This is a genomic window from Herbidospora solisilvae (genome assembly GCF_009901565.1).
Taxonomy (GTDB): Bacteria; Actinomycetota; Actinomycetes; order Streptosporangiales; family Streptosporangiaceae; genus Herbidospora; species Herbidospora solisilvae.
On sequence record NZ_WXEW01000005.1, the window covers coordinates 57,672 to 111,229 of the forward strand.

The 53,558-nt window shown below is 69.2% G+C and carries 61 protein-coding genes, 2 tRNA genes and 1 other RNA gene (2 of these 64 cut by a window edge); 27 read left to right on the forward strand and 37 right to left on the reverse strand.

Features of this window, described 5'->3' with window-relative positions:
* Nucleotides 1-550 carry the 3' end of a replicative DNA helicase gene (locus tag GT755_RS17025; RefSeq protein ID WP_161481171.1) on the forward strand. Its footprint begins 3,008 nt before the window's first position, so 550 of the gene's 3,558 nt are visible here — the last part of the coding sequence; the start codon falls outside the window, past its left edge; its stop codon occupies nucleotides 548-550.
* A gap of 159 nt (nucleotides 551-709) precedes the next feature.
* Here GT755_RS17025 and GT755_RS17030 read toward each other — a convergent pair whose 3' ends face one another.
* The 5 genes from GT755_RS17030 to GT755_RS17050 are packed head-to-tail and all read right to left on the reverse strand — an operon-like array spanning nucleotide 710 to nucleotide 4,384.
* Entirely contained in the window at nucleotides 710-1,438 is a 729-nt protein-coding gene (locus GT755_RS17030) for a metallophosphoesterase (RefSeq protein ID WP_161480699.1), read from the reverse strand.
* A gap of 9 nt (nucleotides 1,439-1,447) precedes the next feature.
* Entirely contained in the window at nucleotides 1,448-1,882 is a 435-nt protein-coding gene (locus GT755_RS17035; protein ID WP_161480700.1) for an SRPBCC family protein, read from the reverse strand.
* 27 nt (nucleotides 1,883-1,909) lie between these two features.
* Nucleotides 1,910-2,680, reverse strand: coding sequence for a helix-turn-helix domain-containing protein (locus GT755_RS17040; RefSeq protein ID WP_161481172.1), 771 nt, complete (start codon nucleotides 2,678-2,680; stop codon nucleotides 1,910-1,912).
* A gap of 58 nt (nucleotides 2,681-2,738) precedes the next feature.
* Nucleotides 2,739-3,497, reverse strand: coding sequence for an ABC transporter permease (locus GT755_RS17045; RefSeq protein WP_161480701.1), 759 nt, complete (start codon nucleotides 3,495-3,497; stop codon nucleotides 2,739-2,741).
* A gap of 32 nt (nucleotides 3,498-3,529) precedes the next feature.
* A complete protein-coding gene (locus tag GT755_RS17050) occupies nucleotides 3,530-4,384 on the reverse strand; it encodes an ABC transporter ATP-binding protein (protein ID WP_161480702.1) in 855 nt (284 codons plus the stop codon).
* Between the two features lie 133 nt (nucleotides 4,385-4,517).
* Here GT755_RS17050 and GT755_RS17055 point away from each other — a divergent pair, with 133 nt between their 5' ends.
* The 3 genes from GT755_RS17055 to dnaN all read left to right on the forward strand — a co-directional run bounded on the left by GT755_RS17055 (nucleotide 4,518) and on the right by dnaN (nucleotide 7,879).
* On the forward strand, nucleotides 4,518-6,002 hold the full coding sequence (locus GT755_RS17055) for a sensor histidine kinase (protein ID WP_161480703.1): 1,485 nt from the start codon (nucleotides 4,518-4,520) through the stop codon (nucleotides 6,000-6,002).
* 6 nt (nucleotides 6,003-6,008) lie between these two features.
* The gene (locus tag GT755_RS17060; RefSeq protein ID WP_161480704.1) at nucleotides 6,009-6,656 is read left to right on the forward strand and encodes a response regulator; all 648 of its coding nucleotides are present in this window, start codon (nucleotides 6,009-6,011) and stop codon (nucleotides 6,654-6,656) included.
* Between the two features lie 131 nt (nucleotides 6,657-6,787).
* Complete coding sequence (gene dnaN / locus GT755_RS17065; RefSeq protein ID WP_161480705.1) at nucleotides 6,788-7,879, forward strand: DNA polymerase III subunit beta; 1,092 nt, start codon at nucleotides 6,788-6,790, stop codon at nucleotides 7,877-7,879.
* Here the strand turns inward: dnaN and GT755_RS17070 are convergent.
* From GT755_RS17070 to upp, 6 genes are all read right to left on the reverse strand, one after another.
* Nucleotides 7,876-8,562, reverse strand: a complete 687-nt coding sequence (locus GT755_RS17070; RefSeq protein ID WP_030452648.1) for a FadR/GntR family transcriptional regulator — start codon at nucleotides 8,560-8,562, stop codon at nucleotides 7,876-7,878. The two genes, dnaN and GT755_RS17070, sit on opposite strands and share 4 nt — an antisense overlap.
* A 161-nt stretch (nucleotides 8,563-8,723) precedes the next feature.
* Nucleotides 8,724-10,052, reverse strand: coding sequence for a helix-turn-helix domain-containing protein (locus tag GT755_RS17075; RefSeq protein ID WP_161480706.1), 1,329 nt, complete (start codon nucleotides 10,050-10,052; stop codon nucleotides 8,724-8,726).
* 145 nt (nucleotides 10,053-10,197) lie between these two features.
* Complete coding sequence (locus tag GT755_RS17080) at nucleotides 10,198-10,728, reverse strand: PH domain-containing protein (protein ID WP_030452650.1); 531 nt, start codon at nucleotides 10,726-10,728, stop codon at nucleotides 10,198-10,200.
* Complete coding sequence (locus GT755_RS38605; RefSeq protein ID WP_157519910.1) at nucleotides 10,725-10,892, reverse strand: hypothetical protein; 168 nt, start codon at nucleotides 10,890-10,892, stop codon at nucleotides 10,725-10,727. The genes GT755_RS17080 and GT755_RS38605 overlap by 4 nt, the downstream gene beginning before the upstream one ends.
* Before the next feature lie 73 nt (nucleotides 10,893-10,965).
* Complete coding sequence (locus tag GT755_RS39630) at nucleotides 10,966-11,160, reverse strand: three-helix bundle dimerization domain-containing protein (RefSeq protein ID WP_030452651.1); 195 nt, start codon at nucleotides 11,158-11,160, stop codon at nucleotides 10,966-10,968.
* 95 nt (nucleotides 11,161-11,255) lie between these two features.
* Nucleotides 11,256-11,894 (reverse strand): uracil phosphoribosyltransferase, encoded by a 639-nt coding sequence (gene upp / locus GT755_RS17085; protein ID WP_161480707.1) that lies wholly within the window; start codon nucleotides 11,892-11,894, stop codon nucleotides 11,256-11,258.
* 198 nt (nucleotides 11,895-12,092) lie between these two features.
* On the opposite strand from upp, the gene GT755_RS17090 reads away from it, so the two are divergent.
* The 4 genes from GT755_RS17090 to GT755_RS17105 all read left to right on the forward strand — a co-directional run bounded on the left by GT755_RS17090 (nucleotide 12,093) and on the right by GT755_RS17105 (nucleotide 13,648).
* Complete coding sequence (locus GT755_RS17090) at nucleotides 12,093-12,581, forward strand: tRNA adenosine deaminase-associated protein (protein ID WP_030452653.1); 489 nt, start codon at nucleotides 12,093-12,095, stop codon at nucleotides 12,579-12,581.
* 16 nt (nucleotides 12,582-12,597) lie between these two features.
* Nucleotides 12,598-13,080 (forward strand): tRNA adenosine deaminase-associated protein, encoded by a 483-nt coding sequence (locus tag GT755_RS17095; protein WP_161480708.1) that lies wholly within the window; start codon nucleotides 12,598-12,600, stop codon nucleotides 13,078-13,080.
* Nucleotides 13,081-13,101: 21 nt separating this feature from the next.
* The gene (gene tadA / locus GT755_RS17100; protein ID WP_161480709.1) at nucleotides 13,102-13,536 is read left to right on the forward strand and encodes a tRNA adenosine(34) deaminase TadA; all 435 of its coding nucleotides are present in this window, start codon (nucleotides 13,102-13,104) and stop codon (nucleotides 13,534-13,536) included.
* Between the two features lie 24 nt (nucleotides 13,537-13,560).
* Nucleotides 13,561-13,648: transfer RNA gene (locus tag GT755_RS17105), tRNA-Ser, on the forward strand.
* 52 nt (nucleotides 13,649-13,700) lie between these two features.
* On the opposite strand, the gene GT755_RS17110 is transcribed toward GT755_RS17105, so the two are convergent.
* Both GT755_RS17110 and ypfJ read right to left on the reverse strand, forming a co-directional pair.
* Complete coding sequence (locus tag GT755_RS17110; RefSeq protein ID WP_030452656.1) at nucleotides 13,701-13,991, reverse strand: type II toxin-antitoxin system VapB family antitoxin; 291 nt, start codon at nucleotides 13,989-13,991, stop codon at nucleotides 13,701-13,703.
* 33 nt (nucleotides 13,992-14,024) lie between these two features.
* Nucleotides 14,025-14,882: a KPN_02809 family neutral zinc metallopeptidase gene (gene ypfJ / locus GT755_RS17115; protein ID WP_161480710.1), complete on the reverse strand. Its 858-nt coding sequence runs from the start codon at nucleotides 14,880-14,882 to the stop codon at nucleotides 14,025-14,027.
* Nucleotides 14,883-14,903: 21 nt separating this feature from the next.
* Here ypfJ and GT755_RS17120 point away from each other — a divergent pair, with 21 nt between their 5' ends.
* Nucleotides 14,904-15,350 carry a hypothetical protein gene (locus GT755_RS17120; protein WP_161480711.1) on the forward strand — a complete coding sequence of 149 codons (447 nt, stop codon included), beginning with the start codon at nucleotides 14,904-14,906 and terminating at the stop codon, nucleotides 15,348-15,350.
* A 146-nt stretch (nucleotides 15,351-15,496) separates the two neighbouring features.
* On the opposite strand, the gene GT755_RS17125 is transcribed toward GT755_RS17120, so the two are convergent.
* Nucleotides 15,497-15,585: transfer RNA gene (locus GT755_RS17125), tRNA-Ser, on the reverse strand.
* A gap of 87 nt (nucleotides 15,586-15,672) precedes the next feature.
* On the opposite strand from GT755_RS17125, the gene ffs reads away from it, so the two are divergent.
* Both ffs and GT755_RS17135 read left to right on the forward strand, forming a co-directional pair.
* An RNA gene (gene ffs, locus GT755_RS17130) (signal recognition particle sRNA small type) lies at nucleotides 15,673-15,770 on the forward strand.
* Nucleotides 15,771-15,801: 31 nt separating this feature from the next.
* A complete protein-coding gene (locus tag GT755_RS17135) occupies nucleotides 15,802-18,180 on the forward strand; it encodes a DNA polymerase III subunit gamma and tau (protein ID WP_161480712.1) in 2,379 nt (792 codons plus the stop codon).
* Here the strand turns inward: GT755_RS17135 and GT755_RS17140 are convergent.
* Both GT755_RS17140 and GT755_RS17145 read right to left on the reverse strand, forming a co-directional pair.
* The gene (locus tag GT755_RS17140) at nucleotides 18,177-18,641 is read right to left on the reverse strand and encodes a hypothetical protein (RefSeq protein WP_161480713.1); all 465 of its coding nucleotides are present in this window, start codon (nucleotides 18,639-18,641) and stop codon (nucleotides 18,177-18,179) included. The two genes, GT755_RS17135 and GT755_RS17140, sit on opposite strands and share 4 nt — an antisense overlap.
* A gap of 12 nt (nucleotides 18,642-18,653) precedes the next feature.
* On the reverse strand, nucleotides 18,654-19,988 hold the full coding sequence (locus GT755_RS17145) for a helix-turn-helix domain-containing protein (RefSeq protein WP_161480714.1): 1,335 nt from the start codon (nucleotides 19,986-19,988) through the stop codon (nucleotides 18,654-18,656).
* A gap of 278 nt (nucleotides 19,989-20,266) precedes the next feature.
* Here GT755_RS17145 and GT755_RS17150 point away from each other — a divergent pair, with 278 nt between their 5' ends.
* The 5 genes from GT755_RS17150 (at nucleotide 20,267) to GT755_RS17170 (ending at nucleotide 24,163) form a co-directional block, all read left to right on the forward strand.
* Complete coding sequence (locus GT755_RS17150) at nucleotides 20,267-20,599, forward strand: YbaB/EbfC family nucleoid-associated protein (RefSeq protein ID WP_030452662.1); 333 nt, start codon at nucleotides 20,267-20,269, stop codon at nucleotides 20,597-20,599.
* 2 nt (nucleotides 20,600-20,601) lie between these two features.
* Nucleotides 20,602-21,201 (forward strand): recombination mediator RecR, encoded by a 600-nt coding sequence (recR, locus tag GT755_RS17155; protein WP_161480715.1) that lies wholly within the window; start codon nucleotides 20,602-20,604, stop codon nucleotides 21,199-21,201.
* On the forward strand, nucleotides 21,194-21,727 hold the full coding sequence (locus tag GT755_RS17160) for a DUF5063 domain-containing protein (RefSeq protein ID WP_161480716.1): 534 nt from the start codon (nucleotides 21,194-21,196) through the stop codon (nucleotides 21,725-21,727). The genes recR and GT755_RS17160 overlap by 8 nt, the downstream gene beginning before the upstream one ends.
* A gap of 91 nt (nucleotides 21,728-21,818) precedes the next feature.
* Nucleotides 21,819-23,093 (forward strand): aspartate kinase, encoded by a 1,275-nt coding sequence (locus GT755_RS17165; protein WP_030452665.1) that lies wholly within the window; start codon nucleotides 21,819-21,821, stop codon nucleotides 23,091-23,093.
* Nucleotides 23,090-24,163 carry an aspartate-semialdehyde dehydrogenase gene (locus GT755_RS17170; protein WP_161480717.1) on the forward strand — a complete coding sequence of 358 codons (1,074 nt, stop codon included), beginning with the start codon at nucleotides 23,090-23,092 and terminating at the stop codon, nucleotides 24,161-24,163. Before GT755_RS17165 ends, GT755_RS17170 begins: the two co-directional genes overlap by 4 nt.
* On the opposite strand, the gene GT755_RS38610 is transcribed toward GT755_RS17170, so the two are convergent.
* Entirely contained in the window at nucleotides 24,160-24,759 is a 600-nt protein-coding gene (locus GT755_RS38610) for a hypothetical protein (protein ID WP_202610171.1), read from the reverse strand. The two genes, GT755_RS17170 and GT755_RS38610, sit on opposite strands and share 4 nt — an antisense overlap.
* Before the next feature lie 195 nt (nucleotides 24,760-24,954).
* Here GT755_RS38610 and GT755_RS17180 point away from each other — a divergent pair, with 195 nt between their 5' ends.
* Nucleotides 24,955-25,575, forward strand: a complete 621-nt coding sequence (locus tag GT755_RS17180; protein WP_285584192.1) for a TetR/AcrR family transcriptional regulator — start codon at nucleotides 24,955-24,957, stop codon at nucleotides 25,573-25,575.
* A 19-nt stretch (nucleotides 25,576-25,594) separates the two neighbouring features.
* Nucleotides 25,595-26,359: a bestrophin-like domain gene (locus GT755_RS17185; RefSeq protein ID WP_161480718.1), complete on the forward strand. Its 765-nt coding sequence runs from the start codon at nucleotides 25,595-25,597 to the stop codon at nucleotides 26,357-26,359.
* Here GT755_RS17185 and GT755_RS17190 read toward each other — a convergent pair.
* Nucleotides 26,340-26,513 carry a hypothetical protein gene (locus tag GT755_RS17190; protein WP_161480719.1) on the reverse strand — a complete coding sequence of 58 codons (174 nt, stop codon included), beginning with the start codon at nucleotides 26,511-26,513 and terminating at the stop codon, nucleotides 26,340-26,342. The genes GT755_RS17185 and GT755_RS17190 overlap by 20 nt on opposite strands.
* Nucleotides 26,514-27,626: 1,113 nt before the next feature.
* Here GT755_RS17190 and GT755_RS17195 point away from each other — a divergent pair.
* Together GT755_RS17195 and GT755_RS17200 are read left to right on the forward strand one after the other, a co-directional pair.
* The gene (locus GT755_RS17195; RefSeq protein ID WP_161480720.1) at nucleotides 27,627-28,574 is read left to right on the forward strand and encodes an LLM class F420-dependent oxidoreductase; all 948 of its coding nucleotides are present in this window, start codon (nucleotides 27,627-27,629) and stop codon (nucleotides 28,572-28,574) included.
* Nucleotides 28,575-28,634: 60 nt separating this feature from the next.
* Nucleotides 28,635-29,003 carry a YkvA family protein gene (locus GT755_RS17200; RefSeq protein WP_161480721.1) on the forward strand — a complete coding sequence of 123 codons (369 nt, stop codon included), beginning with the start codon at nucleotides 28,635-28,637 and terminating at the stop codon, nucleotides 29,001-29,003.
* Between the two features lie 217 nt (nucleotides 29,004-29,220).
* Here GT755_RS17200 and GT755_RS17205 read toward each other — a convergent pair whose 3' ends face one another.
* The 3 genes from GT755_RS17205 to GT755_RS17215 all read right to left on the reverse strand — a co-directional run bounded on the left by GT755_RS17205 (nucleotide 29,221) and on the right by GT755_RS17215 (nucleotide 31,782).
* Nucleotides 29,221-30,369: an amidohydrolase family protein gene (locus GT755_RS17205; RefSeq protein ID WP_328794388.1), complete on the reverse strand. Its 1,149-nt coding sequence runs from the start codon at nucleotides 30,367-30,369 to the stop codon at nucleotides 29,221-29,223.
* Nucleotides 30,370-30,485: 116 nt separating this feature from the next.
* Nucleotides 30,486-31,280 carry an SURF1 family cytochrome oxidase biogenesis protein gene (locus GT755_RS17210; protein WP_161480723.1) on the reverse strand — a complete coding sequence of 265 codons (795 nt, stop codon included), beginning with the start codon at nucleotides 31,278-31,280 and terminating at the stop codon, nucleotides 30,486-30,488.
* A 19-nt stretch (nucleotides 31,281-31,299) separates the two neighbouring features.
* The gene (locus tag GT755_RS17215; protein ID WP_161480724.1) at nucleotides 31,300-31,782 is read right to left on the reverse strand and encodes a winged helix-turn-helix transcriptional regulator; all 483 of its coding nucleotides are present in this window, start codon (nucleotides 31,780-31,782) and stop codon (nucleotides 31,300-31,302) included.
* Nucleotides 31,783-31,862: 80 nt separating this feature from the next.
* Here GT755_RS17215 and GT755_RS17220 point away from each other — a divergent pair, with 80 nt between their 5' ends.
* Entirely contained in the window at nucleotides 31,863-32,360 is a 498-nt protein-coding gene (locus GT755_RS17220; RefSeq protein ID WP_161480725.1) for a GNAT family N-acetyltransferase, read from the forward strand.
* Complete coding sequence (locus tag GT755_RS17225; protein ID WP_161480726.1) at nucleotides 32,357-32,944, forward strand: TetR/AcrR family transcriptional regulator; 588 nt, start codon at nucleotides 32,357-32,359, stop codon at nucleotides 32,942-32,944. Before GT755_RS17220 ends, GT755_RS17225 begins: the two co-directional genes overlap by 4 nt.
* Here the strand turns inward: GT755_RS17225 and GT755_RS17230 are convergent.
* Nucleotides 32,934-33,221 carry a hypothetical protein gene (locus tag GT755_RS17230; protein WP_161480727.1) on the reverse strand — a complete coding sequence of 96 codons (288 nt, stop codon included), beginning with the start codon at nucleotides 33,219-33,221 and terminating at the stop codon, nucleotides 32,934-32,936. The two genes, GT755_RS17225 and GT755_RS17230, sit on opposite strands and share 11 nt — an antisense overlap.
* An 88-nt stretch (nucleotides 33,222-33,309) precedes the next feature.
* On the opposite strand from GT755_RS17230, the gene GT755_RS17235 reads away from it, so the two are divergent.
* Nucleotides 33,310-34,749: a DUF7059 domain-containing protein gene (locus tag GT755_RS17235; protein WP_161480728.1), complete on the forward strand. Its 1,440-nt coding sequence runs from the start codon at nucleotides 33,310-33,312 to the stop codon at nucleotides 34,747-34,749.
* A gap of 243 nt (nucleotides 34,750-34,992) precedes the next feature.
* On the opposite strand, the gene GT755_RS39635 is transcribed toward GT755_RS17235, so the two are convergent.
* On the reverse strand, nucleotides 34,993-35,724 hold the full coding sequence (locus tag GT755_RS39635; protein WP_235966882.1) for a tetratricopeptide repeat protein: 732 nt from the start codon (nucleotides 35,722-35,724) through the stop codon (nucleotides 34,993-34,995).
* Nucleotides 35,709-37,943, reverse strand: coding sequence for an AfsR/SARP family transcriptional regulator (locus GT755_RS17240; protein WP_235966834.1), 2,235 nt, complete (start codon nucleotides 37,941-37,943; stop codon nucleotides 35,709-35,711). Before GT755_RS17240 ends, GT755_RS39635 begins: the two co-directional genes overlap by 16 nt.
* 163 nt (nucleotides 37,944-38,106) lie before the next feature.
* Here GT755_RS17240 and GT755_RS17245 point away from each other — a divergent pair, with 163 nt between their 5' ends.
* Nucleotides 38,107-38,622 (forward strand): hypothetical protein, encoded by a 516-nt coding sequence (locus GT755_RS17245; protein WP_161480729.1) that lies wholly within the window; start codon nucleotides 38,107-38,109, stop codon nucleotides 38,620-38,622.
* 192 nt (nucleotides 38,623-38,814) lie between these two features.
* On the opposite strand, the gene GT755_RS17250 is transcribed toward GT755_RS17245, so the two are convergent.
* Both GT755_RS17250 and GT755_RS17255 read right to left on the reverse strand, forming a co-directional pair.
* On the reverse strand, nucleotides 38,815-39,459 hold the full coding sequence (locus tag GT755_RS17250; RefSeq protein WP_051759914.1) for a GNAT family N-acetyltransferase: 645 nt from the start codon (nucleotides 39,457-39,459) through the stop codon (nucleotides 38,815-38,817).
* A gap of 162 nt (nucleotides 39,460-39,621) precedes the next feature.
* Complete coding sequence (locus GT755_RS17255; RefSeq protein WP_161480730.1) at nucleotides 39,622-40,932, reverse strand: pyridoxal phosphate-dependent aminotransferase; 1,311 nt, start codon at nucleotides 40,930-40,932, stop codon at nucleotides 39,622-39,624.
* A 97-nt stretch (nucleotides 40,933-41,029) separates the two neighbouring features.
* Between GT755_RS17255 and GT755_RS17260 the strand changes: the two genes are divergently transcribed.
* Both GT755_RS17260 and GT755_RS17265 read left to right on the forward strand, forming a co-directional pair.
* Nucleotides 41,030-41,974: a LysR family transcriptional regulator gene (locus GT755_RS17260; protein ID WP_161480731.1), complete on the forward strand. Its 945-nt coding sequence runs from the start codon at nucleotides 41,030-41,032 to the stop codon at nucleotides 41,972-41,974.
* 9 nt (nucleotides 41,975-41,983) lie between these two features.
* Entirely contained in the window at nucleotides 41,984-42,646 is a 663-nt protein-coding gene (locus GT755_RS17265) for a ribonuclease HII (protein ID WP_161480732.1), read from the forward strand.
* Here GT755_RS17265 and GT755_RS17270 read toward each other — a convergent pair.
* The 8 genes from GT755_RS17270 to GT755_RS17305 form a co-directional block, all read right to left on the reverse strand.
* Nucleotides 42,630-43,271, reverse strand: a complete 642-nt coding sequence (locus tag GT755_RS17270; RefSeq protein WP_161480733.1) for a potassium channel family protein — start codon at nucleotides 43,269-43,271, stop codon at nucleotides 42,630-42,632. The genes GT755_RS17265 and GT755_RS17270 overlap by 17 nt on opposite strands.
* A gap of 108 nt (nucleotides 43,272-43,379) precedes the next feature.
* A complete protein-coding gene (locus tag GT755_RS17275; RefSeq protein WP_062430486.1) occupies nucleotides 43,380-43,766 on the reverse strand; it encodes an SCO5389 family protein in 387 nt (128 codons plus the stop codon).
* 35 nt (nucleotides 43,767-43,801) lie between these two features.
* Entirely contained in the window at nucleotides 43,802-44,728 is a 927-nt protein-coding gene (locus GT755_RS17280) for an ATP-binding protein (protein WP_161480734.1), read from the reverse strand.
* A gap of 60 nt (nucleotides 44,729-44,788) precedes the next feature.
* Entirely contained in the window at nucleotides 44,789-46,309 is a 1,521-nt protein-coding gene (locus GT755_RS17285) for a serine/threonine-protein kinase (protein WP_161480735.1), read from the reverse strand.
* 78 nt (nucleotides 46,310-46,387) lie between these two features.
* Nucleotides 46,388-46,780: an RrF2 family transcriptional regulator gene (locus GT755_RS17290; protein ID WP_161480736.1), complete on the reverse strand. Its 393-nt coding sequence runs from the start codon at nucleotides 46,778-46,780 to the stop codon at nucleotides 46,388-46,390.
* A 5-nt stretch (nucleotides 46,781-46,785) separates the two neighbouring features.
* Nucleotides 46,786-47,655, reverse strand: coding sequence for an ABC transporter permease (locus GT755_RS17295; protein WP_161480737.1), 870 nt, complete (start codon nucleotides 47,653-47,655; stop codon nucleotides 46,786-46,788).
* Nucleotides 47,645-48,430 (reverse strand): ABC transporter ATP-binding protein, encoded by a 786-nt coding sequence (locus GT755_RS17300; RefSeq protein WP_161480738.1) that lies wholly within the window; start codon nucleotides 48,428-48,430, stop codon nucleotides 47,645-47,647. Before GT755_RS17300 ends, GT755_RS17295 begins: the two co-directional genes overlap by 11 nt.
* The gene (locus tag GT755_RS17305; protein WP_161480739.1) at nucleotides 48,427-49,509 is read right to left on the reverse strand and encodes an ABC transporter substrate-binding protein; all 1,083 of its coding nucleotides are present in this window, start codon (nucleotides 49,507-49,509) and stop codon (nucleotides 48,427-48,429) included. The genes GT755_RS17300 and GT755_RS17305 overlap by 4 nt, the downstream gene beginning before the upstream one ends.
* Nucleotides 49,510-49,706: 197 nt before the next feature.
* Between GT755_RS17305 and GT755_RS17310 the strand changes: the two genes are divergently transcribed.
* The gene (locus GT755_RS17310) at nucleotides 49,707-50,306 is read left to right on the forward strand and encodes a Uma2 family endonuclease (RefSeq protein WP_161480740.1); all 600 of its coding nucleotides are present in this window, start codon (nucleotides 49,707-49,709) and stop codon (nucleotides 50,304-50,306) included.
* A gap of 19 nt (nucleotides 50,307-50,325) precedes the next feature.
* Here GT755_RS17310 and GT755_RS17315 read toward each other — a convergent pair whose 3' ends face one another.
* The 3 genes from GT755_RS17315 to GT755_RS17325 all read right to left on the reverse strand — a co-directional run.
* The gene (locus GT755_RS17315) at nucleotides 50,326-51,600 is read right to left on the reverse strand and encodes an LCP family protein (protein WP_161480741.1); all 1,275 of its coding nucleotides are present in this window, start codon (nucleotides 51,598-51,600) and stop codon (nucleotides 50,326-50,328) included.
* A gap of 30 nt (nucleotides 51,601-51,630) precedes the next feature.
* On the reverse strand, nucleotides 51,631-53,037 hold the full coding sequence (locus tag GT755_RS17320) for an LCP family protein (RefSeq protein WP_235966835.1): 1,407 nt from the start codon (nucleotides 53,035-53,037) through the stop codon (nucleotides 51,631-51,633).
* Between the two features lie 71 nt (nucleotides 53,038-53,108).
* A protein-coding gene (locus tag GT755_RS17325; RefSeq protein ID WP_161480742.1) for a LacI family DNA-binding transcriptional regulator crosses the window boundary here: on the reverse strand, nucleotides 53,109-53,558 show its 3' portion. 570 nt of this gene lie beyond the right edge of the window; 450 of the gene's 1,020 nt are visible here — the last part of the coding sequence; the start codon falls outside the window, past its right edge; the stop codon is at nucleotides 53,109-53,111.

Sequence of the window (53,558 nt, forward strand, 5' to 3'; positions counted from 1 at the left end):
TCAGGTCCGTCGGTGCTTGACCGAGTTGCGGCCCAAGATCGGCAACACCAACCTCGACACTGTTCCCGTGGGGGTGTGGGACCGGGTTCGCGACATCCTCGCCGAGCGGCGGATCACTCACCGTGAGTTCGCGTTCGCCACGGGGAGTTCCTCCAACGGAAGCGCGATGTGGCGGGCGGCGCCGAGCCGTGAACGGCTCGGCCGCATCGCGACCGTCCTCGACGACGCCGATCTGGAGATCCTCGCGACCAACGACGTCTTCTGGGATGAGATCGCGAGCATTGAGCCGCTCGGGGAGCAGCCCGTCTACGACGCGACTGTGCTCGGCACGCACAACTTCGTCGCCAACGGCATCAACCTGCACAACTCGATCGAGCAGGACGCCGACATGGTCATCCTGCTCCACCGCGAAGACGCCTACGAGCGCGAGTCCCCCCGCGCCGGTGAGGCCGACCTGATCGTGGCCAAGCACCGAAACGGCCCCACCGCGACGGTCACCGTCGCCTTCCAGGGCCACTACTCGCGCTTCGTCGACATGGCCAGTCACTGACCCGTCGTCACAGGGTCAGGACCCTTGCCCCGGTCATCCCTCGCCCGGCTCGGAGAACTGACCCCGCGGTGAAGACGGCCTGTTCGGTGGTGGTCTATCGCAGGCGATCCGCGAACGACCGGGTGACCGCCGCTCGAAAGGCCCGTCGTCTGGACCTGCTCACGCCACCACCCGATAGTGGGTGGCCAAGTGTTCCCCGTCGTACACGTGCAGCGCGAACCCCGGCGGCTGCTCCATCGAGACGGGCGGCCCCGATTCGCTCTCGTAAGGCGTCAGCCCCGTACTGACCACCCCCGGCCCCACCAGCAGCGGCAGCCCGGCGAACGTCGTGGCGGCCGCCGTGTGGGCGTGGCCCGACAGCACCGCCACCACGTTGGAGTGGCGGCCCAGCACCTCCGCCAGTTCGTCTGGGTTCCGCAGCCCGATCCCGTCCACGTAAGGGATGTGCAGCGACGACGCCTGGTGGTGCATCCCGACGAACGCCTGGCCGGGTGCGGTCGAGAGGGTCTCGTCGAGCCAGGCCAGGGTCGAGGGCTCCAGCCGGCCTTCGGCGCGGCCGGGGATGCTCGAGTCGACCAGGACGATGCTGACCGATCCCACCCGCAGCACCTGGTTGACCGGGTCGGAGCCGGAGGAGCCGAGCAGCACCTCGCGGAACGGCTCGCGGGAGTCGTGGTTGCCGGGGCAGATGAGCGTCGGGTGCCTGGTCGTCAGGGTCTTGCGGGCGATCTCGTATTCGGCCGGTGCGCCGTTGTCGGCCACGTCGCCGGTCACGATCACGGCGTCGACGGCGAGGCCGTCGATGTGGCGCATGACCCGTTCGGCGCGTTCGGTGGCGCGGGGGCCTCCGTCGATGTGGGTGTCGCTGACGTGGGCCACGACGATCATCTGGACCTCCTATGCGAGCCGTTCGACGAGGATACGCGCCCGGGCCAGTTGTACCTTGCGGGCCTCGGAGGCGGCGTACCTGATGATCAGAGGGGGTGCCGACAGGTTGAGGACGTCGTCCACGCGGGTCCCGGTTCCTTCGGCGCTGAGGTCGAATCGGTACGCCATCCGCACCCCGCCCGGGCTCTTCACGTCTCCCCACACGGCGCTGTCGTCGGTGAAGAGCTCGACCGCGATGGGGTTGTCCCACTTGATGAACCCGAGGAATCTGAACTGCTCGGTGGCGGTGTATCGGACGACTCCGGGAGTCGACCTGTCCACGTCCTTGACGGCGACCACGATCGGGGAGAGCCCGATGTAGTTCTCCGGGGTCGTCAGGTGGTCGAGAACCACCTTCGGTTCGACGCCGATGTGGAACGTGTTCCGCAACACCTGGTCCGGCACGCTGGGCCTCCGGGGTAGAACGTGATCTTATCTCGCGAATTGTGTCATCACCCGGCGAGTGTGATCGTCGGCGGGAAAGAACGATTCGATGGCCAACTCGGCCACGGTCACGTCAAGGGGCGTGCCGAAGGTCGCCAGGATGCTGAAGAAGCGGAGTTCGCCCGCCTCGTGGCGGAGCCGCATCGGGACGAAGATGTCGCCCGGCCCCGGGAACTCGATCTCCGGTTCGGGCTGGTCACAGGGGTAGTCGCGGAGCTCCTCGTACAGGGAGGTGAGCTCGGGGTCGGCGGTGAAGGCGATCTGGCGGCGCAGGCGGGAGAGCAGGTGGGCCCGCCATTCGCCGTGGTTGACGATGCGCGGGGCCAGGCCCTCCGGGTGGAGGGAGGCGCGGAGCACGTTGGCGGTCAGGTCGGGGTCGATGCCGTCGGCGAGGAGGGCGAGGCCGGCGTTGGCGTCGACGAGGTTCCAGCGCTGGTCGACGACGACCGCCGGGTAGGGCTCGTGGCCGGTGAGGACCTGCCGGATGGCCGCCTGTATGGCGGCCATCCGGGGGTTGGAGAGGGAGGTCTCGCCGTAGACCGGGGCGAAACCGGCCGACAGCAGCAGCCGGTTGCGTTCCCGGAGCGGCAGGTCGAGGCAGTCGGCGATGCGCAGGATCATCTCGCGGCTGGGACGGGCCCGGCCGGTCTCCAGGAAGCTGATGTGCCGGGTGGAGATGTCGGCGGCGACGGACAGGTCGAGCTGGCTGAGCCGGCGGTTCTCCCGCCATCCGCGGAGCAGGGGGCCGACTGAGGTCATCGTCACGTCTCCGAACTTAGGCACTGGCAGGTCATGTGGGCGATTACCCGGCGGGTAATCACGACCAGCGGAAGAACCGGACGGCCGCGACCGCGCCGACCACGCCCCACGCGGCCATCACGACGAGGTGCCGCCACTCCGTGCCGCCCGTGGCCAGCAGGTCGATCATCGCGGCGCCGAAGGCCCCGGACGGCGTGAACTCGGAGATGGTCCGCAACACGCCGGGCATCAGAGCCTGGGGCACCCACATGCCGGCGAAGAAGAGCGAGGGGAAGAAGACCGCCATGCCGAGGCCCTGGACGAGCCGTGAGGTGGGCGCGAGCGCGGCCAGCAGCAGCCCGATGGCGAACGTCGACACCATGCCCAGCAGGAGGGTGCCGGTGAAGGCGAGGGGGGCCTGGGGGAACGGGACGTCGTACACGAGATGGGCCAGGACGAGGATGAGCACGGTGGTCAGCACCGTCATGACGACGTTGAGCACCAGTTGCACGCCGAGGACGGTGCCGGGGCTGACCGGCGTGGTCGACATCCGCTTCAGGATGCCGCGCTCCCGGTAGGTGACCAGCACGGTCGGGAGCAGCGAGAACGCGCAGGTCAGGACCGACAGGATGATCATCACTCCGGGGAGGTGGGTGTCGATCGGCCGTAGCCCGCCAAGTTCGGGGTCGGGCTTCTGGAAGTCGGGGATCGTGCCGCCGAGGATCAGCGTCAGGGCGATGGGGAGGCCGACGGCGAAGAAGATCACTGCGGGTTCGCGCAGGTAGAGCTTGGTTTCGACCAAGGTCAGGCGGCGGACCTGGGGGGTGGTGATGGCCATGTCGGGCAGAGCTCCTTGGGTTGTGGGGGTGGTCATTCGCCGGTGAGGGCGAGGAAGGCGTCGTCCATCGAGCTGGTCTCGGTCTTGAGGTTGCTGATCGCCGAGTCGGGCAGGGCCGTGACGACCGCGCGGAGCACGTTCTGGTCCCCGGTCACGGTCACCTGGCCGGCCTCGACGGTCACCGAGTGCACCTCGGGCAGCGACTTGAGGCTCTCCACCGGCATCGTCGACCGGAAGGTGATGCGCTGCACGCCGCCCGTCCGCGAGATCAGGCCCGCCGGGGTGTCGACGGCGAGGACGGTGCCCGCGGCGATGACCGCGACCCGGTCGCAGAGCCGCTCGATCTCTTCCATGAAGTGGCTGACCAGCAGCACGGTCACCCCGCGCTCCCGGATCCGGCTGATCAGGTCCCAGGTCTCGCGCCGGGCCTGCGGGTCGAGGCCGGTGGTGAGCTCGTCCAGGATCGCGATCCTGGGGTTGCCCACGAGGGCGAGCGCGATCGACAGGCGCTGCCGCTGGCCGCCCGACAACTTGGCGAAGCCCACCTTGGGGTCCAGCCCGACCTCGTCGAGCAGCTCGGTCACCGAGGCGGGGTTGGCGTAGAAGGAGGCGTACAGGTCGAGGGCCTCGCCGACGCGGAGCTTGTCGGGCATGGCGCTCTCCTGGAGCTGCACCCCGACCTGCTGCTTGAGGTCGGCCGCGACGTGGATGGTGCCGCCGTCGGGCTTGCGCAGGCCGGCCACGCATTCGACGGTCGTGGTCTTGCCGGCGCCGTTGCGGCCGACGATCCCGTAGATCTCGCCCTCTTCCACGGAGAACGAGACGTCCTTGACGGCGATCTTGTCGCCGTACTGCTTGCGCAGGTTCTGAACCGTGATGATTGCCATGCCGAGAACGCTAGAAATCCGCGAGCTCCGAGGTAATGCATCTGGTGACCCAGCCGGGGTGGAGGAAACCCCACCCCCCTCGGGCGGCTTCGTGCACTCCCCTCGGGGGCCGCCCGCGGTCACACTGAGACGCATGAAGCAGGTCAGATCGCTCGGTTACGGGCTCGCCATCTCCGCGCTGGTGGTCGTCCAGATCCCGGTCGCGCTGGTGGCGATCCTGGGCGTGCTGGTGTCGACGGTGGCCGGCATGGTGTTCCTGCTGGAGCCGTCGGTACGGCTGATCCGCTTCATGGCCGGCATCGACCGGAACCTGATCCGCCGCTGGGTGGGGGTGGACATCCCCACCCCCTACCGCCCCCGGCCGCCCGCGCTGGTGCGGGCCCGCGACGGCTACTACCACCACAAGGGCAAGCGCTACCGTACGGCGGCCTCGCCGCACATCGACCGGATGCTGGCCTGGGTGATCACCGATCCGGCGACCTGGCGCGAGCTGGTGTGGATCATCCTCGACCCGTGGACCCGGTCGGTGCTGGCCTTCGGCCCGACGTTCGTCATCGGCCTGGGCATCTGGCTGACCTTCGCGGAGGGCCTGTACTGGGGCCTGGCCCTCTCCGTGGTCGCCTTCTTCCTCGCCCCCGCGGCACTGAAGAACTACGCGCTGTACGCCCTGGCCCTGCTCGGCCCCACGGCCAACACCCAGCTCGTCGGGCAGGTCAACAGACTCAACCAGGTCAGGGCCGACCAGCTCGACCTCCAGGCCGCCGAGCTCCGCAGGATCGAACGCGATCTCCACGACGGCGCCCAGGCCCGCATGGTGGCCGTCGGCATGACGATCGGCGCGGCCGAACAACTGCTCGACCACGATCCGGCCGCCGCGAAGGCGTTGCTGGTGAAGGCCAGGGAGTCGTCGGCGACCGCCCTCCAGGAGCTCCGGCAGCTCGTCAGGGGCATCCATCCGCCCGTACTGGCGGAACGGGGTCTCGGCGACGCGATCCGGGCGCTCGCGCTCGACAGCCCGCTCAAGGTGAAGGTCCACGCCGACCTCCTTGAACGGCCGGAGTCGCCGGTCGAGTCGGCGGTCTACTTCGCCGTCAGCGAGTTGCTGGCCAACGCGTCGCGGTACGCGTCCAAGGTGACCATCGACATCAGCCGGCGTGGCCGGGCGCTGCGGGTGACGGTGTCCGACGACGGGCCGGGCGGGGCGAAGGCCGTACCGGGAGGGGGACTGGCCGGCATCGAGCGACGGCTGGCGGCGTTCGACGGGGTGCTGGCCGTGTCGAGCCCGCCCGGCGGCGGCACCACGGCGACCATCGAGGTGCTCGACGCGCTGCCCGGCGACGCGGACGTCGAACCGGTGAACGCGCTGCCGAAGGGCTGGCGCGGCCTGCTCTACGCGCTCTGCTGGAGCCTGTGCTGGTTGCCGCTGTTCCCGCAGGGCCTGGTGTCGACGTTCATGCTGATCTTCCAGCCGGAGGAGCGGTCGTGGTTCCTGGCCCTGCACATGCCGCCGCCGTTCCAGTGGCCCACGGTCGCGTTCATGATCGCGCTCGGCGCCACGATGCTGGCCACCGGTATCCGGCTGAACCCGACGGCGGGTAAGAACCCGGGCGTATGCTGACCGATCATGAGGGTCGTACTCGCCGAAGACCTCCACCTGCTGCGCGAGGGCCTCGTCCACCTGCTCCGCGCCCATGAGTTCGACGTGGTCGCCGCCGTGGAATCGGGCCCCGAACTGCTGAAGGCCCTGGTCGGCCACCGTCCCGACGTCGCCGTCGTCGATGTACGGCTCCCGCCCACCTTCACCGACGAAGGCCTCCAGGCCGCCCTGGCCGCCCGCAAACAGGTCCCGGGCCTGCCGGTGCTGGTGCTCTCGCAGCACGTCCAGCAGCTCTACGCCCGCGAACTGCTCGCCGACGGCACCGGCGGCATCGGCTACCTGCTGAAAGACCGCGTCTTCAACACCGAGCAGTTCATCGACGCGGTGCGCAGGGTGGCCGGAGGCGGCACCGCGATGGACCCCGACGTGATCGCCAAGCTCATGGTCAGCAACGCCCGCAACGAGCCGATCGCCCGCCTGACCCCCCGCGAACGCGAGGTCCTGGAGCTGATGGCCGAAGGCCGGTCGAACGCCGCGATCGGCCAGCGCCTGTTCCTGAGCGAGAGCGCCGTGGGCAAACACACGGCCAGCATCTTCGGCAAACTCGACCTGGCCCCGAGTGATGACGACAATCGGCGGGTATTGGCGGTTCTGGCATACCTCAATGGGCGATGAAGCGAGATGCGAACGGCCGAAGGCCGGGCGTATCTCGCGCTCGGAATCTGCCCGAATGACACGGCGTCGGATTTTGTCGGTAGTGATGGGTAGCGTGTCGTCACTGCCAGTGGTGAGGTCGGAGGTCAACGGTGAAAGTCCAGGTCAACCGCGATGTGCTGGCTGAGGCCGTGGGCTGGTGCGCCCGCATCCTGCCGACTCGTCCGGCGCTGCCGGTGCTGACGGGCCTGCTCCTCGACGCCTCCGGCGACCTGCGCATCTCCGCCTTCGACTACGACGTGTCGGCCAGGGCCGACGTCGACGCCGCGGTCGCCGAGCCGGGGCAGGTGCTGCTGCCCGGCCGGGTGCTGGCCGAGATCGTCCGCAGCCTGCCCGGCGAGGTCGTCGACATCACCACCAGCGGCAACGAAGCGGTGCTGACCTGCGGCAGCGCCGAGTTCGGACTGCTGACCATGCCGGCCGACGACTTCCCCACCCTGCCGCCGATGCCTCCGAAGGTCGGTGCGGTCGGGGGCGCCCTGTTCGCCTCGGCCGTCGCTCAGGTCGCGGTGGCCGCCAGCCGTGACAACACGCTGCCGATGCTGACCGCGATCCGCGTCGACACCGACGGCGTCAACATGACGATGGCGGCGACCGACCGCTACCGCATCGCCGCCCGCGACTTCCTGTGGCATCCCGAAGGCGAGGCGACCACCCACGGCGCGATGATCCCGGCCAAGGTCCTGGTCGACGTCGCCAAGTCGCTGCGTGTCGGCGAGGTGAGTGTCTGCCTCGGCGGCAACGTCGCCGGCTTCGAAAGCGCGGGCAAGTCGACGACGGTCCGCCTTCTCGACGACCAGTTCATCGACTACCGCTCACGGCTGAGCGGCGACTGGGGCATCAGGGCCACGGTCGACGTCCAGCCGTTCCTTGAGGCGATCCGCCGTGTCGCCCTGGTCTCCGGTGCCCATTCGGCCGTACGTCTGTCGTTCTCCCAGGGCCAGGTGCTGATCCAGGCCGCGGGCGACGAGATCGGCCGGGGCGCCGAGGTGATGGGGGCCGACCTCGACGGCGACGACATCCTCATCGCCTTCCAGCCCCACTTCCTGCTCGAAGGCCTGGCCGGGGTCGAGACCGAGCAGGCGGTCATCCACCTCGACTCGCCCACCCGCCCGGCGCTGATCTCCGACGCGGGCGACGACCCGGCCTTCCGCTACCTCGTGATGTCGCTGCGGATCAACTAGTCGAGCTCGCCCGTCTCGGTGAGGGCGATCAGGATGTGCTCCATGCAGGCGTGCCCGGCATGCTCGGCCGCCGTGGCGTCGCCCGAGGCGATCGCCCGGAGAATGCCGTCGTGGGGGATGTAGTTCTGCTCCAGCGAGCCGCCGGCCGCCGCGATGCTCGTGCGCAGCGCCGCCGAGAAGTCGACGTAGAGGTCGATCAGCACCCGGTTGTGGGTGGCCTGCACGACCGCGACGTGGAAGGCCAGGTCGGCCTCGACGAACGCGTCGACGTCGCCCGACGCCCAGGCCTGCTCGCGCCGGGTCAGCGCCGCCTGGATGTTGACGATGTCGCTGTCGCTCCGCCGGGTCGCCGCCAGCCGGGCCGCCTCGACCTCGAGCGCCCGCCTGACTTCCAGGATCTCCAGCTGTTCGGCCGCCCGGAGCCGCCGCGCCATCGCGCCGGACAACTCGCTGACGGCCCTGACGTAGGTGCCGTCGCCCTGACGGCAGTCGAGCAGCCCCGCATGGGTCAGCGCCCGCACGGCTTCACGAACCGTGTTACGCCCCACGCCGAGCTGCTCGGCCAATACGGTCTCGGTCGGGATCTTGGCGTTCAGCTTCCACGACCCCGAAGTGATCTGCTCCTTGAGCTGATCGATCACCTGGTCCACGAGAGACGCCCGCTGCGCCGTACGCAGACTCACAACAGTCCGCCTCCTAAGGGGAAACCAGTCATCCCATGAGTCAATGACTGGTCGACCCTAATTATTCCAGAGCTTCCGGCACAAATCCGGTGCTTGACTTGAGGCAGATTCGTGAGCGCGAGACGCGGCCGGACCTCGGCCGCCCGCGTCTCGCACCGGGCCTATCGCGTGAGCACCGCCGGCGCGACGACCCCCGGCATGTTCGCGTGGACGCCCACCGCTTCGAGCGCCTTACGATACGCCTTCGACTGATCTTCACGGGAACCGGCCTGGCCCCACAGGTCACCCAGCTCACGCCAGGTGCGGGCCGCCTCGCGGTCGGGCGCGGGCCCGGTCGTGGAGAGCAGCTCCTGCGCCTTGCGCAGCTCGGCCGTCGCGCTTTGGGACCGTGCCAAATGGACTTCCGCGAGCACGAGGTAGGCCGTCGCCGGAATCGTGCCCCGAATGCCGACCAGCTGGTCGAGGGCGCGGTTGGCCAGTTCGGCGGCGCCTTCGGTGTCGCCGGAGCGCAGTCGGACCGAGGACATCACGATCAGGCTGCGGGCGTGGTCGAGGTGTTCGGCCGGGAACGCGCCCAGCACCGAACCGGCGGACGCCGCGAGGGCGTTGGCGCGGTCCAGATCGGCGTCTTCGGGGTGGGTGGCTGTGATCTTCGCCCAGGTCATCGCGATGCGGGCCATGCGGACCGCCATGCGCGACGGCCGTCCGGCCGCGATCGCGTCCTCCGCGAGCTGCACCGCGAGCGCCGAGTCCTCCCCTTCTGCGGCGGTCACGCTGGCCTGCCAGAGCGCGAGGATCTCGGTCGTTCGGTCTTCGACCTGCGGCAGCCCATTGGCCACAAGGACGCGGTCGACGAACGGAAGTCCGGTCTCGGTCTCGGCGAGCGCCGCGGCGAGCTCCACGGCGAGTTCGCCCTGGGTCACCCCGAGCGCCTCGACGCGGCTCAGCGCGTGTGCACCCAGGTCGCGGGCGCGGGCGAGGTCGCCGGCCCGGTGGTAACACCGGCAGAGGGCGACGGTGAGGGGCAGCGCGGCCAGGCGCTCGGGGTGGGCGCCGGCCTCCCGCCGCAGTCGTTCGTATGCTTCGACGGCCCGGCCGATGCGGCCCTGCGCCTCAAGGGCGCGGGCACGGCCGAGACGGGCGTGGGCGGCGAGCATGGCGTTGTCCTCGCCGGCCGCCTTGACGATGTCGCTGAATCGGTCGGCCGCCATGGCCGGGTCGCCGTGGTGCAGCTCGAGTTCGGCGTGCCGGAGGCCAAGCTCGGTGTCGATCCGCTGACGCGGCTCTATTCCGTGAAGGAGGAACTCCGTCGTGCAGCCGAGTCGCTCGGCGAGAAGGCGGGCGACGACGGGGGTCGGCGTTCGCTTCCCGGATTCGATGAGAGAGACGTAGCTGTCGGACAGATCGGGCCCAGCGAGCTGGGCCTGGGACATGCGCCTGCTCAGTCGCAGCGCTCGGACGCGGTCGCCTATGGTTCCCTGACTCGGCATCTGTTCTCTCAGGGCAGGGGATTGGTCAATGGTCCCGCCATGATGGCACGAAGCTGTCGAATCGGGTAACCCTCCCGTCAAGAATCCCGAGGGCGAACTATGTTCGCGCCTCGGGAATCCTCGCTGGAAAGCGGCATTTCGGACGTTAGTCGTCCGAGTCGTCCTTGTTCGGGAAGATCATCTGGCAGACCTCGAGGTAAAGGGTCTCGGGGTACGGAATGTAAGGGACAGTCCGCAACGCCTGGTCTTGACCGGCCGATTCCATGACGAATTCCCCGTAGCCCAGAATCCTGCCCATGAGGTCGCGCTGGAAGCTCATGTCGGTGACCTTGCCGAGGGGCATCATCGCCACCTTGCGGGTGATCAGCCCGGTGGCCAGCATCATGCGCTGGGAGGTGACGACGAAGTAGTCGACCGACCACTCCGCCACCTTCCACACGAATCGAATCAGCAGCAGGAGCCAGGCCCACCAGATGATGACAAGGGCCTGGCCGCCGCTTGCGGGGCCGAGCCACTGGCTGGCGAGCCCGGCGATGATCAGGCCGCCGAAGATCTCGGCGACCGGTCGGAGCAACACGGCCGGATGGCGACGAACCATGATGACCTGGTGCTCGTGGGGAAGTAAGTAGCGGTTGACGGAGGACGGGGCGGAGTCCCCGTGGGTGACTAGTCTCATGACAGTCGCGCGAAGAATTGGGCGACTGAGTTGGCGCCGTTGACGACCCCGGTGACCGCGCCGGTCACGGTGTCGGCGGCGTCATGCGGCCGCGACAACAGGTAGAAAGCCACCAGAGCAACAGCTCCCCACTTGAGAATCTTCTTGACCTGCACTGCGGTCACCACTCCCACTGAGTCATAGATTACCCAGGCACCTGGTTCGGTAAAGCGCATAAAGCCGGAACTACCGGCCTCGCTATGACTCCGTCGCGGTAGCGAGAACCTGGAGGTGCCGGCGCGCGATGCGCTCCACCAGCCCGGGATAGGCGTGACCCGTCACTTCCACGGCCCCATGGTGGGCGGCCTGAATACAGCGCGTGACAGTAGAGGCCGGGTGAATTCCGGCGAACTCGTCACGGAGCACGGCCTCGACCTGCTCATACTGACTCATGGCTCTCCCTGGTGCGCGCCCCACGTAACACCGAGTGACGCTAAAGAGACGTCGTCACTACTGTACGTACCCGAGCAGTCACCAAGTGTAACTAATCAGGCGACACCGTAGAGCCGGTCTCCGGCGTCGCCGAGGCCGGGGAGGATGTAGCCCTGGTCGTTGAGCCGCTCGTCGAGACCCGCGGTGACGAGCTTGATGGGGTGGCCGGAGTCCCTGAAGACCGAGTCGAGGTGGGCGATGCCCTCGGGGGCCGCCAGGAGACAGAGCGCGGTCACGTCGACGGCGCCGCGGGAGAAGAGGAACTGGATCGCGGCGGCCAGGGTGCCGCCGGTCGCGAGCATCGGATCGAGCACGAAGCACTGCCGGCCCGACAGGTCGTCGGGCAGCCGGGTGGCGTAGGTGGAGGCCTCAAGGGTCTTCTCGTTGCGGATCATCCCGAGGAAGCCGACCTCGGCCGTGGGGAGCAGCCGCATCATCCCGTCGAGCATGCCGAGGCCGGCCCGCAGGATCGGCACTACCAAAGGTGTGGGACGGGACAGCCGGACGCCCTGGGTGGGAGTGAGGGGCGTCTCCACGGTCACCTCGGTGACGCGCACGTCCCGCGTCGCCTCGTACGCGAGGAGGGTCACCAGTTCGTCGGCCAGCCGCCGGAAGGTCGGCGAGTCGGTCCGCACGTCACGAAGGGTTGTGAGCTTGTGCGAAACGAGCGGGTGGTCAACGACATGGGTCTCCATGGGACAAAAGGTACCGTGAAGCGGAACAGACATCCGAACCCGCCCGGCGGTTTTGATCACAATTTGCGCGACAACCGGACGGGGGTGTCGCGCGTCTGAAACCATTACGGCCGTGATGACAAGCGAGGCGCGGGCGACCGAAGGCCGACCACGGCCCGCGCTCGTGAATCTGCCGCAAGTGACGTCCGTGGAGATCAGATGACAGACGAAGACGTACTTGACTTCGCCATCGTGGTCTACCGCGAAGACGACCACTGGGAGGCCGAAATGCTCCCGGTGGCGCTCACCTCCGACCTCAGGGGCCTGCTCCAGGCGCTCCGCCAGCAGCCGAGCAACGCCGGAACGATTGGCCTGGTCGCCGTGGGGGATGACTTCTTCGTGGCATTACGGGTCTTCGGCGAGCGGGTGAGTGTCTTCCTGTCAGACATCACCGCGTCGTGGGAGTGGCCGCTGGCGCGGCAGGTGCTCGATTTCATCGACGTCCCGGTCCCCGAGGAGGAGGAGCTCGACAGCGTGTTGCCCGCGGGCGACCTGTCGGTCTTCGCCGACCTCGGCCTCGACGAGATGGAGCTGGGCGCCCTGTCGGGCGACCGTGACCTCTACCCCGACGAAGTGTTGTTCAGCATCGCCGCCCGACTCGGATTCCGCGACCCCTTCGAACGCGCCGTCGACGCCATCATCGGCTGAACCTCGGGACCTCGCCATGCCCACGCGAACCAATCTCTTCGCCGCCGCTTTCCTGCGCACCAACGGCCGATGGTCGGGGGCCGAGGTCGACCTGTCCGAGGCCGAGATCGCCGACGACGTCGGCGACGCCGTCGGTGAGGCCCTCGGCCTGACCGGCGACGAGCTCGTGCTGCTCTGCGTCGAGGTCGAAGACGAGTGGTTCGCCCTCGTGCGCTACGAGGGCGACCTCGACCCCCGGGTGTTCCTGTCCGACGCCCAGGCCGGGGCGACCGACCCGCTCGGCGAGCTGTTCGCCGAGCTGGCCGGCATCGCGGTCGACAAGGAGACGCCCGACCTCGGGGTCCGCCCCGGCGGCGACTTCGAGCTGCTGACCGACTTCGGGCTGCGCGCAGAGGAGCTGCTGGAGCTCAGCGTCGAGGAGGGCATGCTGCCCGCCGACGTCCTGTCGGTCGTCGCCGAGCGCCTCGCGTTCGGCGACGAGCTCGACCGGCTCAGGTGATCTTTCCTGTACGACCAGGTGATGGGCCTGGCCCTCGCCGAGGCCCTGGAGGCGTCCCAGCGGGGTGAGGTGCCCGTCGGCGCCGTCGTCGTCTCCGGTGACCGGGTGCTGGCGCGGGCCTCGAACGCGCGGGAGTCCTCCGGCGATCCCACGGCGCACGCCGAGATCCTGGCGCTGCGCGCCGCGGCTGCGGCCCTGGGGGAATGGCGGTTGTCGGGGTGCACCCTCGTGGTGACGCTGGAGCCCTGCACGATGTGCGCGGGGGCCGCCGTGCTGTCGCGGGTCGACCGGATCGTCTACGGGGCCGTCGACGAGAAGGGCGGGGCGGTCGGGTCGTTGTGGGACGTGGTGCGCGACCGGCGGCTCAACCATCGGCCGGAGGTGGTCATGGGCGTACGCGAAGAAGAATGTTCTGCACTGCTTTCGGCGTTCTTCGCCGCAAGGCGCGAGCAGTGACCATTCTCCGGTAAGCTGCTCTGCGGTGGTGTCTCCTAGTGGCCGATGGAGCGCGCCTCGAAAGCGCGTGTAGGGCAACCTACCGTGGGTTCAAATCCCACCACCACCGCCACGCATACGAAGACCCGGTGTGATCATCACACCGGGTCTTTCCGTTTTCCGTCTCAGAGCTCGAGCACGCGCGCGTGCAGCACCGACCGCTGGTGGAGCGCCGCCCGCAGGGCCCGGTGGAGCCCGTCTTCCAGGTAGAGCTCGCCCTCCCACTGCACGACGTGGGGGAAGAGGTCACCGTAGAAGGTGGAGTCCTTGGCCAGCAGCGAGTGCAGGTCGAGGTTGGCCTTGGTGGTGATGAGCGCGTCGAGTCTGACCTGGCGGGGCGGAATCTGCGCCCATTCGCGATGTCCGAGACCGTGCTCGGGGTAAGGGCGTTCGTCGCCGACCAACTTAAAGATCACGCTATGTAGTTTATGAGACGAAGGTGGCCCGGGTCAGATCGACCCTGAGAACGTGTCACATCGTGCGGGATCCCCTGATTTGTAGCCATTCGTGAACCACGTCACCCGCTGCTCCGAGGTGCCGTGGGTGAACGCGTCGGGGTTCACCTGGCCGCCGCTCTTCCGCTGGATGGAGTCGTCGCCGACCGCCGCGGCGGCGTCGAGCGCCTCCTGGATGTCGGCGTCGGTGAAGGGCTTGGCGAAGAAGCCGGTGTCGACGGCGTTCTTGGCCCACACGCCCGCGTAGCAGTCGGCCTGGAGCTCCACCCTGACCGAACCACTGTCGGCGCCCTCGCCGCCGCTCTGTTCGAGGGTGCCGGTGAGATTCTGGACGTGGTGGCCGTACTCGTGGGCGATCACGTACGACTGGGCGAACGGGGTGTTGGCCGCGCCGAGCTGGGATTCGAGCTGGTTGAAGAAGCTCAGGTCGAGGTAGACGTAGCGGTCGGCCGGGCAGTAGAAGGGCCCGACGGCCGAGTCGGCCGTGCCGCACCCGGTCTGCACGCCCTGCTCGAAGAGCGCCGTCTTGGCGTTCTGGTAGCCGTCGACCTTCGTGGCCCAGTAGTCCTGCAGGCTGTTGACGACACCGACGACCCGGCACTGCTCGTCCTGGTCGGCGTCCGCGCCGGTCTTGCACTTCTCACCGAGGTCACTTGACGGCTGGACGCCGGGGTTCTCCGCGCCTCCCCCGCCGGTGATGTCACCGGGGTTGATGCCGAAGATGAGGGCGACGATCAACGCGATGATGCCGGCCGCGCCACCGCCGACCGCAAGCCCGCCACCGGAGATCCCGCCCCGGCCACGGTTCTCGACCTGAGACGAGTCGAGTTGCGCTTGGTCATCGAAATCCATGGGCGCGCTACTGCCCTTCTGATGAGCGATCATGCGGGGATGAGTTCTTCCGAAGAGGCCGGGCGGCTGGCCGAACTCGTGGCCGAGCTGGACCGGCTGCTGAGCGCCGCCCTCACCCACGACGACCCGGAACAGATGCGCGACCCCTTCATGCGCGCGGCCGGGACCCTCACGGAATTCGGGGACGTGGAAGCGGCAGGCGGGCTCTATCGCATCTGGATGAACATCGACGACATCTTCGACGGCTGGCCCGTCGACTACGGGGACGAGACCGACGCGATCGCGATGCGCGAAATCCGCCTGGCGGCCGGCGAATGGCTGGCCACGCCGAAGACGGAGGCCGGAATCTCTGCGTACGTGGACCGGTGGGAAGCCCGGCAGGCCCCTGACGACTGGCCGGATCCGGGTGGGGTTTGGATCGCTGGAGGCTGGGGCGGAGGGCCACGGGGGAACCGGGCGGTGAAGTAAGCCGCATGGCTCGTTGCCCGGCGGGGTGGCGCGGCCGGTTGGCGCCGGTTACGGGGTGAGCCGGGGCGGCGGGCGGTGCTGACCAGGCGGAGCCGTAAGGGAAAAGAAAGAAGGGGCGGGTCGGCTGAGCGACCTGCCCCTTCTGATGGCGGAGGATAGGGGATTTGAACCCCTGATCGGTCTCCCGAAACACGATTTCCAATCGTGCGCCCTAGGCCAACTAGGCGAATCCTCCGCCGAGAAGTTTACATGACTTGGCGCATGCGCCGTCCTTCCGTTCGGAGGGCCGGGCGCAGGTGGTTCGGGTGGCGGCTAGACTGTCCTCGGACCCCTCGCGCGGCGTCATCCTGTGAACCTCCCCAGGGCCGGAAGGCAGCAAGGATAAGCGGGCTCTGGCGGGTGTGCGGGGGGTTCTTTGCTTCCGGTTCTGCTCTCCCCGAGGAGACCGTTCATGAGTCTCGCGCTCTACCGCAAATACCGTCCTGGGACGTTTGCAGAGGTCAAAGGGCAGGAGCACGTCACCGAACCGCTCCGCCAGGCCCTCAGAAGCGGGCGCGTGAACCATGCCTACCTATTCAGCGGCCCTCGTGGATGCGGCAAGACGTCGAGCGCGCGGATCCTCGCCCGGAGCCTCAACTGCGAGCAGGGGCCGACTCCCGATCCCTGTGGCGTCTGCGAGTCGTGTGTCGCGCTGGCCCCGACCGGGCCCGGCCACCTCGACGTGATCGAGATCGACGCCGCCTCTCACGGTGGTGTCGACGACGCGCGTGACCTGCGCGAACGGGCTTTCTTCGCGCCCGTGTCGGCGCGGTTCAAGATTTACATCATCGACGAGGCGCACATGGTGACCCGCGAGGGGTTCAACGCGCTGCTGAAACTCGTCGAGGAGCCTCCGCCGCACCTGAAGTTCGTCTTCGCGACGACGGAGCCCGAGAAGGTCATCGGGACGATCAAGTCGCGCACCCACCACTACCCGTTCCGGCTGATGCCTCCGGCGACGCTGAAAGCGCTCATGGAGGAGATCCTGGCGTCGGAGTCGGTGCCCTACGAGCCCGCGGCCCTGCCGCTGGTCGTCCGCGCCGGGGCCGGCTCGGCCCGGGACTCCCTGTCGATCCTCGACCAACTCCTGGCCGGGGCCGACGAGAACGGGATCACCTACTCCCGCGCGGTGTCCCTGCTCGGATACACCGACGGCGACCTCCTCGACGAGATCGTCGGCGCCTTCGCGCGGCGTGACGGCGGGCAGGTGTTCCAGGCGGTCAACCGGGTGATCGAGGGCGGGCACGACCCCCGGCGCTTCGCGACCGACCTGCTGGAGCGGTTCCGCGACCTGGTGATCCTGGCGAACGTGCCGGAGGCGGCGGCCAACGGCCTGCTCGACCGGCCGGCCGACGAGCTGGAGCGCCTGCAGGGGCAGGCGGCCGCGATGGGGCCCGCGGAGCTGACGCGGGCGGGGGAGATCTTCAATGCGGGGCTGACGGAGATGCGCGGGGCGGCGTCGCCTCGGCTCCTTCTGGAGCTGATGTGCGCCCGCATCCTGCTGCCTGCGGCCGAGGGCGGCGAGGCGGCCATGCTCACCCGTTTGGAGCGGTTGGAGCGTGACGGAGCGCCTCGGGCCGGTGTACAGGCTGCGTCTTATCCGGTGGCTCAGCAGGTGGGGGGCTACGCGGGCGGGCAGTCGGCGGCTCACGGCGGAGGCGTCGGCCAGCCTGGCGTTTACCAGGCTCAGGTCCCGCAGCCTGCTACGAACCAGGGTCAGGCTGCACAGCCCGCGATGCAGCACGGTGTTCCTCAGGGCCAGGCTTCCCACAGCCACACCCCGCAGCCCGGCGCTCAGCAGGGCCAGCCTGGGGCACACCCAGAGGCGCAGAACGGCTCGGTCCAGCAGGCGGGCTCTCCGCAGAGCCAGGCCGGGCAGGCCGAAAGCCAGCCGGGGGCCGGTGGTTCGCCGGCCGCGGACGACTGGCCTGAGACCGTCAAACCCGGCTCGGGCGGACCGGTGCCCAAGCCCGCCGCTCCCCCGGCCGACGACTGGCCCGCCGCCGTCAAGCCCGGCTCCGGTGGCCGGCCCACCGACGTCTCACCCGCCCAGCAGGCCGAAGCCGCTCACGCCCCTCAGGCCGTCGCCGGGGCGGGTGTGGTGGCCCAGATGTGGCCGCAGGTGCTGGAGGCGGTCAAGAACCGGCAGCGGGTCGCCTGGATGATTCTCAACGCCCAGGGCCGCCTGCTCGGGGCAGAGGGCAACGTGGTGACGGTCGGGTTCGAGAAGCCGGGTGACGTCCAGGGCTTCCTGAAGGGCAAGCGTGACGAGGTCGTCGCCGCCGCCCTCGGTGACGTGCTCGGGGGACGCTGGCGGGTCGACGTCGTGGTGGGCGGCACCGGAGGCGGCCAGGCCGCTCGGCCGAGTCAGCCGTCGCCGCCGCCGGCCCCTCCGGTGCAGCCCGCACCGCCGGTGCAGCAGGCCCAGCCTGCGGCACCCCCGCCACCGCCCGCCCATGAGGCCGCCCCGGCGCCCAGGCAGCCGGAGAAGACCGCCACTGACGAGTCGTGGCCCGACGCGCCCACCGACGAGTTCGAGCGTCCGGCCCCACAGGCGAACTACGAGGCCCCGCCGCCCCGGGCGTCCGCTCCTGCGGCGGCCCGGCAGGCGGCCTCCGCGCCCGCCCGGCAGGCCTGGCCGGACGCGGTGCCCTCGCGGGCGAAGAAGTCGGACGTGGACGACGTCGACCCGGACAACGACGCCGACGTCGACACCGACGGCCTCTCAGGCCTGGCCCTGCTCCAGAAGGAACTGGGCGGGCGGGTCATCCAGGAGATCGACCACTCTTAGCCGCTGATCCCCTGAACCACGTCCATCAGGTCGTCGCCGGTCAGGGGGTTCTCGGTGATGCGGACCGTCAGGGCGACCCCGGGTGAGTCGAGCCAGAAGGCCTCGGTCTCCGTCGCCAGGCCGGGGGTGCCGTCCTTCGCGAACTCCTTCAGGTCCCATGTCTCGCGCTCGTCGTATTCGGTCAGGAACTCCCGCAGCGACGGCAGGTCGGTCAGGGCATCGCCGCGCAGCACGGCGACGCGGAGGTCGGCCTGGTGGCCGTCGGGCGTCTCCCGTTCCCAGACGCGGGTCGCGAAGGTCACGTCTTCCCACTCGGACTCGAAATCGCTCACCGAGGGGCCGGCGGCCGCCGGGACGTGGGTGATCGCGAAGCCGTCGAGGGTGCCGCCGTCGCGGCCCGCCGAGCCGCCGGCGGGTGCCGACAGGACGAGGAGGCCGGCCATGAGGATCGTGCCGATCATCGAAGGTTCTCCCTAGCAGGAGTGGGTGAGGCGGACCGACGCAGCCGCGTGGCGGTGGTCCTCCGCCGGGACGATCGACATGATGCGCTCCAGGATCGCGACGTCGTCGTGGCCTCCGCTCGTCTGTGCATAACTCCAAAGGTGGGTCGCGTTGCCCTTGCCCAGGATCTCGGATCTCACGCGGGCTTCCAGTTCGTTCCTTTCGCGGCGGATCTCGAAGGACTCCGACCGGGGCAGCAGCGGGCCCTGGTAGCGGTTGACGACCGTGTCGAGGTCGCCTGTGGACAACGCCCGGCGGACCGTCAGGAGGTCGGCGTCGACCTCGCCGACCAGGCGATAGGGCTTCGCGGCCACGGCGCCGGGGAGCTGGGCGCGGAGCCGGTGGATCTCGGCGCGGATGGTCACGGGGTTGCCGTGGTCGCCGTACAGGAGGAAGGAGAGCTGTTCGGCGTTCAGGCCGCGCGGGTGGGTGGCCAGGAGGGTGAGGATCTCGGCGTGGCGCAGGGAGAGGGGCACGCGCCGGCCGCTGTATTCGGCGAACGGGGCGCCGCCGAGGAGGTTCAGCGACAGCCGGGGCAGGGTGCCGCGCCGGGGGTTGACCAGGTAGGAGTCGCCGAGGAACTCGACGTCGCCCACGTGGCCGTCGGGGAGGACGACCCGGCCGCCCTCGGACGGGAGTGAAACACGTTCCCCCTGGAACCGTTCTCCGGCGATGACCCGGCCGCTGCACGAGACGAGCAGGCCCGAGCGGGCGGCGTGACGGGTGCGGATGCGCTCGTCGCTCTCCCGCATGCGCAGCGCCAGATGGCTCTCGGCGAGCTGGGCGGTGGCGCCGACCAGGGCGACCGTGGCCGGGGGCAGGGATTTCGCGATGCCGCTGATGTCGACGCAGCCCAGCACCGCGCCGGTGTCGGGGTCGACGATCGGGGCGCCCACGCACGACCAGCCGTGGAGGACCTCGATGTGGTGTTGCTCACCGTAGACGCTGGTGGGGACGCCGGCCGCCAGGGCGGTGCCGATGCCGTTGGTGCCGACGACCGACTCCGCCCAGGCGAAACCGTCGGCCAGGCCGATGCCGTCGGCCCGGCGGAGCACCTCGCTGTGGCCGTCGCGCCACAGGACGTTCCCGTCGGCGTCGGTGACCACCATGATGTGGGCCGCCTCGTCGGCGATCTGCAGCAGCGTGTGGCGCAGGAGGGGCACCAGTTCGCGCAGCGGATGGGCGGCGCGGGCGGTCGAGATGTCGGTGTGGTCGTAGACCAGTGGGGCCGCGCGGACGCCGGGGTCGACCCCGGCGGCGAGTGAACGGCGCCATGACGCCGAGATGATCGTGTCGCGAGATCTCACAGGCCCCAACCCTCTCGGATGCTGATCCACAATCTCCAGGAGTAACCGATTGATCGCAACCTGTATGCAACGTTCCGGTGACTACGTTTGGTTCCGCCACCCCGGGCCGCGGCCGACCCGGGGTGGAAAAGGCCGGGTCCCGGACGCTTGGAGGGGGGCCGGGACCCGGCCAGGGCCGCACCAATGAACACGCTCCGTGCTCCGGTGTCAGATGAGCGGCAAACACCGTAGGCTCGTCGGGACGAACTACGTCGCCGGTCGCTGAGGAGCGCACGATTGTGAACCCAGAAGTCAACCTGCAGCAGTTGCTGGAGCAGGCTCAGCTGATGCAGCAGCAGCTCGTCTCGGCGCAGCAGGAGCTCAACGACGCCGAGGTTCAGGGGAGCGCGGGCGGGGGCCTGGTTGTGGCGACCGTCAACGGCAGTGGCGAGCTGCTCGAACTGAAGATCAGCCCGAAGGTCATCGACTCGGGTGACGCCGCCGAGACGGCCGAGACCGTCGCCGATCTGGTCATCGCGGCCGTCCGCGACGCCGTCCGGGCCGCCGGCGAGCTCCAGCAGGAGAAGCTCGGCCCGCTGTCGCAAGGCCTCGGCCAGCTCCCAGGTTTCTGAATATGTACGAAGGCGTCGTCCAGAACCTGATCGACGAGCTGGGCCTGCTGCCCGGCGTCGGTCCCAAGAGCGCGCAGCGCATCGCTTTCCACCTGCTGTCGGCCGACCCTGCCGACGTGAAACGGCTGGCCCATGCCCTTCTCGAGGTCAAGGAGAAGGTGCGGTTCTGCCGCGTGTGCGGCAACGTGGCCTCCGAGGAGGAATGCCGGATCTGCCGCGACCAGCGTCGCGACCCCCACGTCATCTGCGTGGTCGAAGAGTCGAAAGACGTCGTGGCGATCGAGAAGACGCGCGAGTTCCGGGGGCGCTACCACGTGCTGGGGGGCGCGATCAGTCCCATCGACGGGGTCGGACCCGACGATCTCCGGGTGCGCGAGCTGATGGCCCGGCTCGCCGACGGCGAGGTGACCGAGCTCATCCTCGCCACCGATCCGAACCTCGAGGGCGAGGCCACGGCCACCTATCTGGCCCGGCTCGTCAAACCGATGGGTTTAAAGGTCACTCGGCTGGCCAGCGGTCTGCCCGTCGGCGGCGATTTGGAGTACGCCGACGAGGTCACGTTGGGCCGCGCTTTCGAAGGACGGAGACTGCTGGATGTTTGACGACGAGTGGAAGGACCTGGCCGACCGGGTCGCCGGGCACGCCCAGAACTACCTCGACGGCCTGACCCGGCTGGCGGGCGGCGAGGGTGGCAACGCCATCCTGCCGCTGCTGCTCGTGGAGGTCGCCCAGGTCAGCCTGGCCGGTTCCCAGCTCGCCGCCGTGCACGACGTGATCCTGCAGGGCAACGTCGAGCCGGCCCTCAGCGAAGATCCCGACATCGACCCGCTGCGGGTGGCGCTGGCGGCCCGGCTGGGCCCGGTCGACGACTACGCCGAGGTGTTCGACCCCTACAAGGACACCTCGGTGACCCCCTACCGGCTGTCCGACGACCTGACGGCGGTGGCGGCCGACCTGATCCACGGGCTGCGCCACTACAAGGCCGGCCGGCCCCTTGAGGCGATCTGGTGGTGGCAGTACTCCTACTTCAACACCTGGGGCAACCACGCCGGAGCGGCTCTGCGGGCCCTGCAGGCGCTGGTGGCCCACACGCGGCTCGACGTGGCCGAAGAGGTCACTGTGGTCTGAGGGTGTCCACATGCTGGGCTAACTCAGTTGGCCCTCAGAGGCCCGCAGTTAGACTGTGAGCTCCACGTCCTGATTCGTTCGGAGAGATCCAGTGGCGCTCGTTGTCCAGAAGTATGGTGGTTCGTCCGTCGCCGATGCCACGAGCATCAAGCGCGTCGCGCAGCGGATCGTCGCCACGAAAAAAGCGGGCAACGAGGTCGTGGTCGTCGTCTCCGCGATGGGCGACACGACCGACGAGCTCCTCGACCTCGCCCAGCAGGTGTCGCCGCTGCCTCCGGGCCGCGAGCTCGACATGCTGCTGACCTCCGGCGAGCGCATCTCGATGGCGCTGCTCGCGATGGCGATCGCCAACCTGGGTCAGGAGGCGCGCAGCTTCACCGGGTCGCAGGCCGGTGTGATCACCGACTCGATCCACGGCAAGGCGCGCATCATCGACGTGTCGCCCGGCCGGCTGCGCGACGCCCTCGACAAGGGCCACATCGCGATCGTGGCCGGGTTCCAGGGTGTCTCGCAGGACACGAAGGACATCACGACGCTCGGGCGCGGCGGTTCCGACACGACCGCCGTCGCCCTCGCCGCGGCCCTCGGGGCCGACGTGTGCGAGATCTACACCGACGTCGACGGCATCTTCACCGCCGACCCCCGGGTCGCCTCGAAGGCGCGCAAGATCCCCCGCATCTCGTACGAAGAGACCCTCGAGATGGCCGCGTGCGGCGCGAAGATCCTGCACCTGCGCTGCGTGGAATACGCGCGGAGGTTCAACCTCCCCATCCACGTCAGGAGCTCGTTCAGCACCAAGGAAGGCACCTGGGTCACCTCCGACCCCGCGACCGAAGGAACCGAAGTGGAGCAGCCCATCATCTCCGGCGTGGCACACGACCGGAGCGAGGCCAAGATCACCGTTGTCGGCGTGCCCGACAAGGTCGGAGAGGCTGCCGCCATCTTCCGCACGCTGGCCGACGCCGAGATCAACATCGACATGATCGTGCAGAACGTGTCGGCGGCGGCGACGGGCCGGACCGACATCTCCTTCACCCTGCCGACGAGCGACGCCCCCACGGCGCTCACGGCCCTGAAGAAGATGCAGGACCAGGTGGTCTTCGAGACGCTCCTGTTCGACGACCAGATCGGCAAGGTCTCGCTGATCGGCGCGGGCATGCGGTCCCACCCGGGCGTCACCGCCAAGTTCTTCGGCGCGCTCGCCGACGCGGGCGTCAACATCGGGATGATCTCCACCTCGGAGATCCGCATCTCGGTCATCGTCGACCAGGACCAGGTCGACGCGGCGGTCAACGCCGCACACTCGGCGTTCAATCTCGACGCCGACCAGGTTGAAGCTGTGGTTTACGGAGGAACCGGCCGATGAGCACCAAGCCCACCCTCGCCCTCGTCGGTGCGACCGGTGCCGTCGGCACCGTCATGCGCGAGATCATCTCCGGACGGGAGGACATTTACGGCGAGATCCGTCTCGTCGCCTCGGCCCGTTCGGCCGGCAAGGTCCTGCAGGTTCGCGGCGAAGACGTCGTCGTCCAGGCGCTGGCCCCCGAGGTGTTCGACGGCGTCGACATCGCGATCTTCGACGTGCCCGACGAGGTGTCGGCCACCTGGGTGCCGATCGCGGCCGAGCGCGGCGCGACCGTCATCGACAAGTCGGGCACCTTCCGGATGAACCCCCAGGTTCCGCTGGTGGTCCCCGAGGTCAACCCGGGCGACGCCGCCAACCGCCCGCTGGGCATCGTCTCGACCCCCAACTGCACCACCCTGTCGATGATGGCCGCCATGGGCGCCCTCCACGAGGAGTTCGGGCTCAAGGAGCTCGTCGTGGCGTCCTACCAGGCCGTCTCGGGCGCGGGGGTCGCCGGTTCGGCTCGTCTGTACGACGAGGTCGAGGCCCTGGCCGGTGACCGCACCGTCGGCACCACCGCCGGTGACGTGCGCAAGGTCCTGCAGAACAAGCTCGGCGACGGCGACGACACGTTCCCGGCGCCGGTCGCGTTCAACGTCGTGCCGTGGGCGGGCTCGCTCAAGGAAGACGGCTGGGCGTCCGAGGAGCTGAAGCTGCGCAACGAGTCGCGCAAGATCCTCGGCATCCCGACGCTGAAGGTCTCCGCCACCTGCGTACGCGTCCCCGTGATCACCACCCACTCGCTCGCGGTCCACGCGACCTTCGAGCGCGAGATCACCGTGGCCGACGCCCACCGCGTGCTGGAGGCGGCGCCGACCGTCGTGCTGGTCGACGACCCGGCCAACGGCGTCTACCCCATGCCGATCGACGTCGTGGGCACCGACCCGACCTACGTCGGCCGGGTGCGGCAGGCCCTCGACTTCCCCAACACGCTCGACCTGTTCGTGTGTGGCGACAACCTGCGCAAGGGCGCGGCCCTGAACGCGGCCGAGATCGCCGAGCTGATCGTCGCCACCGAATACACCGCCTAGCGGAACAGGATGTCCCAGTGGTCGCTCTCCCGGGCGAACAGGTCCTGCTCGGGAGAGATGTAGAGCTGGGAGCCGTCACCGCGCTTGCCGTGCGGTTCGAGCCTGCGGGTGATGTAGCGGTCGAGGCAACGGTTGGGAGCCAGGTCGATCTTCCAGCCGTTGCCGTGGCTGTAGGTGCCCACGGCGTGCCCGGTCTCAGTGCCGCCGGTCACGATCAGCCGGCAGCCCGACATGCGCTTCAGCTCGATCGTCTTCAGCAGGGTGCCGAGCCTGACGGTGTGCAGCGACGTACAGGTCGGGCGGTGCTTGTCGACGCAGTTGCCGGTGGAGCGCCAGCCGAGGCCCGCCTTCCGTATTCGGTTCATCGCGTAGTTGTGGTGGAGGCGGGTGTTCATCGCTCGACGCCACGTCCAGTAACGGACTTTCAGCCTTCCGGTACGGAACGCGGTGCGCACCCCCTGCGGCGCCTCGACGGGGCGGAAGGTCAACTGCGGTCTGACGCGTTGGGTGTCGGCATCGGCCTTGGGGCCGGGGAGCGTGACCAAGGCGAGAACGGTCAACCCGGCGACACTCCAGCCGGTCGTGCGTTGGGTCATTCTACTTCCCCCATTACTCTCCGTAGCGCGGTGGGGGAGCTTGATCAATGGCTTAACTCCCACGCCTGGGGGTGAGCCACCCTCGGAGAGGCCGAGTATTTGGGGTAACTCGGCCATCATCTGGTGGGTTCATGACCTGACGGGGGCTGGAGACGTACAGTGACCGATGTGCCCAGGTCGAGCAGGGATCTCATCGTGGAGACCGCACTGCGGCTTTTCCGCGAGCGCGGGTACGACGCCACGACAATGCGCGCGATCGCCGCTGAGGCGGGGGTCTCCGTCGGCAGCGCCTATTACTATTTCGCGTCCAAAGAGCAGCTGATCCAGGCCTATTACGACCAGGCCCAGTCGGCGCACGAGGCGGCCAGCCGGGAAATCCTGGCCAGGGAAAGGGCGTTCGCGCCCCGGCTGCACGGCGTGCTCAGCGCGTGGGTACGGGTTTCCGAGCCCTACCACGCGTTCGCGGTGAAATTCTTCAAGCACGCGGCCGAGCCTGACAATCCGCTGAGCCCGTTCAGCGCGGAATCGGCTCCAGCGCGCGATTCCTCGGTGGCGCTCTATCGCGAGGTGGTCGAGGGCTGCGCCGACCGAATGGACTCAGAATTGCGCGCCGAACTGCCCGAACTCCTGTGGTTGTTGTCGATGGGAGTGGTGCTTTTCTGGGTGCACGACACCTCGCCCGGATGTGCACGCACCTACCGGCTCATCGACCGGAGCGTGCCCTTGGTCGATCGTTTGGTCGCGCTTTCCTACCTGCCGGGTTTGCGTGGTGTGACACGAGATTTCATCGAGGTGGTCCGCGAATTGCGGGAATGATCTGATTACTCTCAGTCACATGGTCTGGGTCTTCGGGTTTGTGGCGATTGTCGTGGTGGCCCTGTTCGCCGTGCTGACGTGGTTGCGGCGCAGCGGACGGTCCGACGAGGAGGGCGGCGCCGGTCCGATCGACTTCGCGGTGAACCTGGCTCTTGCGGTGTTCCTCGTGGTCGTGGCCTATGCCGTGGTGTTGTGCCGCGACGCCATCTCGGCCTCCGACGCCGACGTGAGGGCGGAGTCGGAGAGCCTGGTGGAGCTCTACTGGGCGGTGGCCCCGTTGCCGCAGTCCGCTGAGGTGCGGGACCTGGTGCGGGCGTACACGACCCATACCGTCGAACTCGACTGGCCGCGCATGCGGGAAGAGTCCCTCGACCCGCGGACCGGGGTGACGCTCGACTCGCTGCGGACGGCGATGCTCAAACTGCCCGCGACCGATTCCGAACTGCGCGCGGAGGCCCTGGCGCGGGCGGCCGAGGTGTCGCACGCGCGGACGGTCCGGGCGGACAACGCGACGTCCGGACTGGAGTCGGTCTTCATGGTGTCGATGGTGGTGTCCGGGCTGCTGGTGATCGCCCTGCCGTGGGCCCTGCGCCGCCGGCCGACGGTGCCGTCGGTGATCGCCGACGTGGTGCGGGTTGCGACGGTGGTGACCGGGATCGTGGTGATTCATCTGATTTCGCACCCTTATGGGGTGGAGGGCGCGGTGGATCCTGGGCCTCTGAAGGAGGCCCAGGTCCGTTTCGACGAGATCGACCGCTTGCTGCCTAACGGCGGCGCCGCCTGAGCACCGCTCCGGCCGCGACGGCGATCACGGCCGTGAAGAGCACGACCACGACGGCCTGCCGATCGGTCGGGCGATGCGCGGTGGCCGCCTGAGCCATCCGCTTCCGCGCCCGCGCGATCGCACTGTCGGCCAGGGGGAGCGGGTTGATTTGCACTGGGGCGGGGGCTGGTGGTCCTTGGGCGGGGGGAACGGCCGGGGCGGCGGGCCCCTCGGCGGGGGCGGCTGCGGGAGCGGCATCGGGTTCGGCCGCCGGATCGGTACCTGGTTCAGCGGCAGGGCCGGGCTGGGCAAGCGCGTTTGGATTGGTGGGCTGGCCGTGCGCAGGATTCGGCGCAGTGGCTTGGCCTTGGGGCGTTGGCGTCTGTGCTGGCGGCAGCATGGTGGATGGTTTATCCACAGCCGGTCTGTCCACAGCGGAGTTATCCACAGCTGACACAGCTGTTGCGTGCTTATCCACAGGCCGTGCGCCTGGAGCGGGCGATTTCGCGGTCGAATTGTTCGCCGTAGGACGGTATGAGGCACTTCGATCCACAGGCGGAGTAATTGCAGCGGCCCCCTCCGCAGGGGTCCTATCCACAACGGCCGAACCCACAGTGGTCGTATCCCCGGCATCTCTGTCCACAGGGTGCCTGTTCACAGGGGTGGGATCCACAGCCGGCCTGTTCATGGCGGGCCTGTCCACACTCGGGATATTCACAGCTCCGGTTTCCCCAGCGCCGGTTTCTTCGAGGTGGGTTTTCCCCGGGCTCAGTTTCCCAGCGTGGTTTTCCACAGCCTTTGTGTCCACAAGCTGCGCCAAGAGGGTGGTCACCGGGATTCGGATGGTTGGCATCTTCGTCGGCGGGACGTCGATGGCAAGCGTCACTAGTGCCCGGGGAAGAGGGGCGGCGGGGATGTACACAAGCGTCTTCACCGGCACCTGGACCAGAGCGACCGGTCTGATCAGCACGGGAATCGTGACGGGGACCGCCAGGAACGCGGTCGTCGGGGTGCGGGCCACGGGAAGCGGACTCCACGCCGGCTCGGCGGATGGCGACGGCTGGGCCGGGGGCAGAAAACGGGCCAGAACGGCTCGGGGCAGCCGGATGGTTTCGCTTCGTTCGCAGGTCACCTCTGCCAAAGGCCCACGTACTTCCGCGTGACAGGTCGTTCTCACTTCCACCGGGATATCTGCCATTTCTTCGTTCTAGCAGCTCAGAGGCCATTTACCTGACGTACCGAACGGTTGGTATGCTCGTGCCCTCAACCGAAGAGCCGGGAGGGCACTGTGGCGCGCTGGGGAATCACCATCCCGTTCGCGGGGAGCGGTCTCGATCGGGAGCTGATCGCCGAACTGCCTTCTCTCGGTTACACCGACGCCTGGTCGGCCGAGGTCAACGGCAACGACGGGTTCACTCCGCTGGCTCTGGCCGCCGAGTGGGCGCCGGAGTTGCGGCTGGGCACGGCGATCGTCCCGGTCTCGACGCGGGGGCCCGGTCTGCTGGCCATGACGGCGGCTACCCTCGCCGAGCGGGCGCCCGGGCGGTTTCTGCTCGGTATCGGCGCGTCCTCCCCCGCGATCGTCGAGCGGTGGAACGCCGGGGAGTTCGTCAAGCCGTTCGCGCGTACGCGTGACACCCTGCGGTTCCTGCGCAGGGCGCTCGACGGGGAGAAGGTCACCGAGGCCTATGAGACCTTCTCCGTTCAGGGGTTCAAGCTGGAGCGGGCGCCGAAGACGCCGCCGAAGATCGTGCTGGCGGCGCTTCGGCCGCGCATGTTGCGGCTCGCCGCCGCCGAGGCCGATGGTGCGATCACGAACTGGTTGTCTCCGGGTGACGTACAGAAGGTTCGGGGCGAGATCCACGACGAGACCGAGCTGATCGCGCGGCTCTTCATCATCGTCAGCGAGGACGCCGACCGGGTCAGGGCCATCGGGCGGCGGATGATCGCCGGGTATCTCACGGTGCCGGTGTACGCGGCGTTCCACGACTGGCTGGGGCGGGGTGAGGTGCTGCGGCCGATGCACGAGGCGTGGGCGGCCGGTGATCGGGCGGCGGCGTTGAAGGCCATTCCCGACGAGGTGGTCGACGACCTGATCATCCATGGCACGGCGGAGCAGTGCCGGGCGCGGGTGAACGAGTACGTTGAGAACGGCCTCACCACGCCCGTTCTGGCCCCGCTCGACCTCGGTGACCAGCCGATGGACCAAACGGTAAGAAATCTGGCCCCGCAGTAACGGAACCAACGCCGCAAAGTCCTCCGTTATCGGGGCAAATGGCCGGGCAGGGAGGCACTCATGGTCAAGGCACGACGGGCGGCGCAGGCGTACAAGGCCTACCAGGACATCTCCAGGCCCGGCAGCCCCGGGCTGGGCGCCCGCATCCGCGCCCTGCCCCGCATGCTGGCCGGCGCGTTGCGCGGCGACTACCGCGAACTCGGCAAGGGCAAGCTGGCCCTGATGGGCGCGGCGATCCTCTACATCGTGAGCCCGGTCGACGTCGTCCCGGAGGCGCTGTTCCTGGCGCTGGGCGTGGTCGACGACTTCGGTGTGTTCCTGTGGCTGGCGACGTCACTGCTCGGCGAAAGCGGGCGCTACGTGGACTGGGAGCGCCGGAACCTGGCCCTGTCCCCTGAACCGGGAGCCGACCGCCGCCCCTTGGCCTAGAGAAGTCCCTGCTCGGCACGGCTGCAGTCGGCCGCCTTGGGCTCTCCGGCGTCTTAGGCGTTGATGGCCTGACCAAGAGGCCGGCCAGTAGTGGCTTGGCCGCGTCCGGGACCTGGACTGAGGAGCGCAGGAGAGCGAAGCGAACCGGAGCGACGAGGGAAGGCCCGGACTGAAGGCGGCCAAGCCCGCCGCGCCGGAGGCGCGGCCATCAAACAGGTCAGATCTCTTCCATGCGGAGCCACGCCCGTGACGGCAGCGGGTGTCCGAACAGTCGGGCCGCGTTCCCGTAGGCCACCCGTGCGATGTCCGCCGGCGGCAGGTTCCCCAGTCGCCTCGCCACCGACCGCTGGGTGTCCGGCCACGACGACTCCGCCCGGGGATACCCGCTCTCCAGGAGCACGTGTTCCATCCCCACGGCCATGCGCACCCCGCTCAGGGCCGTGTCGTCGAGGGTGCCGAAGAAGAAGTTGCGGCGGAGGACCTCGCTCGGGCGCAGGCCGCCGTCCCAGGCCGATTCGCTCGACACCGGGTGGTCGAGGGCGTAGTCGGCTCGTTCGGCCAGCATGGGGAGCCAGCCCACGCCGCCCTCGACGATGAGGATGCGCAGGGCGGGGAAGCGCAGGGGGATGCCCGACCACAACCAGTCGGCGCAGGCGAACATCGCCGTCGACGGCATCAGGGTCGTGATCGCTTCGATGGGGGTGTCGGGCGAGGGCACGGGGGCCCACGACGAGGCGCCGGTGTGGAGGCAGACGACCGTGCCGGTCTCCTCGCAGGCGGCCAGGAACGGGTCCCAGTGGCCGCTGTGGATCGACGGGAGGCGCAGGCGGGTGGGGAACTCGGGGAAGACCACGGCCTTGAAGCCGCGGGCGGCGTTGGCCTTGATCTCCTTGGCGGCCACCTCGGGGTCGGGGAGCCAGGGGAGCTGGAGGGCGATCACGCGTTCGGGGTAGGTGCCGGCCCATACGTCGACGTGCCAGTCGTTCCAGGCCTTCACCAGGGCTAAGCCCAGGTCTTGGTCGCGGGTGCGGGCGAAGGCGACGCCCGCCTGGGTGGCCAGCATGCCGGGGAAGTTCAGGGCCGCCCAGATTCCGGCACGGTCCATATCCTCGATGCGCGCGTCGACGTCGTAGCAGCCGGGGCGCATGTCGTCGAAGCGGACCGGGTCGAGGGTCCACGCCTCGCGGGGGCGGCCGGCGCCGACGTCGATGCCCGCGGCCGGGTAGGTCGCGCCGCCGTAGCGCCACACCTGGTGGCCGCTGTCGGTGTCGACGACCTTGGGGGCCGCGTCGTGGTATTTGGACGCGAGGCGGTTCTCGAAGAGGTCGGGCGGCTCGATCACGTGATCATCGACTGAGATGATCACAAAATCCCGCCGCCTCGGCTCAGGGTCGGGAAGCAGCGGGGTACTCACAGCATTCAACGTTAGAGCCAAGGAATAACGCCAAACAAGCTGGCAGGTCTCCGGTTGGTATCCGTTCGTCAGGTCACGGCGGGGCTGGTCGCCTCGGACGCCCCACCATTATCGGCACTTTCGCGCCGGTCGTGAAGCTCTCGGCGGATCAGGAGGATCCAGCCGCCGATCGCCACCCCGATGAACAGCCACCACTGCACTCCGTAGGCCAGATTGAGCCCTCCGCCACCACCCGATTCCGGGGCGGGCACGGGTTCGGGGGCTTTTTCCGCGCTCGGCCGCTGTTCGATGAGGTCGACGTACCCGCCGTAGAGGGGGGAGCCGACCAGGCCGGCGATGGGGCGGTCGTCGATCAGGAGGACCTGGCCCGCCGGGAGGCCCTTGCGGTCGATGATGCCGGTCGTCTCGGTGGTCTCGGCCGGGCGCAGGCGGCCCGTCAGTGTCACCTCGCCGCCAGGGGGCGGCGGGACCTCGGGGAGGGTGTCGATGGTCGCGCCGGCCTTGACCCAGCCCCGGTTGACCAGCACGGCGCCGTCGGCGGTCTTGAGCGGGGTGAGGACGTAGAAGCCGACCTGGCTGTTCTGGGTGCGGCGGCGGACCAGCAGCTCGTGGGCGGTGTCGTAGGTGCCGGTGGCGGTGACCCGGCGGAACTTGTCCTTCTCCGGTACGGCCCCGCCCACGCTCGTCAGCGTCTCGACCGGCACCGGAGGCGCGGACAGGTTCGTGGCGTTGCGGTCTTCGGCGGCCGAACGGTCTTCCCACCGGCCGAACTGCCATCGTCCGAGGAAGACGAAGGCCGGGATCACCAGCAGCACGACGACGTGAAGCGCCAGCCAGCGAGGGGTCAGCAGGAACCGGTACACGCCCTACAGACTAAGGACCCTAGGCGGTGCCCTTGACTCTGGATCCCGGTCCGGGCAGCGCGACGGTCTCCCGCGGTCCTCCCACGTGGTGTCCGTCGGCGCAGCGCAGCTCCAGCGTGACGGAGGCGCCGCAGTCGCGGTGGGTGACCAGCAGCGACGGGCCCTCGGGGTCGGCCAGGTAGCGGTCGCCCCACTGGAGCAGCGCGACCAGGATCGGGAAGAGCTCGCGGCCCTTGTCGGTCAGCCGGTATTCGTCACGTTGACGCTGGCCGGGTTCCTGGTAGGGGACCTTGCGCAGGGTGCCCTCGTCGACGAGCCGGGCCAGGCGGGCGCTGAGCACCTGACGGGGGGCGCCCGTGTTGGCCTGGATGTCGGCGAAGCGGCGGACGCCGGCGAAGGCCTCGCGCAGCACCAGGAAGGTCCACTTCTCGCCGAGCACGGCGAGGGTGCGTTCGATGGAGCAGTTGTCCAGCCGGAAGGCGCTTCGCGGCGGATCGGTCATGGCACGCATCGTAAATCATCACTTCCTCTACCCATCTGAGTCTACTTGACATACCCAGCCCGGCAAGAAACCCTGAGTCCATGCAGAGAACTCAGGTGGACATCCGGCCCGCGGGGCCGGATGACGCGGACGGGGTGCGGAAGTTCCTGCTCGACCTCTCGCTGCACACGCAGACGCGCCGTTTCTTCGCCGGGCTCACCCGGCCCACGAACACGCTCGTCACGGCGATGCTGGCCAGGGACGACCGCCGCGACGCCTTATTGGCCACCGTCGACTCCCTGGTGATCGGGCACGCGATGGCCTACCGGAAGGGCGACGAGGCGGAGATCGCGGTCGTGGTGGCGGACGCCTGGCAGGGGCAGGGGGTCGGCTCCCGGTTGATCAGGGAACTGCTCGACCGCGCGACCGGGGTCCGTTGGGTGACCATGGACGTGATGGGAGAGAACCGGCGGGTGCTGGCCATGATCAACAAAGCCTGGCCGGAGGCCGAGATGGCCGTCGAGCACGGGTCGGTTCAGGTCAGAGCGACCCTCGCATTTGCAGAACAAAGCTCTGTTAGGCCACCATTGATGGTGTGAAGAGCGCGAAGATCGGTCGAGACGGGCGGACCAGGATCATGGACGGCGCCCTGCGCCGGTTCAGCCAGGACGGCGTCTCCGCCACCACGCTCGCCAGCCTCCGCGAGGAAAGCGGTGTGAGCGTAGGTAGTTTCTATCACCATTTCGCCAGCAAAGAGCACGTATTCGGGGTGCTCTACGCCGAAACGCTGACGATGTACCAGGAAGCGTTCATCACCCGGCTTCTCGCCAACGACGACGCCCGTGCCGGGATCGAGGCGATCGTCGCCTTCCACATGGAGTGGTGCGGCGAACATCCCGAGCGGGCCCGGCTGCTGATCAGCGAGCGGCCGCCCCGGCGTGAGGAGCCCGGCGGCGCCGAGGTCTCCGAGTCGCGGCGCACCTTCTTCCGCCAGGTCGCCGACTGGTGGAAGCCCCACATGAAGTCGGGGCTGCTCAAGCCGGTCCAGTCGACCATGTGTTACGTGTTGTGGCTCGGCCCGGCCCAGGAGATGTGCCGGTTGTGGTTCGCCGGCGCCCACCAGCCGACTGACGAGGAGATCCGGTCGCTCGCCGAGGCCGCCTGGGCCAGCCTCAGCGGCTGAGCACCCGCCAGGTCCGCTTGTCGAGGGAGATCTCCAGCCGCAGGTCGTGCCGCTGGCGGCGCATGCCCGGCACGGCGATCGTCCGGTGCACCGCGTAGCGCCCCCGGGCCGGGTAGCCGAAGCCCAGCTCCCCCGGCAGCACCCGCAGGTCGTCGCGGTTCCCGCAGGCCGGGCACGTCCACGAGACCAGGTCGCGGCCGCGGTTGTAGTCGTGGCAGGCGCGGAAGTAGTCGTCGGGCCGGAATCGCGAGCCGCACGCCAGGCACGGTATCAGCATGGCAAACTCCCCGATGAGGTTGTCCGGGTGATACGCCCGCCTGCTTGACCGGAACTTGCAAAGCGCTTACGGCGCTAGATTGCTCTGTGTGGACGCACCATCTGACCTGCTCCTACGGCTTCGCGACCGGTTCCACGAGATCGGCTACACGATCGACGGCGTACGCGAGAGGCTCGGCGACACGGCGGCCTCGGCGCTGGCGCGTGAGGAGCTCGTCCCGGCGCTGCGCGCGACGCGTGACGGCGACTCGCTGGGCACCCTGATCCGCCTGTGGTGGCTGGGGGTGCCGGTCAGCACGGCCGCCGCCGACCTGCCGCTGCAGGAGCTGCTGCGCAGCGGGTTGCTGATCAAGGTGGGGGACACCGTCCAGGCCAACGTCCACATCCAGCCCTGGGAGACCGGCGGCTTCGTGGTGTCTGACCGGAAGGTGCGGCCCGGTGATCCGGCCCTGCGGCGTGACCATGTGGTCGGGGCGGGCGGGGCGTCGGCGAACCTCGCGCAACTTGTTTCACGTGAATCCGTCGACCGGGCGCTCGACCTCGGCACCGGGTGCGGGGTGCAGGTGCTCCACCTCGCCGAGCGGGCGAGCGAGATCACGGCGACCGACGTGAACGCCCGCGCGCTCCACCTGGCCCGGCTGAGCTGGGGGCTCTCCGGGGTCACCGGCGTCGAGACGCGCAAGGGCTCGATGTTCGACCCGGTCGCCGGTGAGCGCTACGACCTGATCGTGTCCAATCCTCCGTTCGTGATCTCGCCCGCCGGGCGGCTGACCTACCGCGAGACCGGATACCGGGGCGACGAGTTCTGCCGTGACCTCGTCCGGTTCGCGCCCGCCCACCTGGCCGCCGGGGGCACCTGCCACCTGCTGGCCAACTGGCTTCACGTGCGTGGCGAAGACTGGCGCGACCGCGTCGGCGGCTGGATCTCCGCGACCGGCTGCGACGGCTGGGTGGTGCAGCGCGACGTACAGGATCCGGCCGAGTATGTGGAGTTGTGGTTGCGCGACGCGGCCGAGCAGGGCACCCCGGTCTACCGCGACCGCTACGACGAGTGGCTGGAGTGGTTCGAGGCGCAGGAGGTCGAGGGCGTCGGGTTCGGCTGGATCACCCTCAACGACTCGGGTTCCCTCGATCCCGTCGTACGGATAGAGCAGCTCACCCACCAGGTCGAGCTCCCCGTGGGGGCCTACGTCGACCGGGTCCTCGACGCGATCACCACCGCCCACCGGCTGAGCGACGACGAGCTGCGGAACGTCGCGCTGACCCTGGCCGAGGGCGTGATCGAGGAGCGGGTCGGCCCGCCCGGCGCCGACGACCCGTCGGTGATCCGGCTGCGCCAGACCCGGGGGCTGCGCCGGACGACCGACGTCGGCACCGTCGAGGCGGCGCTGGCCGGGGTCGTCGACGGCGAACTGAAGACCGGACCGCTGCTGGCCGCCATCGGCGAACTCACAGGTAAGCCCGGTCTGGCCGACACCGAGAGCGTGCGCCGGCTGGTGGCCGAGGGGTTCTTCGCAATCGGGCGTTGATCGATCGTCAAGCGCTGCGTCAGAGAGTGAATGCAGGGCGAGGAACCCGGGGGTAGGGACCTCGCCCGGCCCGGCCGGTCGTTTTCAGAGAGGCGGCTGGCGATCACCGAGGCGCACCGTGTGGTTCCCACCGGGCCCCCTAACGCGCCGGGTGAGAGCAGCGACCGGCCGGGCGCTCATGTCCAGTGCGGAAAGGAACCCAGGGTGATCAACCACGTCCGGATGACCAGGCTCGATGACGAACTAGGTCTCGACGCGATCGGCGAGCAGCTTCCGGACGTCGTCCGCCTCGGCCGAACCGAGCCGGATGAAGAGGTCGAGGGCCTTCTCTAGCGCGTCGCGGCTGCGGGTGCGGCTGCCAAGTCCCCGCAGCGCCTTGCCGAGCGCGGTCAGCGACTGGGCCTCCCCGTAGGGATGGGTGATCTCCCGGCTGACCTGGAGGGCCTGCTCGGCGTGCCGGGCGGCCTCCTGGAAACGTCCGGCCTTGGTGAGGGTGGTGGCGAGCCGGTTGCAGACGCGCTGCTCCCAGACCTTCTGGTTGCTGGCGCGGAAGAACTCCAGGCATTCGGCGTGGTGGACGACGGCCTCGTTCAGGCGGCCGACGTACGACAACACCACGCCCAGGTGGTAGCGGGCCCTGGCCACGCCGGGGCCGCTGCCGATCTCGCCGAAGATCTGCAGGCCCTGCTCCGAGACGGCGACCGCGTCGGCGGCCCGGCCGAGCAGCAGCAGGTCGCGGGCCGAGTAGCTGAGCACCAGCGCCTCCCCGGCCAAGTTGCCCAGCTCGCGGTAGACCTTGGTCGCCCGGCCGAACCAGTCGAGCGCCTCCGGGTGCCTGCCGAGTCGCCCGGTCACCACGCCGAGCGCGTTGTAGGTCTCCCCGAGCAGGGCGTGGTCGCCGGTGCGTTCGGCGATCTGCAGCGCGTCCCGGAACTCCTGGTCGGCCTCGGCCAGCCGGTTCACCCCGAACAACATCCGGCCGCGCACGTAGTGGGCACGCAGCCGGGTCGGGTCGTCGCCGGCCTCGACGAGGGCGCGGGTGCGCACGTCGAACTCGCGGGCGAACGCGCCCGCCTCCAGCAGCGGCTCCATCGCGACCAGCAGGTCGGCGGCCGCGGGCAGGTCGGCGCGTGTCTCCGAGGCAGATTCATGGCGCGGGCCGCGACCTGGCCGAGCATGGCGAACAGGTCGTCGGCCTCGGCGGCCAGCCACGCCACCGACTCGTCGGCCGAGCCGAACGTGTGGCCCCGGGTGCCGATGACCGTGAGGTTGTCGGCGACCTTGCTGCCCTCGTACGCCAGCCGGTGGGCCGCGCGGGCCGAGCCCAGGTAGAAGCCGAGCAGCCGGCGCAGCGCCTCGTGGCGGGCCTCGGGGGTCTCGGCGTCCTCGGCCTGGCGGCGGGCGAACAGGCGCAGCAGGTCGTGGAAGCGGTAGCGGCCCGGCGCGGGCGCTTCGAGCAGGCTGACGTCGACCATCGACTCCAGCACGTCCTCGGTCTCGACGGGGCTCAGGTCGAGCACGGCCGCCGCGGCCGGGGTGGAGATGTCGGTGCCGTTGGGCAGCGACAACAACCGGAACGCGCGGGCCTGGCGCGGGTCGAGCTGGCCGTATCCGAGGGCGAAGGTGGCCGAGACGGCCAGGTTGCCGATCTTCAGCTCGTCGAGGCGGCGTCTCTCGTCGGCCAGCCGGGGGACGAGTGAGGCGACCGTCCACGACGGGCGCGAAGCCAGCCGGGCGGCCACGATCCGGACCGCCAGCGGCAGGAAACCGCAGGCCGCGACCACGTCCATGGCGGCGGCGCGTTCGGCGGCGACCCGTTCGGCGCCGGCCACGGCCGAGAACAGGTCCAGCGCCTCGTCGGGTTCCATCACGTCGAGGTCGAGCAGCTTGGCCGCCGGGAGGTCGGCCAGCTTGCCGCGGCTGGTGATGAGCGCGGCGCAGCCGGGGGCGCCGGGCAACAAATGTTCGACCTGGTCGGCGTCGCGCGCGTTGTCGAGCAGCACCAGCATGCGCCGGTCGCCGAGCAGCGAGCGGAACAGCGCGGCGCGGTCGGCCAGGCCGTCGGGGATGACGTCGACGGGGATGCCGAGCGCGCGCAGGAACGCCGCCAGCGCGGTCTCCGGCGGCGTGGGTTCGCGGCCGTAGCCGCGCAGGTCGGCGTAGAGCTGGCCGTCGGGGAAGGTGTCGTGCAGCAGGTGGGCGACGTGCACGGCCAGGGTGGTCTTGCCTACGCCGCCGATGCCGCAGATGGCCGCGATCGGCACGCCGTCGGTCGCGCCCAGCTGGTTGAGCAGGCGGTTCACCAGTGCTTTGCGGCCGGTGAAGTCGGTGACGGCGGCCGGGAGCTGCGCGGGTTTCGGCATCTCGACCACGGGCGTCGGTTCGGCGTGCTCCTCCGATGCCGGTCTGGGCTTCATGACGTACGCGAGCGTCGGGTCGGCGGCCAGCACACGGCGGTGCAGCTCGGTGAGTTCGGCGCCGGGGTCGATGCCGAGTTCCTCGATGAGGGCGTTGCGGGTATCGGTGAAGACGTTGAGCGCCTCGGCCTGCCGGCCGCAGCGGTAGTAGGCAAGCATGAGCTGCGCGCGCAGCCGCTCGCGCAGCGGATGGTCGGCGGTCAGCACCATCAGCTCGGAGATGACCTCGGCGTGCCGGCCGAGTTCGAGGTCGAGGTCCATCAGCGTCTCGACGGCCGCGATGCGGCGTTCGAGCAGCCGTTCGCGCTGCGACTCGGCGTAGGGGCCGACGGCGCCCGCGAGCGGTTCGCCGCTCCACCAGGTCAGGGCCTCGCGTAACGTCTCGGCGGCCCGGTCGGCGTCGCCCGCCTTGCGGGCCGACTCACAGGCGTGCACCGCCTTCTCGAACCGGGCCAGGTCGAAGGCGTCGTCGGGCAGCCTGAGCGCGTAGCCCTTGCCGACCGAGGTGAGCAACTGCGGTGGTGTACGGGGAGAACGATCCGGCTCCAGCGCCGTGCGCAACCGGGAGACGTAGGTGCGCAGCGCGCCCAGCGCCCGGGGCGGCGCCTCCTCGCCCCAGACGGCGTCGATGAGCTCGTTGGGGGTGACCGCGCGGCCCTCGCGCAGCAGCAGCATCGCCAGGATGGACCGCTGCAACGGAGTGCCGAGATCGAGCTCGGCGTCGTCTCGCCAGGCTCTGACGGGTCCAAGTACCGCGAAGCGCAGCTGACCACTCATCAGGAGCCCTCTTCGTACCAATCGGAAGTTTCGCTCGAATGATACGGCGTCAGGTCGCTCGCAATGAGGTCTCAAGGACGGTGAAAGTCCCGTGCAGGCAGGGCGGCCTATCAATGAGGCGTACCCGGAAACGGGGATCGTCCTCACAAACCTGGAGTATCCAATGCGCATCCGCAACGTGCTCGGCGTCGTCGCCACCGCCACCGCCCTCACCATCGGCATGGGCGCGGTCGCCTCGGCCGCCAACGCCGCTCCGCTTTCGTCGAACGACTGGGACTACGACGACGACTGGGGCTACTACTACAGCAACAACGGCAAGGCCAAGGCCAAGGGCTGGATCGACGTCGAGTACGACGACGAGGAGTCCAACACCGTCCGCATCGGCGGCAAGCTCTTCGACCGCGACTACCGGACCGAGCACCAGGGCGGCAAGTGCGGCTACGTCGCCTTCCGCTACGTCTCCTGGGACCACGAGGAGGACGACTGGTCCTCCAGCTACAAGACCTACAAGCAGTGCGGCACCGACGGCTGGAAGAACTTCAAGTTCACCCGCCACGACGTGGCCCAGGTCGAGGTCAAGGTCTGCCAGGTCGGCCTGCACCACAACTTCGCGACCAAGTGCGGCTCCTGGCACGAGATCTACAACGCGTGGGACGACGAGTTCGGCTACACCATCTGATCTTCCACCGATCCATATAGATAGGGGACAATCGCTCCAAAGCGACTGGTGACACGTCACTGGAAAAGCACTTCCGCAGCAACATGAGATGACAGCGGCCGGTGCGGGCGATGGTCACCCGGACACGCAGCGGCCCGCCCTCCGGCATGGGGGCGGGCCGCTCGTTCCGTTTCGGCTCGAAGTAATGGCTGGTCAGGCGGCGTGCGCGTAGTCAAGACGCGCCAGGATCCGTTCTCGTACCGCCGGCCATTCAGAGCGCAGGATCGAGTAATACGCCGTATCTCGGACCGTGTTGTCGGCGCCTCGGCTGTCCGCTCGCCGCACACCGTCGAGGTGTGCGCCGAGGGCCTCGATGGCGGCCCGGGATCGGTTGTTGCGTACGTCTGCCTTGAGAGTTATCCGGTGGACCTGCCACGTCTCGAACGCGTGGGAGAGCAAGAGATACTTGGCCTCCCGGTTGACACCCGTGCCCTGGGCGGAGGCGCCCAGCCAGGTGTAACCGATGTCCGCGACCGACGGGACCTCGCCCACCACGCCTTTGGTACCCGGCGGCCAGGGCATGGGCCCCTGCCAGTACTCCAGGTGCATCAGACGGGTGGCACCGACCACGCGGTCGGTGTGCAGCCACCGGATGGCGAAGGGCATCGTGCGGCCCTCCGCCTGCTCAGCCAGAGCGGCCTCGACGTACGAGACCATCTCCTCCCGGCCTGCGGGAACGCGAGTAAACGAGTACGTCGCGCGGTCCTCGCTCGCCGCGGCGACAAGATCGTCGACGGCCGCGAGGGTGAGCGGTTCCAGGCGCACGAAGCGCCCGGACAGGGTGACAAAAGCGGGCATGAGCACATGATGGGGTCTGGACGACATGTCTGGTGCCAAATGACACACGACATCTTGTGGAACCCCAGGTTGAGCGCCCACCATAGCCATAAAACCGCAGGTCAGAGGTGTTTCTTCGCGGCCTCGCCACGGCCGCCGAGAGTAAAGATTCGACAAAGATCGTCAGCGCGCCGGAGCGGGTGCCAGGAACATCCTCCTTCGAGCTCTCGACGGCTCCTTCGTGGTCAGTCCGCCGAGGGCTTCCTCCAGGTAGTCGAGCGATTCGGCCACCCACGGGAGCGACAGCGGATCGGATCCGTGCAACGCCGCGAGACGCTGTTCGGCGGTCTCGCCGTACAGCAGGGAGGTGGCCACGCGGACCCGCGCCGAACGGGGCTCGTCGCCGAACGCGGTGCCCGGCAGCACGCCGACGCCGTGGCGGTCGAGCAGGGTCCGGGCCAGCTCGTCGGAGCTGTCGAAACCGGGCATCTGCGGATAGAGGTAGAACCCGCCCTGCGGCACGTCCACCTTCGCGCCCGCGCGCGCGAACCGGTCGGCGACCGCGCGGGCCACGGTGGCGTGCAGCCGCCGTGAGTCGTCGATACGTTCCACGATCTCCTCGGGCTCGGCGAACGCGTACGCGGCGGCGTGCTGCACCGGCGCGGCCGGGGCCGACCAGATCTCACTGGCGACCGCGAGCAGCCGCTGGCGCAGCGCCCACCCGCCGGGCGTGTGCGGCAACCGGGCCACGCCGATCCGCCAGCCGCCCAGCGCGAGCGACTTGCTCAGGCCGCTGGTGATGACGGTGCGTTCGGGCGCCACGTCGGCCGGGCTCAGGAACGGGGTGGCGTGCGGGTCGTGCACGAGGTCGCGGTAGATCTCGTCGGAGATGATGACCAAATCGAGCTCGCGGGCGACCTCGGCCAGGCGCCGGACCGTCTCCGGCCGGGCCAGGCGGCCGGTCGGGTTGTCCGGGAGCGTGACGAGCACCGAGCGGACCGTCCGGCCCTGCGCGCGGGCGTGCAGCACCGCCGATCTGACCTGGTCGGGGTCGGGCACCCCGCCCTCGCCGGCCGGGGTCGGCACCAGGATCGGGCGCACCCCCACGATCTCGGCCTGGGCGGCGTAACTCACCCAGCTCGGCATCGGCAGCACCATGTCCCCGGGAGACCTCCACTCGCCCGGGTCGGCGCCGATGGCGACCAGCAGGCCGAACAGCAGCGACTTGCTGCCCGGTCCGCAGACCACCAGGTCGGGGTCGGTCGGCAGCTCACGCCGCGACCAGTAGCCGGCCGCCGCCTCGCGCAGCGCGGCCAGACCCGCGACCTCGCCGTAGCCGTTGCTGGCCCCCGCGTCGGCGAGCCGGGCCAGCAGAGCCGGGTGTACGGGCAGCCCGGCCTCACCGAAAGCCAGGTGCAGCACCCGCTCCCCGGATCTCCGTCTTCGGGCGATGTCTTCGTTCGCGGCCAGAGTCGCCGAAAGTGTGACGTGCATACTGATTCCTCCTGAATGCTGTGGAACGTACCCACCTTGTGTGGGTACGGGCATCAGGACAAGCGAGGCTTTTCGGTGCCGGGCATAAGGAGATCCGATGCTGGATCTGCGGCGTTTGACGTTGTTCTGCGAGTTCGCCCGGAGGGGCAGTATCGCCGCCGCGGCCGCGTCCCTCGGCTACAGCGCGTCGGCGGTGTCGCAGCAGCTCGCGGCCCTGGAACGGGAGGCCGGCGCGGCCCTCATCGACCGGACCAGCCACAGTGCGGAACTCACCGACGCCGGGCGGCGGCTGGTCGTGCACGCCGAACGCATCCTGGCGATGGTCGAGACGGCCGAGTCGGACCTGTCGGCACATGCCGGCACGCCGACCGGGCGGGTCGTCATCACGGCGTTCCCGACCGCCGCCGTCGCCTTCGCGCCCGCGCTCGCCCAGTCGCTGCGGCGGCACAAGCAACTCGCCCTGCGGTTGTCGCAGAGCCGGTCGGGCCGGGGCATGCGCGAGGTCGAGTCGGGCGAGGCCGACATCGCGCTCGTGGACGACTGGTGGGGGCGGGTGCGGCGGCGTGAGACGCTCACCGTGTTCCCGCTGCTGCGCGACCCGCTGGTCCTGGTGGTGCCGCGCAGACATCGGCTGGCCAACCTCGACGAGCCGGTCGACCCCGCCCAGCTGCGCGACGAGGCGTGGATGGCCACCCCCGAGGGCGAGCCGTCCCGCACCGCCGTCGACCGGCTGCTCACCGAGGTCGGCGGCGCGCCGCCCGTGGCCTGGGAGTTCGAGGGCCTCGGTACGATCCTGAGCCTGGTCGCCAAGGGGATAGGGATCGCCGCGGTGCCCGCCCTGTGCCTGGCCGCCGGGGTGCGCGGAGTGGTGGTCAGGGAGTTCCCCGGCGAACCCGTCGAGCGTGTCATCACCGCCGTGGCGCGCGAGTCGTCGGTGCACCGGGCCTCGGTGGCGGCCTCCCTCCGGGCGCTGCACGTCGCCGCCCGCTATCTGGCCAGTGATCTCGGCTATCTGACCCCCACGAACGGGTTCGCCGACTAGGTTTGGCCGGTGCCGTCGTACACACTCGAACGCCTGCTCACCACGGGAAGCAACAAGATCGTCGCCGGGGTCGACGAGGTCGGCCGGGGCGCCTGGGCCGGGCCGGTTTCGGTGTGCGCCGTGGTGACCGACTTCAGCGATCCGCCCGAGGGGCTGACCGACTCCAAGATGCTCGCGCCCGGCCGGCGTGAGGCGATGGTGTCCGTCCTGGAGTCGTGGGTGGTCGGGTTCGGGCACGGCGAGGCCTCGGTCGAGGAGATCGACACCCTCGGGATGACCGAGGCGCTGCGGCGGGCCGCCCGGCGGGCGCTGGAGGCGCTGCCGGTCAAGCCCGACGTGGTGATCCTGGACGGGAAACACGACTACCTCGGCGCGCCGTGGGCGGTGCGCTGCGAGATCAAGGGCGACCTGAACTGCGTGTCGGTGGCGGCGGCGTCGGTGCTGGCGAAGGTGCGGCGCGACCTGTTCATGGCCACCCTCGACGACGTCTACGGGTTCGCCGAGAACGCCGGTTACCCGTCGCCGGCGCACCAGGCCGCGCTGGCCGAACACGGGCCGGGGGAACACCACCGGTTGTCGTGGTCCTACCTCGACGACCTGCCGAAGTGGCGGCACCTGAAGCGGCACCGCGACCCCGCGGTCGGAGAAGGGCAGCTCAGCCTCGGGTTCTGAGCATCTCCTTCAGTTCGCCGATCTCCTTCAACGCCTCGCGGAGCAGCTTCTCTGTGTCGTCGCCGGTGTCGAACCTGCGGCCGAACCAGGAGGCCAGCGTCGCCGTCACCACACCCAGCAGCGCGACGCCGCCGAGCATCAGGGCCGAGCCGATGAGGCGGCCGTCGGGGGTGACGGGATAGGTGTCGCCGTAGCCGGTGGTCGTCATCGTGGTGACGGCCCACCAGGTGGCGTCGCCGAAGGTCAGGATGTTCGCGCCGGGGGCGTCGCGTTCGGCGCGCAGGACCGCGAGGCTGGCGGCCAGGCCGAGCACGACCGTGGTCGTGGCGGTGAAGGTCAGCACCTTGCGCTGGAAGCCGAGCCGCCGTTGCAGCATGCGCAGCGGCATCATCAGCGGCAGCAGGATGACCAGCAGGTCGAGGACGTTGTCTTTGGCGAACGCCTTCTTGTCGCCGGCCCGCACGAAGCGCGTGACGTATTCGGCCAGGAACAACAACCAGCAGCCGAGCTGGGCGAGCCAGCAGGTCAGCTTCCAGTCATAGGGGATGTGCGGGAAGAGGATCGGGGTCGCGTACGCGACCAGGAAGACGCCCGCGAAGACGAGCATTCGCCACTCGGCCCTCATGGCGGTCAAGTCTAAGCGGGCGCCTCTGTTTTTCTGGGCAGGTTCAGAGCGCGAGACACAGCCGGCCTCCGGCCGTCTGTGTCTCGCTTTGCCCTGGTCAACGCGCTACTAGCAGTCGACGAGCTCCGGCTGCTGGTTGAGGATCTGGGCGCGCGCGGTGGTGAAGTCGGCCAGTTCGGCGGTCGCCGACGGGTCGAACACGGCCACGCGGTGGCAGTTCTGGAACGCCAGCTTCACCTGGAAGTGGCGTTCCAGCGCGCCCCGCATGGCGTCACTGGCGAGGCAGCGCAGGAGCTGCCCCCGGGCCGCCTCGTCGGGCGGCGGGACCTGGTTGTCGGCGAAGGTCGCGCCCGACTCGGTCCGCGTTCTGACCAGCTCGCTGATCAGCCCCCATGCGTACGGCAACGAGTCGCGGACGCAGGCCACGAAGGCCGCATCGTCCACGTCACCGGCCCTGGCCTGGTCGAGCAGATCGTTCGGAACGGTCAGCGACATGAGGCTTTCTCCTCTCGGTTGGGGCGTATACGACGTTATGCCAAGGCGGCGTCCCCGAAAATGAATCCGGGATCGATCTGGTCGGCCAGATCCACGCCGGTCGCCTTGTTCGCCCAGGCGCGCGCGTTGCGCAGGTGGAACTCGTGCGCCTGACGGCCGAACTTCGCCCAGTCCTTCTCGGCCGCGTCGACTCGGTCGAGCAGGGTCTGGAGGCCGGCGAGGTTCCCGGGCTCCAGGTCGTTCAGGGTGAAGGCACGGCCTTGTTCCATGGCCCGTACGGCCGGGCTGTGGTCGAGGCAGGTGAGCAGGTCGGGGCCGACCTGGTCGTGCAGGAACGCGCGGTCGTCGGCGGTCTGGACCTTGTTGCCGACCACCGCGACGGCGACGTCGAACTCGGCGGCGTACTCCTGGTACTGCCGGTAGACGCTCACGCCCTGGCGGGTGGGCTCGACCACGAGGAAGGTGACGTCGAACTTGGTGAACATGCCGCTGGCGAACGAGTCGGCCCCGGCGGTCATGTCGACCACGACGTACTCACCCGGACCGTCGACCAGGTGGTTCAGGTAGAGCTCGACCGCGCCGACCTTCGAGTGGTAGCAGGCCACCCCGAGGTCGGTCTCGCTGAAGGGGCCGGTCGCCATCAGGCGCAGGCCCTCGACCTCGACCGACGGGAAGAACGGGTCGTCGAGGGTGAGCAGGCGCGAGCCCCGGCCGGGCGGGGTCGTCTTGACCATGGCCGCCGCCGAGGGGATGCGCGGGTTGTCGCCGCGCAGGTGGTCCTTGATCTCGGTGAGCATGCCGCCGAGCGGACGGGGCTGCTCCGCGCCGAGAACGAGCGCGAGATGCTGGTTGATGTCGGCGTCGATCGCCACGACCCGGGCGCGGGTGGCCACGTAGCGGGCGAAAAGCGAGGAAAGGGTGGTCTTGCCGCTGCCGCCCTTGCCGACGAAGGCAACACGCACGGGTGGTCTCCCTGATCACGATGATGAAAACGATTGTCGTAATCAGTGTGCCATGGATCTTCAGGTCTGCGTGGGCGAGTAGGCCCGGAAGACCCGGAGCAATGTGGGCCGCATGCGGTCCCATTCGGCGGCGGTGGTCGTCCAGGTGAGAACCGTTGTGGTGGTTTCGGTGGAGATGACGCGCCGATATTGGTGGTACGTCTGCCCCTTCACCAGGTGTGTGTCTCGCGCGTTACGAACCTGGCGCCAGGTGAACTCCCAATCGGCCGCCGACCCGAGCTTCGACCCGACGGTCTTCAGGCGCAGTTTCCTGTACGCCTCCACGTTGGGATAGAGGATCGCCTCGGCCTCGTGGAGGGCGGCCAGCGGATCGGTGCCGACCTGGTTCGTCACCTCTATCGACAGGTGACCGCGCTTGCGGGGGTCGACCCACCAGACGGCGTACTCCCCGACGGTGCGTTTCCACGTGCGGGGCGCCATGGCGTGCCAGCCGGCCGGGGAGTCGTAGGGGACCAGCCGGAACCGCAGCGTGTCGACCGGCGAGGGTGACGGCGAGGGCAGCACGACGGGCGCGGTGGTCGGGTCGGTCGCGGCGGTGCGGGTGGTGATGACCGTCGAGTCGGGACGTAACAGCGCCCACCCGCTGACCGCGCCCGCGATGACGACGACGGCCGCGCCGACCGCGATGAACCGCATGCGCGTGCCGCCCCGCACCGGCTTCGGCGCGGGCGGGGCCGACGGCGGCTCGAACGCCGCGAGCAGTTCGTCGGCCGCCTCATGGGACGGACGCCGCTTCGGGTCGCGCGCCAGCAGCGCCGCGAGCACCGGCCGCAGCTCCTCGGGAGCGGCCGACACGTCGACGTCCTTCGCGGGGGTGCGCGGCTTCTCCTGCGGCAGCGCCGGCGGCTTGCCGGTGACCGCGAAATAGAGCGAGGCGCCCAGCGACCACAGGTCGGCGGTCTCCCTGACCGGCGCGTCTGGATCGATGCGTTCCGGCGCCCGGAACGCGGCCGCCGACCGCGCCGAGCTCCACGACTCGCCGTGGGCGGGCGACCGCTCGCCCACCCGCTTGGCGAACACCGGGTCGGCCGCCACCGAGCCCACGCCGAAGTCGGCCAGCACCACCCGGCCGTCATGCCCGACCAGGATGTTCGCGGGCCGCACGTCGCCGTGCCTGACCCCGGCCGCGTGGGCCACCGTGAGGGCGGCGAGGGCGGTCCTGATGACGTACGCGGCCTTGGGCACCTCCAGCGGCCCGTCACTCGCCACGATCCCGTCGAGCGACCTGGAGCGGGCCAGCTCCATGACGACGTACAGCGTGTCGTCCTCTTCTGCGACGTCGAAGACGGAGGCGATGCCGGGGTGCCGCAGCCGCTCGGCCTGCCGCGACTCCCGCGCGATGCGCTGCTGCAGGGCGGTCAGGCGGCTCTCCCGCAACCCGGCGGGGAGCAGCACCTCACGGACGGCCACCGGGCGGTCGAGCAGGTCGTCGTGGCCTTCCCAGACGATGCCCGTGTTGCCCTGGCCGAGCGCCCGGACGAGCCGGTACCGCTTGACTACGAGCTGCCCCGGACTTCCCATAAAGCCTGCCTCTGCACACCCGGGCCTCTATAGGAGTCGGAGTCTTCCACAACTAATGGGGCTTAGGTGAGGTATGTGTCACAGGGTCGGCAAAGACCCTCCGGCGAGGTGGGCCAGGGTCACTCCGGTGAGGACGCGGGTCTCGTTCTCGCGCAGCGCCGCCCAGACCTTCTCCAGCGGCTCGGAGGCGCCGAAGAACGCCTCGTGGTCCTGTGGCACCCCCTCGATCACCACGATGACCTCGGCGAGCGTGATCTGGTCGGCGGGCCGGGCGAGCCAGTAGCCGCCGTCGGGGCCGCGCTGGCTGTGGATCAGTCCCGCGCGGCGCAGTTGCAGCAGGATGTTGTCCAGGAAGCGGCGCGGGATGCGCTGGGCGGTCGAGATGCGTTCCGCCGGGACGGGCCCCGGAGGGGCGGCCGCGAGTTCGGCCGCCGCCCGGAGCGCGTAATGGGTGCGTGCTGACAGGCGCATGCCTGTCAGCCGATCCGCTGGTCCAGACCCCAGCGGCGACGCAGCGCGTTGTCCGCCGCGCCGAAGAGCACGTCGACCACGATGCCGATGAGCAGAATGATGATCATCGTGGCCAGCAGGCGGGCCGAGTCGGCCAGCTCTCGGGCGTAGTGGAGCTGCTCGCCCAGTGAGGGCTGGTTGGCGATGATCACCAGGATCTCGCCCGCCATCAGCGACCGCCACGCGAACGCCCAGCCCTGCTTCAGCCCCGCCAGGAACGACGGCAGCGAGGCGGGCAGGATCAGGTGCCGATAGAGGGAGATCCGCCGCAGCCCGAGCACGTGCCCGGCTCGGAGCAGGATCGGCGGCGTGTAGTCGACGCCGGTGATGAGGCCGTTGGCGATGGACGGCGCCGCACCGAGCACGACCACGAAGGTGATCGCGTTCTCGGTGAGGCCGAACAGCAGGATGGCGAGCGGGAACCAGGCGATCGACGGCATCGTCTGGAGACCGGTGATCAGCGACCCGAACGCCGCCCGGAGCAGCTTGACCCGGGAGACGGCCGCGCCGATGACGACGCCGACCACGATGGCCAGCAGGAAGCCCGACACGGCCCGGCGCATCGTGGTGGCGATGGCGTGCCAGAACTCGCCCTCGCCCAGGCGGGTGCCGAGCTCGCCCAGGGCGGTGACCGGTCCGGCGAAGACGTACTCGGGCCAGAACTCGGCCAGCACGACCGCTTCCCAGATGGCCAGCACGATCGAGACGGCCAGCAGCATGGGCCACACGCGGCCCCAGATCGCGGCCGGGATGTTGCGCTTGGCCTTGACCTGGATCTCGAGCGCGTCGAGACCGGCGATCTGCGCGTTGATCTTTTCGGGGGTGTCAACGGCCATGGCGGCTGACCTCCTCCTTCAGACGGACCGTGATCTCGCCGGCCAGCTTGGCGACCTCGGCCGACTCGGTGCGGCGCGGGCGTTCGAGGTCCACCGTGTAGTCCTCGATGACGGTTCCCGGGCGGCTGGACAGGAGAACCACCCGGTCGCCGAGGCGGACCGCCTCGCGGACGTTGTGGGTGACGAACAGGATCGTGAGGTTGCGCTCGCGCCAGATGCGCTCGAGTTCGTCGTGCAGCAGGTCGCGGGTCATCGCGTCGAGGGCGCCGAACGGTTCGTCCATCAGCAGGACGTCGGCCTCCTGGGCGAGCGCGCGGGCGAGGGAGACGCGCTGGCGCATGCCGCCGGACAGTTCGTGGGGGCGCTTCTTGGCGAAGCCGCCGAGGTGGACGACGTCGAGGAGCTCGGCCGCCCGCTCCCTGCGCTTCCTGCGGTCGAGCGAGCGTAGCGCCAGCTCGACGTTGCCCGTGACGGTCAGCCAGGGGAACAGGGCGGGTTCCTGGAACATCATGGCGATCTGCCTGCCGCCGGTCTCGATGGTCCCGGCGGTCGGCCGGTCGAGGCCCGCGACGAGGTTGAGCATGGTGCTCTTGCCGCACCCCGACGCGCCGAGGAGACAGACGAACTCGCCCTGCGCCGCCGTCAGGGAGACCTGGTCGAGGGCGAGGAGGCTGGTGGGGCCCCGGCCGTACACCTTGGAGACGGCGTCCAGCCGGACGGCGGGCGCGGGGCCCTCCGTCCGGCCGTGGCCGAGCTCCTGGGTAGGAGCTGTCACTTGTCGCTCACCGCCGTCTCGCCCTTGGCGGCCAGGATCCCGTTGAGCGTGGTCAGGTCGTAGATGCCGTTCAGGTCGATCGGCTTCAGCAGGCCCACCTTGATGGCGTGGTCGGCGCTGCCGACCAGCGAGGAGGCGATCGGGTCGTTGGTGAACGTGATGTTCTTCAGCGCCGCGTCGAGCACCTCGGGCTTGAGCGGCTTGCCGGTCAGCTTCTCGAGCTGCGCGTTGACCGCCGTGGCCGCCCCGGCCGGGTCGGAGTTGATGAAGGCGGTCGACTCGACGTGGCCCTCGATCAGCTTCTTGACCAGGTCGGGGTGCTCCTTGGCCCACTCCTGCCGGACGATCAGGTGGGTGATCACGAACTGCTTGTTCGGCCACAGGTCGCGCTCGTCGATCAGGACCTTGCCGCCGCTCTCCTGTATCAGGCGGCTGGCGAAGGGCTCGGGCACCCACGCGCCGTCGATGTCACCGGTGGCGAAGGTCTGCAGGGTCAGCGAGTTCTCCTGCGGCACGATCGACACCTCGCCGCCGCCCTTGGTGTCGGTCTTGATGCCCTTCTCGTCCAGGTAGTAGCGGAGCGCGACGTCCTGGGTGTTGCCGAGCTGCGGGGTGGCGACCTTCTTGCCCTTGAGGTCCTCGATGCTGTTGATCTCGGGCTTCACGACCAGGTAGACGCCCCCCGACGCCGCCCCGGCCACGATCTTGATCGCCTGGCCCTTCGACTTCTCCCACGCGTTGATCGCGGGGTTCGGGCCGATGTAGGTCGCGTCGATGGCCCCCGAGAAGACCGCCTCGATGGCGGCGGGACCGGCGTTGAAGGTGCTCGTCTTGAGGGTGACGTTGTCGCCCAGAGCCTTGGTGAAGTAGCCCTTCTCGACGCCGACGAGGGCGGTCGAGTGGGTGATGTTGGGGAAGAACCCGAGCCGGAGCTCGCTCTTCTCCGCAGGTGCCCCGCCGGCGGGAGCGGAGGCGCCCCCATCGGCGGTCGTACCGCCCCCGCCGCAGGCGGCCGCGAGCGAGGTGACCATCACCGCGGCCAGCGCGGCGACTACCCCGCGAACCCTGCGAGCCTTCATACGCTTCTCCCTGATTCCTACTTAATAAGTCGGGTTAGGCAGTATTAAAGAGCGATCCAAGATTCCCGTCAAGCCCGGTAGGTTTTTGGACATCATGCAAACGTCTATGAGTCGTCTATATACTTACTGTGACTCTGAAGGGACGATGTGTGAGCCTTATAAGCTGTCATGAGATCGCTCGATCGGAGGTGAGGGACGTGGGTGCGGGACGCGAGGATCGTGAATACTCGCTCGACCACGGCCCTCACGGGATCGCGGATCTGGATCGCATGCCAAGGGACGCGCGCTACGAACTCGTCAACGGATGGATTGTGATGTCCCCCTGGCCTGGCATGCGCCACGACTATGTCGTGAAGAAACTCGTGCGAATCCTGGATTCGGCCATCGAGTCCGCCGGAACTGACCTCTACGTCAACGGCCCTGTCGACATGTACACGGTGAGAGGTCTACGAGTACCTGACATAGCGGTGGCTGACTGGGCGAGTGTGCGCCAAGGGCTGGAAGACGACGAGCGTGCCCATTCGCCGCACAGCATCAAGCTGGTGATCGAGGTGATCTCCCGAAACAGTGGCAGCGAGCGTACCGACCGATATGAGAAGGCCGTCGAGTATGCGGCTTCCGGAGTGCAGGAATACTGGGTCGTCGACACCCATCCGACGGTGAACATCACCCGATACGCTCTGGCGTCCGGCTACCTGACCTATCACCGGTTGGAAAGAGTGTTCGCCGGAGCCGTCTTCAAGTCGGAGACGCCGGTACCGATCGAGTTCGATCCGGCCGTGCTCTTGGAGGCGTGAGCAAGGCGATCGCCGGATCTCAGGCGCAGGACTCGTCGAGGTCGATCGGCTTGTCGGCCTTCGCCTTCGGCTTGGCGGCCGGGGTGGCCGCCACCGGACGGGTGCGTTCGCCCAGTGCCTCGGCGACCTTCTCTTTGATCAGGTCCCAATCCGGGTTGCCGGTCCGGATCAGCGGCGGCACGAACTGGAGGCTGGTGATGTCGGCCTCCTTGACCTTCGGGGTCAGGTCGATCAGGTCGGGCACCAGACTGCGCGGGATGTCGGTCGAGACGTAGCGCTTGGTCGCGTCCGCGATGCGTTCGAAGCCGCGCAGCACCTTCAGCGGGTCGGCCTGGTCGGCGACCGCGTTCAGCAGGCACTTCTGCCGGCCCATGCGCTGGTAGTCGTCGCTGTCGGTGCGGGAGCGGCCGAACCACAGGGCCTCGGTGCCGTTCAGCCGCCGGGTGCCGGCCTTGATGAGGCCCTCGCGGTAGGCGCCGAACACGATGTCGTGCCGCACCGTCACGGTGACGCCGCCCATGGCGTTGATGATCTGGGCGAAGCCGCGCATGTCGACCATCGCGTAGTAGTCGACGTCGAGGCCGAGGATGTCGCCGACCGTCGACTTCAGCAGGTCGGCGCCGGACCGCCCCTGGTCTTCGCCCCACTGGAAGACCTCGTTCAGCAGCGCGGCCGCGGGGAAGCCGTCGACCGGCACGTTCTGCAGGTTGCGCGGCAGCGAGAACAGGACCGACTCCCCCGTCCGGGTGTCGACCGACGCCACCGTCATGCTGTCGGTCCGGGCGCCGGGCCGGTTCTTGGCCGCGTCGGCGCCGACGAGCAGGATGTTCAGGCGTTCGCGGCCCGCCCAGGGGTCGGCCGCCACGGGGGCCGCGACCTCGGGGGCCGGGTCGTCGGCGACGAAGACCGTGCTGACGACCTCGTTCGACACGTACGCCAGCCGCGACGCGTAGCCCAGCGGCGCGGCCACCAGCACGCAGAGCCCGGCGACGGCGAGCAGGGGAAGGCCGAAGCGGGTCCGCCGGGGGCGGATCACCAGCCACGACCAGACGATGACGCCCGCCCACACGACGGCCAGCGCGACCCCGGCGGCGACGACGAGGTCAAGCCGCCGTAGCGCCAGCGTCGGCGCGTTGCCGAGGACCGTCACCGCGGCCGACAGCAGGGTCAGCCACACGGCCGCGAGGGCCAGGCCGGTGCGCACCCGGCCGGTCCAGATGTGCGCGACTCCCCACAGGAGCGTCGAAGCGAGCGTCAGGGCCAACGCCCTGCGCAGGCTCCGGTTTTCGCGCATGACGTCCCGTATGCCCTATTCGATGCGGGTTTAACGTGTCGTGCAGGTGTCGTGGGTCGCGTCGAAGCCCTCGACGTCTTCGATCGTGGTCTTCGGTTCCTTGAGGCCCTGGTAGTCGGCGCCGAGCACCAGGACGACCTGCTGTGTCGTGCCGTTCCGCACGTTGAACGTGGTCGACTTCACCAGTTCGCGGAACACCCGCGCCGCCCGCGTCTGGCCGTTCGGGGTGTACTTCACGAACGTCTTCGCGTAGGGCTTGGGCGCGTCCTCCACGCCGAGGATGTGGTAGCCGCGCTGCTCCAGGATCGCCGCCACGTTCGTGGCCAGGCCCGAGCGGCCCGAGCCGTTCTGCACGAGCACGTGGATCTGGCTCTTGGGGATCTTCTGCTCGCCCGTGTCGACCTTGGAGGTGAGCTGGTCTTTGGCGACCATCGTGAACAGGCTCTTGGCCTGCGGCTGCACCCACTCGACCCGGCCGGGGCTGGTCAGCGAGTAGTGCCACGGCGTGGTGATGAAGCGGATCGAACCGGCCTTCAGGCCCTCGGCGCTCAGCGCCAGGTCCTTCAGCACCGACGGGGTCAGCTCGGGGTCGGTGGTGATCGACTTGGTCACGGCGTCGAGCAGGGCCAGCAGCGCGCCGGGGTTGGTGAGGGTCTCGCCGCTCATCGCCTTCTTCGCCATCGAGGCCAGGAACATCTGCTGGCGCTGGATGCGGCCGATGTCGGAGCCGTCGCCGAGGCTGTAGCGGGCGCGGACGTACCCGAGGCTCTGTTCCCCGTTGAGGGTCTGCTTGCCGGGCGCGAGGGTGAGCAGGGCCTTCTTGTCTTTGATCCCCGGTTCCGGTACGCAGACCGGCACGCCCCCCAGCGCGTCGACCATGGCCTTGAAGCCGGTGAAGTCGACCTTCACGTAGTGGTCGATGTGGATTTTGGTGAGCGTCTCGATCGTCTTCCACGTGCAGCCGATGCCGCCCGAGTTGAACGACTCGTTGATCATGCCGACGTGGGCGTTCTGGCCGGGGAATCCCTTCCTGGCCGGGCAGGCCGGCAACTGGACGAGGGAGTCGCGCGGGAAGCTGATCAACGTGGCGCCGTCGCGCTTGGGGGAGATGTGGGCCAGGATGATCGTGTCGGTGCGCTCTCCGGCGAAGGAGCCATAGCGGGCGTTCGCGCCGTTGCGCTGGTCGGAGCCCACGATGAGCACGTTCAGCGCTGGATTGATCTTGTCGGGCCGGTGCCCCAGGTCGGACGTCGGGACCGACTCGTGCTTGACGTTCGTGGTGACCTTCACGTAGCCGGTGACCACGAAGCTCGCCGCCCCGACCACGACGCCCATCACGGCCGCGACCAGCACCTGCACCCACGCGACCCACAGGCGGCGGGGCCGTTCTGGCAGCGGCGGCGGAACCAGCCTTGGACGCACGTCGATCTGACTCAACGCCCTACCCCCGGGGGAAACGATCCGGGGCCACCCCCCGGTCACCGCTGCAAAGTGTAACGACGAATCCCCTAATGCCCGGCCGAAACCGGCGGTCCGGTGCTTCCGCGAGGATTCAGACTGGCCGCCCGGTCTTCGAACGAACCGGGCTCGGAGCCGTCGATCAGGTCGAGCAGCATCCGCGCGGCGTGTGCCCCATAGGCCGGGATGTCCCTGGTCAGGGCGGTCAGCGGGGGGCGTACGACCTGAGAGAGGGGCGAGTCGTCCCAGGCCACGATCGACAGGTCGGCGGGCACGGCCAGGCCCATCTCCTGGGCGACCGAGAGGCCGGCGACGGCCATGATGTCGTTGTCGTAGACGATCGCGGTGGGCCTGACCCGAGACGACAGCAGCCGCCGCGTGGCCCGCGCGCCCTCCTCGCCCGTGTAGTCGGTGTGCACGACCGGGCAGTCGTCGAGCCCGGCGCAGGCGCGGGCGAACTCGCGGTCGCGCAGTGTGGTGTGGACGAGTTTCGGTAGGCC

Excerpts from the sequence above, each read along its gene's own strand:
- GT755_RS17240 (WP_235966834.1), bottom strand. The coding sequence starts at position 37,943 with ATGAGTGGTCAGCTGCGCTTCGCGGTACTTGGACCCGTCAGAGCCTGG.
- GT755_RS17290 (WP_161480736.1), bottom strand. The coding sequence starts at position 46,780 with ATGCGCCTGTCAGCACGCACCCATTACGCGCTCCGGGCGGCGGCCGAA.
- GT755_RS17255 (WP_161480730.1), bottom strand. The coding sequence starts at position 40,932 with ATGCACGTCACACTTTCGGCGACTCTGGCCGCGAACGAAGACATCGCC.
- upp (WP_161480707.1), bottom strand. The coding sequence starts at position 11,894 with ATGGAGACCCATGTCGTTGACCACCCGCTCGTTTCGCACAAGCTCACA.
- GT755_RS17050 (WP_161480702.1), bottom strand. The coding sequence starts at position 4,384 with ATGGCAATCATCACGGTTCAGAACCTGCGCAAGCAGTACGGCGACAAG.
- GT755_RS17295 (WP_161480737.1), bottom strand. The coding sequence starts at position 47,655 with ATGGCCGTTGACACCCCCGAAAAGATCAACGCGCAGATCGCCGGTCTC.
- GT755_RS17215 (WP_161480724.1), bottom strand. The coding sequence starts at position 31,782 with ATGACCGATCCGCCGCGAAGCGCCTTCCGGCTGGACAACTGCTCCATC.
- GT755_RS17285 (WP_161480735.1), bottom strand. The coding sequence starts at position 46,309 with ATGGGAAGTCCGGGGCAGCTCGTAGTCAAGCGGTACCGGCTCGTCCGG.
- GT755_RS17045 (WP_161480701.1), bottom strand. The coding sequence starts at position 3,497 with ATGGCCATCACCACCCCCCAGGTCCGCCGCCTGACCTTGGTCGAAACC.
- GT755_RS39630 (WP_030452651.1), bottom strand. The coding sequence starts at position 11,160 with ATGAGTCAGTATGAGCAGGTCGAGGCCGTGCTCCGTGACGAGTTCGCC.
- GT755_RS17080 (WP_030452650.1), bottom strand. The coding sequence starts at position 10,728 with ATGAGACTAGTCACCCACGGGGACTCCGCCCCGTCCTCCGTCAACCGC.
- GT755_RS17055 (WP_161480703.1), top strand. The coding sequence starts at position 4,518 with ATGAAGCAGGTCAGATCGCTCGGTTACGGGCTCGCCATCTCCGCGCTG.
- ypfJ (WP_161480710.1), bottom strand. The coding sequence starts at position 14,882 with ATGGATTTCGATGACCAAGCGCAACTCGACTCGTCTCAGGTCGAGAAC.
- GT755_RS17095 (WP_161480708.1), top strand. The coding sequence starts at position 12,598 with ATGCCCACGCGAACCAATCTCTTCGCCGCCGCTTTCCTGCGCACCAAC.
- GT755_RS17075 (WP_161480706.1), bottom strand. The coding sequence starts at position 10,052 with ATGCCGAGTCAGGGAACCATAGGCGACCGCGTCCGAGCGCTGCGACTG.
- GT755_RS17260 (WP_161480731.1), top strand. The coding sequence starts at position 41,030 with ATGCTGGATCTGCGGCGTTTGACGTTGTTCTGCGAGTTCGCCCGGAGG.
- GT755_RS17170 (WP_161480717.1), top strand. The coding sequence starts at position 23,090 with ATGAGCACCAAGCCCACCCTCGCCCTCGTCGGTGCGACCGGTGCCGTC.
- GT755_RS17270 (WP_161480733.1), bottom strand. The coding sequence starts at position 43,271 with ATGAGGGCCGAGTGGCGAATGCTCGTCTTCGCGGGCGTCTTCCTGGTC.
- GT755_RS17245 (WP_161480729.1), top strand. The coding sequence starts at position 38,107 with ATGCGCATCCGCAACGTGCTCGGCGTCGTCGCCACCGCCACCGCCCTC.
- GT755_RS17160 (WP_161480716.1), top strand. The coding sequence starts at position 21,194 with ATGTTTGACGACGAGTGGAAGGACCTGGCCGACCGGGTCGCCGGGCAC.
- GT755_RS17200 (WP_161480721.1), top strand. The coding sequence starts at position 28,635 with ATGGTCAAGGCACGACGGGCGGCGCAGGCGTACAAGGCCTACCAGGAC.
- GT755_RS17140 (WP_161480713.1), bottom strand. The coding sequence starts at position 18,641 with ATGATCGGCACGATCCTCATGGCCGGCCTCCTCGTCCTGTCGGCACCC.
- GT755_RS38610 (WP_202610171.1), bottom strand. The coding sequence starts at position 24,759 with ATGACCCAACGCACGACCGGCTGGAGTGTCGCCGGGTTGACCGTTCTC.
- GT755_RS17275 (WP_062430486.1), bottom strand. The coding sequence starts at position 43,766 with ATGTCGCTGACCGTTCCGAACGATCTGCTCGACCAGGCCAGGGCCGGT.
- GT755_RS17250 (WP_051759914.1), bottom strand. The coding sequence starts at position 39,459 with ATGCCCGCTTTTGTCACCCTGTCCGGGCGCTTCGTGCGCCTGGAACCG.
- GT755_RS17305 (WP_161480739.1), bottom strand. The coding sequence starts at position 49,509 with ATGAAGGCTCGCAGGGTTCGCGGGGTAGTCGCCGCGCTGGCCGCGGTG.
- GT755_RS17060 (WP_161480704.1), top strand. The coding sequence starts at position 6,009 with ATGAGGGTCGTACTCGCCGAAGACCTCCACCTGCTGCGCGAGGGCCTC.
- GT755_RS39635 (WP_235966882.1), bottom strand. The coding sequence starts at position 35,724 with ATGTTGTTCGGGGTGAACCGGCTGGCCGAGGCCGACCAGGAGTTCCGG.
- GT755_RS17220 (WP_161480725.1), top strand. The coding sequence starts at position 31,863 with ATGCAGAGAACTCAGGTGGACATCCGGCCCGCGGGGCCGGATGACGCG.
- GT755_RS17120 (WP_161480711.1), top strand. The coding sequence starts at position 14,904 with ATGAGCGATCATGCGGGGATGAGTTCTTCCGAAGAGGCCGGGCGGCTG.
- tadA (WP_161480709.1), top strand. The coding sequence starts at position 13,102 with ATGGGCCTGGCCCTCGCCGAGGCCCTGGAGGCGTCCCAGCGGGGTGAG.
- GT755_RS17030 (WP_161480699.1), bottom strand. The coding sequence starts at position 1,438 with ATGATCGTCGTGGCCCACGTCAGCGACACCCACATCGACGGAGGCCCC.
- GT755_RS17230 (WP_161480727.1), bottom strand. The coding sequence starts at position 33,221 with ATGCTGATACCGTGCCTGGCGTGCGGCTCGCGATTCCGGCCCGACGAC.
- GT755_RS17135 (WP_161480712.1), top strand. The coding sequence starts at position 15,802 with ATGAGTCTCGCGCTCTACCGCAAATACCGTCCTGGGACGTTTGCAGAG.
- recR (WP_161480715.1), top strand. The coding sequence starts at position 20,602 with ATGTACGAAGGCGTCGTCCAGAACCTGATCGACGAGCTGGGCCTGCTG.
- GT755_RS17090 (WP_030452653.1), top strand. The coding sequence starts at position 12,093 with ATGACAGACGAAGACGTACTTGACTTCGCCATCGTGGTCTACCGCGAA.
- GT755_RS17315 (WP_161480741.1), bottom strand. The coding sequence starts at position 51,600 with ATGCGCGAAAACCGGAGCCTGCGCAGGGCGTTGGCCCTGACGCTCGCT.
- GT755_RS17040 (WP_161481172.1), bottom strand. The coding sequence starts at position 2,680 with ATGACCTCAGTCGGCCCCCTGCTCCGCGGATGGCGGGAGAACCGCCGG.
- GT755_RS17185 (WP_161480718.1), top strand. The coding sequence starts at position 25,595 with ATGGTCTGGGTCTTCGGGTTTGTGGCGATTGTCGTGGTGGCCCTGTTC.